General features: G+C 71.7%; 54 protein-coding genes and 1 pseudogene (1 of these 55 cut by a window edge). 43 read left to right on the top strand and 12 right to left on the bottom strand.

The genetic code is table 11. The features are described 5' to 3' along the window. The 3 genes from ACFWRO_RS14385 to ACFWRO_RS14375 all read left to right on the top strand — a co-directional run. Positions 1-517, top strand: the final stretch of a protein-coding gene (locus tag ACFWRO_RS14385) for a site-2 protease family protein (protein WP_384509703.1). The gene continues 617 nt to the left of window position 1, outside the view; only the last 517 of its 1,134 coding nucleotides appear in the window; the start codon falls outside the window, past its left edge; it ends in the stop codon at positions 515-517. Between the two features lie 18 nt (positions 518-535). Continuing rightward, positions 536-1,423, top strand: coding sequence for a tRNA (adenine-N1)-methyltransferase (locus tag ACFWRO_RS14380; protein ID WP_384509330.1), 888 nt, complete (start codon positions 536-538; stop codon positions 1,421-1,423). 182 nt (positions 1,424-1,605) lie between these two features. Continuing rightward, a complete protein-coding gene (locus tag ACFWRO_RS14375) occupies positions 1,606-2,178 on the top strand; it encodes a hypothetical protein (protein WP_384509327.1) in 573 nt (190 codons plus the stop codon). A gap of 4 nt (positions 2,179-2,182) precedes the next feature. Here ACFWRO_RS14375 and ACFWRO_RS14370 read toward each other — a convergent pair whose 3' ends face one another. After that, the gene (locus tag ACFWRO_RS14370; protein ID WP_384509325.1) at positions 2,183-2,494 is read right to left on the bottom strand and encodes a ferredoxin; all 312 of its coding nucleotides are present in this window, start codon (positions 2,492-2,494) and stop codon (positions 2,183-2,185) included. Between the two features lie 256 nt (positions 2,495-2,750). Here ACFWRO_RS14370 and arc point away from each other — a divergent pair, with 256 nt between their 5' ends. From arc to prcA, 6 genes and pseudogenes are all read left to right on the top strand, one after another. Further along, complete coding sequence (gene arc, locus ACFWRO_RS14365; RefSeq protein ID WP_384509322.1) at positions 2,751-4,517, top strand: proteasome ATPase; 1,767 nt, start codon at positions 2,751-2,753, stop codon at positions 4,515-4,517. A 177-nt stretch (positions 4,518-4,694) separates the two neighbouring features. Next, entirely contained in the window at positions 4,695-6,206 is a 1,512-nt protein-coding gene (gene dop / locus ACFWRO_RS14360) for a depupylase/deamidase Dop (RefSeq protein ID WP_384509319.1), read from the top strand. 146 nt (positions 6,207-6,352) lie between these two features. After that, entirely contained in the window at positions 6,353-6,565 is a 213-nt protein-coding gene (locus ACFWRO_RS14355; protein ID WP_187282613.1) for a ubiquitin-like protein Pup, read from the top strand. Between the two features lie 138 nt (positions 6,566-6,703). After that, positions 6,704-6,760, top strand: a pseudogene (locus ACFWRO_RS14350) (hypothetical protein); the annotation flags it as partial. A gap of 78 nt (positions 6,761-6,838) precedes the next feature. Continuing rightward, entirely contained in the window at positions 6,839-7,678 is an 840-nt protein-coding gene (prcB, locus tag ACFWRO_RS14345; protein ID WP_384509700.1) for a proteasome subunit beta, read from the top strand. A gap of 45 nt (positions 7,679-7,723) precedes the next feature. Next, complete coding sequence (gene prcA / locus ACFWRO_RS14340) at positions 7,724-8,485, top strand: proteasome subunit alpha (RefSeq protein WP_384509316.1); 762 nt, start codon at positions 7,724-7,726, stop codon at positions 8,483-8,485. 80 nt (positions 8,486-8,565) lie between these two features. Here the strand turns inward: prcA and ACFWRO_RS14335 are convergent, their stop codons facing one another. Then, positions 8,566-9,582 (bottom strand): LacI family DNA-binding transcriptional regulator, encoded by a 1,017-nt coding sequence (locus ACFWRO_RS14335; RefSeq protein WP_384509313.1) that lies wholly within the window; start codon positions 9,580-9,582, stop codon positions 8,566-8,568. A gap of 125 nt (positions 9,583-9,707) precedes the next feature. On the opposite strand from ACFWRO_RS14335, the gene ACFWRO_RS14330 reads away from it, so the two are divergent. The 14 genes from ACFWRO_RS14330 to ACFWRO_RS14265 all read left to right on the top strand — a co-directional run bounded on the left by ACFWRO_RS14330 (position 9,708) and on the right by ACFWRO_RS14265 (position 24,672). Continuing rightward, positions 9,708-11,030: an MFS transporter gene (locus ACFWRO_RS14330; protein ID WP_384509310.1), complete on the top strand. Its 1,323-nt coding sequence runs from the start codon at positions 9,708-9,710 to the stop codon at positions 11,028-11,030. Positions 11,031-11,039: 9 nt separating this feature from the next. Beyond that, positions 11,040-12,401: a Pup--protein ligase gene (pafA, locus tag ACFWRO_RS14325; protein ID WP_384509307.1), complete on the top strand. Its 1,362-nt coding sequence runs from the start codon at positions 11,040-11,042 to the stop codon at positions 12,399-12,401. A gap of 118 nt (positions 12,402-12,519) precedes the next feature. Next, a complete protein-coding gene (locus ACFWRO_RS14320; protein WP_384509304.1) occupies positions 12,520-13,458 on the top strand; it encodes an FKBP-type peptidyl-prolyl cis-trans isomerase in 939 nt (312 codons plus the stop codon). Positions 13,459-13,519: 61 nt separating this feature from the next. Continuing rightward, positions 13,520-13,900 carry an FKBP-type peptidyl-prolyl cis-trans isomerase gene (locus ACFWRO_RS14315; protein ID WP_384509301.1) on the top strand — a complete coding sequence of 127 codons (381 nt, stop codon included), beginning with the start codon at positions 13,520-13,522 and terminating at the stop codon, positions 13,898-13,900. Between the two features lie 176 nt (positions 13,901-14,076). Continuing rightward, positions 14,077-15,033, top strand: a complete 957-nt coding sequence (locus ACFWRO_RS14310; RefSeq protein WP_384509299.1) for a helix-turn-helix transcriptional regulator — start codon at positions 14,077-14,079, stop codon at positions 15,031-15,033. A gap of 17 nt (positions 15,034-15,050) precedes the next feature. After that, positions 15,051-16,007, top strand: a complete 957-nt coding sequence (locus ACFWRO_RS14305) for a helix-turn-helix transcriptional regulator (protein ID WP_384509297.1) — start codon at positions 15,051-15,053, stop codon at positions 16,005-16,007. Positions 16,008-16,032: 25 nt separating this feature from the next. Further along, positions 16,033-16,296, top strand: coding sequence for a hypothetical protein (locus ACFWRO_RS14300; RefSeq protein WP_384509294.1), 264 nt, complete (start codon positions 16,033-16,035; stop codon positions 16,294-16,296). A gap of 35 nt (positions 16,297-16,331) precedes the next feature. Then, a complete protein-coding gene (locus ACFWRO_RS14295) occupies positions 16,332-16,529 on the top strand; it encodes a hypothetical protein (RefSeq protein WP_384509293.1) in 198 nt (65 codons plus the stop codon). A gap of 229 nt (positions 16,530-16,758) precedes the next feature. Then, the gene (gene tatA / locus ACFWRO_RS14290; RefSeq protein WP_384509290.1) at positions 16,759-17,040 is read left to right on the top strand and encodes a Sec-independent protein translocase subunit TatA; all 282 of its coding nucleotides are present in this window, start codon (positions 16,759-16,761) and stop codon (positions 17,038-17,040) included. A 106-nt stretch (positions 17,041-17,146) separates the two neighbouring features. Beyond that, a complete protein-coding gene (tatC, locus tag ACFWRO_RS14285) occupies positions 17,147-18,061 on the top strand; it encodes a twin-arginine translocase subunit TatC (RefSeq protein WP_384509697.1) in 915 nt (304 codons plus the stop codon). A 44-nt stretch (positions 18,062-18,105) separates the two neighbouring features. Continuing rightward, the gene (locus tag ACFWRO_RS14280) at positions 18,106-19,005 is read left to right on the top strand and encodes a diacylglycerol kinase (RefSeq protein WP_384509287.1); all 900 of its coding nucleotides are present in this window, start codon (positions 18,106-18,108) and stop codon (positions 19,003-19,005) included. A 72-nt stretch (positions 19,006-19,077) separates the two neighbouring features. Beyond that, on the top strand, positions 19,078-21,906 hold the full coding sequence (locus tag ACFWRO_RS14275) for a DEAD/DEAH box helicase (RefSeq protein ID WP_384509284.1): 2,829 nt from the start codon (positions 19,078-19,080) through the stop codon (positions 21,904-21,906). A gap of 212 nt (positions 21,907-22,118) precedes the next feature. Then, a complete protein-coding gene (locus tag ACFWRO_RS14270) occupies positions 22,119-23,507 on the top strand; it encodes a cytochrome P450 (RefSeq protein WP_384509281.1) in 1,389 nt (462 codons plus the stop codon). A 19-nt stretch (positions 23,508-23,526) separates the two neighbouring features. Continuing rightward, positions 23,527-24,672: a winged helix DNA-binding domain-containing protein gene (locus ACFWRO_RS14265; protein ID WP_384509278.1), complete on the top strand. Its 1,146-nt coding sequence runs from the start codon at positions 23,527-23,529 to the stop codon at positions 24,670-24,672. An 18-nt stretch (positions 24,673-24,690) separates the two neighbouring features. On the opposite strand, the gene ACFWRO_RS14260 is transcribed toward ACFWRO_RS14265, so the two are convergent. Both ACFWRO_RS14260 and ACFWRO_RS14255 read right to left on the bottom strand, forming a co-directional pair. After that, complete coding sequence (locus ACFWRO_RS14260) at positions 24,691-25,131, bottom strand: ABA4-like family protein (protein WP_384509275.1); 441 nt, start codon at positions 25,129-25,131, stop codon at positions 24,691-24,693. Next, positions 25,128-26,030, bottom strand: coding sequence for a hypothetical protein (locus ACFWRO_RS14255; RefSeq protein WP_384509694.1), 903 nt, complete (start codon positions 26,028-26,030; stop codon positions 25,128-25,130). Before ACFWRO_RS14255 ends, ACFWRO_RS14260 begins: the two co-directional genes overlap by 4 nt. Positions 26,031-26,219: 189 nt before the next feature. Between ACFWRO_RS14255 and ACFWRO_RS14250 the strand changes: the two genes are divergently transcribed. After that, positions 26,220-26,852: a MerR family transcriptional regulator gene (locus ACFWRO_RS14250; protein ID WP_384509273.1), complete on the top strand. Its 633-nt coding sequence runs from the start codon at positions 26,220-26,222 to the stop codon at positions 26,850-26,852. A 284-nt stretch (positions 26,853-27,136) separates the two neighbouring features. On the opposite strand, the gene ACFWRO_RS14245 is transcribed toward ACFWRO_RS14250, so the two are convergent. Further along, a complete protein-coding gene (locus tag ACFWRO_RS14245) occupies positions 27,137-27,973 on the bottom strand; it encodes a siderophore-interacting protein (RefSeq protein ID WP_384509270.1) in 837 nt (278 codons plus the stop codon). A 77-nt stretch (positions 27,974-28,050) separates the two neighbouring features. Next, entirely contained in the window at positions 28,051-28,956 is a 906-nt protein-coding gene (locus ACFWRO_RS14240) for a 5'-3' exonuclease H3TH domain-containing protein (RefSeq protein WP_384509692.1), read from the bottom strand. 289 nt (positions 28,957-29,245) lie between these two features. On the opposite strand from ACFWRO_RS14240, the gene ACFWRO_RS14235 reads away from it, so the two are divergent. The 4 genes from ACFWRO_RS14235 to ACFWRO_RS14220 all read left to right on the top strand — a co-directional run bounded on the left by ACFWRO_RS14235 (position 29,246) and on the right by ACFWRO_RS14220 (position 33,574). After that, on the top strand, positions 29,246-30,331 hold the full coding sequence (locus ACFWRO_RS14235) for a glycine betaine/L-proline ABC transporter ATP-binding protein (RefSeq protein WP_384509268.1): 1,086 nt from the start codon (positions 29,246-29,248) through the stop codon (positions 30,329-30,331). Next, entirely contained in the window at positions 30,324-32,129 is a 1,806-nt protein-coding gene (locus tag ACFWRO_RS14230) for an ABC transporter permease/substrate binding protein (protein ID WP_384509265.1), read from the top strand. Before ACFWRO_RS14235 ends, ACFWRO_RS14230 begins: the two co-directional genes overlap by 8 nt. 162 nt (positions 32,130-32,291) lie before the next feature. Then, positions 32,292-32,843, top strand: coding sequence for a helix-turn-helix domain-containing protein (locus ACFWRO_RS14225; RefSeq protein WP_384509262.1), 552 nt, complete (start codon positions 32,292-32,294; stop codon positions 32,841-32,843). Continuing rightward, entirely contained in the window at positions 32,840-33,574 is a 735-nt protein-coding gene (locus ACFWRO_RS14220; protein ID WP_384509259.1) for a helical backbone metal receptor, read from the top strand. Before ACFWRO_RS14225 ends, ACFWRO_RS14220 begins: the two co-directional genes overlap by 4 nt. Here the strand turns inward: ACFWRO_RS14220 and ACFWRO_RS14215 are convergent. Beyond that, positions 33,501-34,658 (bottom strand): TDT family transporter, encoded by a 1,158-nt coding sequence (locus ACFWRO_RS14215; RefSeq protein ID WP_384509256.1) that lies wholly within the window; start codon positions 34,656-34,658, stop codon positions 33,501-33,503. The two genes, ACFWRO_RS14220 and ACFWRO_RS14215, sit on opposite strands and share 74 nt — an antisense overlap. Positions 34,659-34,728: 70 nt before the next feature. Between ACFWRO_RS14215 and ACFWRO_RS14210 the strand changes: the two genes are divergently transcribed. Beyond that, on the top strand, positions 34,729-35,664 hold the full coding sequence (locus tag ACFWRO_RS14210) for a LysR family transcriptional regulator (RefSeq protein ID WP_384509253.1): 936 nt from the start codon (positions 34,729-34,731) through the stop codon (positions 35,662-35,664). A gap of 147 nt (positions 35,665-35,811) precedes the next feature. Here the strand turns inward: ACFWRO_RS14210 and ACFWRO_RS14205 are convergent, their stop codons facing one another. The 3 genes from ACFWRO_RS14205 to ACFWRO_RS14195 all read right to left on the bottom strand — a co-directional run bounded on the left by ACFWRO_RS14205 (position 35,812) and on the right by ACFWRO_RS14195 (position 38,833). Continuing rightward, positions 35,812-36,489 (bottom strand): gamma-glutamyl-gamma-aminobutyrate hydrolase family protein, encoded by a 678-nt coding sequence (locus ACFWRO_RS14205; RefSeq protein WP_384509251.1) that lies wholly within the window; start codon positions 36,487-36,489, stop codon positions 35,812-35,814. 28 nt (positions 36,490-36,517) lie between these two features. Further along, entirely contained in the window at positions 36,518-37,978 is a 1,461-nt protein-coding gene (gene eat, locus ACFWRO_RS14200) for an ethanolamine permease (RefSeq protein ID WP_384509248.1), read from the bottom strand. A gap of 114 nt (positions 37,979-38,092) precedes the next feature. Continuing rightward, the gene (locus ACFWRO_RS14195) at positions 38,093-38,833 is read right to left on the bottom strand and encodes a FadR/GntR family transcriptional regulator (RefSeq protein ID WP_384509245.1); all 741 of its coding nucleotides are present in this window, start codon (positions 38,831-38,833) and stop codon (positions 38,093-38,095) included. A 78-nt stretch (positions 38,834-38,911) separates the two neighbouring features. Here ACFWRO_RS14195 and ACFWRO_RS14190 point away from each other — a divergent pair, with 78 nt between their 5' ends. From ACFWRO_RS14190 to ACFWRO_RS14175, 4 genes are read left to right on the top strand one after another with little or no spacing between them, the layout of a single operon-like run. Then, the gene (locus ACFWRO_RS14190) at positions 38,912-40,276 is read left to right on the top strand and encodes a glutamine synthetase family protein (RefSeq protein ID WP_384509243.1); all 1,365 of its coding nucleotides are present in this window, start codon (positions 38,912-38,914) and stop codon (positions 40,274-40,276) included. A gap of 8 nt (positions 40,277-40,284) precedes the next feature. Continuing rightward, positions 40,285-41,658, top strand: a complete 1,374-nt coding sequence (locus ACFWRO_RS14185; protein ID WP_384509241.1) for an aldehyde dehydrogenase family protein — start codon at positions 40,285-40,287, stop codon at positions 41,656-41,658. Continuing rightward, complete coding sequence (locus tag ACFWRO_RS14180; RefSeq protein WP_384509239.1) at positions 41,655-42,467, top strand: 3-oxoacyl-ACP reductase; 813 nt, start codon at positions 41,655-41,657, stop codon at positions 42,465-42,467. Before ACFWRO_RS14185 ends, ACFWRO_RS14180 begins: the two co-directional genes overlap by 4 nt. A gap of 36 nt (positions 42,468-42,503) precedes the next feature. After that, positions 42,504-43,439 carry a DUF2510 domain-containing protein gene (locus ACFWRO_RS14175; protein ID WP_384509237.1) on the top strand — a complete coding sequence of 312 codons (936 nt, stop codon included), beginning with the start codon at positions 42,504-42,506 and terminating at the stop codon, positions 43,437-43,439. 13 nt (positions 43,440-43,452) lie between these two features. On the opposite strand, the gene ACFWRO_RS14170 is transcribed toward ACFWRO_RS14175, so the two are convergent. Further along, positions 43,453-44,655, bottom strand: coding sequence for an amino acid deaminase/aldolase (locus tag ACFWRO_RS14170; protein ID WP_384509234.1), 1,203 nt, complete (start codon positions 44,653-44,655; stop codon positions 43,453-43,455). A 724-nt stretch (positions 44,656-45,379) separates the two neighbouring features. On the opposite strand from ACFWRO_RS14170, the gene ACFWRO_RS14165 reads away from it, so the two are divergent. The 3 genes from ACFWRO_RS14165 to ACFWRO_RS14155 all read left to right on the top strand — a co-directional run bounded on the left by ACFWRO_RS14165 (position 45,380) and on the right by ACFWRO_RS14155 (position 48,504). Continuing rightward, positions 45,380-46,330: a hypothetical protein gene (locus ACFWRO_RS14165; RefSeq protein ID WP_384509231.1), complete on the top strand. Its 951-nt coding sequence runs from the start codon at positions 45,380-45,382 to the stop codon at positions 46,328-46,330. Then, positions 46,327-47,529 carry a type VII secretion-associated serine protease mycosin gene (mycP, locus tag ACFWRO_RS14160; RefSeq protein ID WP_384509229.1) on the top strand — a complete coding sequence of 401 codons (1,203 nt, stop codon included), beginning with the start codon at positions 46,327-46,329 and terminating at the stop codon, positions 47,527-47,529. The genes ACFWRO_RS14165 and mycP overlap by 4 nt, the downstream gene beginning before the upstream one ends. A gap of 240 nt (positions 47,530-47,769) precedes the next feature. Then, positions 47,770-48,504, top strand: a complete 735-nt coding sequence (locus ACFWRO_RS14155; protein ID WP_384509226.1) for an SseB family protein — start codon at positions 47,770-47,772, stop codon at positions 48,502-48,504. A gap of 63 nt (positions 48,505-48,567) precedes the next feature. On the opposite strand, the gene ACFWRO_RS14150 is transcribed toward ACFWRO_RS14155, so the two are convergent. Further along, a complete protein-coding gene (locus ACFWRO_RS14150) occupies positions 48,568-48,927 on the bottom strand; it encodes a DUF1844 domain-containing protein (RefSeq protein WP_315895874.1) in 360 nt (119 codons plus the stop codon). A gap of 333 nt (positions 48,928-49,260) precedes the next feature. Here ACFWRO_RS14150 and infC point away from each other — a divergent pair, with 333 nt between their 5' ends. From infC to pheT, 7 genes are all read left to right on the top strand, one after another. After that, a complete protein-coding gene (gene infC, locus ACFWRO_RS14145) occupies positions 49,261-49,962 on the top strand; it encodes a translation initiation factor IF-3 (protein ID WP_384509223.1) in 702 nt (233 codons plus the stop codon). A 123-nt stretch (positions 49,963-50,085) separates the two neighbouring features. Beyond that, positions 50,086-50,280, top strand: a complete 195-nt coding sequence (rpmI, locus tag ACFWRO_RS14140; RefSeq protein ID WP_329122635.1) for a 50S ribosomal protein L35 — start codon at positions 50,086-50,088, stop codon at positions 50,278-50,280. 107 nt (positions 50,281-50,387) lie between these two features. Further along, entirely contained in the window at positions 50,388-50,774 is a 387-nt protein-coding gene (rplT, locus tag ACFWRO_RS14135) for a 50S ribosomal protein L20 (RefSeq protein WP_043227974.1), read from the top strand. Positions 50,775-50,947: 173 nt separating this feature from the next. Further along, on the top strand, positions 50,948-51,787 hold the full coding sequence (locus ACFWRO_RS14130; protein WP_384509220.1) for a TrmH family RNA methyltransferase: 840 nt from the start codon (positions 50,948-50,950) through the stop codon (positions 51,785-51,787). Between the two features lie 82 nt (positions 51,788-51,869). Next, positions 51,870-53,018: an ATP-binding protein gene (locus ACFWRO_RS14125; protein WP_384509217.1), complete on the top strand. Its 1,149-nt coding sequence runs from the start codon at positions 51,870-51,872 to the stop codon at positions 53,016-53,018. 135 nt (positions 53,019-53,153) lie between these two features. Next, complete coding sequence (gene pheS / locus ACFWRO_RS14120; protein ID WP_384509214.1) at positions 53,154-54,281, top strand: phenylalanine--tRNA ligase subunit alpha; 1,128 nt, start codon at positions 53,154-53,156, stop codon at positions 54,279-54,281. Beyond that, positions 54,281-56,809: a phenylalanine--tRNA ligase subunit beta gene (gene pheT, locus ACFWRO_RS14115; protein WP_384509211.1), complete on the top strand. Its 2,529-nt coding sequence runs from the start codon at positions 54,281-54,283 to the stop codon at positions 56,807-56,809. Before pheS ends, pheT begins: the two co-directional genes overlap by 1 nt. The last annotated feature ends 111 nt before the right edge of the window (positions 56,810-56,920 follow it).

Genomic DNA, 56,920 nt, shown 5'->3' with positions numbered 1-56,920 from the left:
CGACGACATCAGCGGCATGGACACCGTCACCGACGCCCTCCTCGCCGCGATCCTCGCCGCCATCATCTGGACCGGCGCCGGCAACAGCCTCCGCATGGCCCGCCTGCGCGAACACCTCCCCGATCTCCGCGCCCGCACCCTCACCCGGCGCGCCATCCCCGTCGAACCCGCCACCCCGCTCTCCGAAGCCCTCCGCCGCGCCAACGAAGCCGGAGCCCGCGCCCTCGTCGTCATCGACGGCCAGGGCAACCCCACCGGCCTCGTCCGCGAGAGCGCCATCGCCGGCGTCCCCCAGCACCGCCGCCCCTGGGTCGCCATCAGCACCCTCGCCCAGGACCTCGCCGACGGCATGAGGGTCCCCGCCGAACTCACCGGCCAGCCCCTCCTCGACCACCTCCGCGCCAGCCCCGCCACCGAGTACCTCGTCGTCGAGGAGACCGGCGAGATCTACGGAGTCCTCTCCACCGCCGACGTGGAACGCGCCTTCGTCAAGGCCATGGCAAGACCCTCCTCATAACCCCGGTAAGCTGGTCACATGTCCGAACCGACCGGTGCCGCCCGCCGTCGCGGGCCCTTCAAGGTCGGGGACCAGGTCCAGCTCACCGACCCCAAGGGACGCCACTACACGTTCACTCTCGAGGCCGGGAAGAACTTCCACACCCACAAGGGTTCTTTCCCCCACGACGAGCTGATCGGTGCTCCCGAGGGCAGTGTTGTCCGTACCACGGGAAACGTCGCCTACCTCGCGCTGCGCCCCCTGCTCCCCGACTACGTCCTGTCCATGCCCCGCGGCGCCGCCGTGGTCTACCCCAAGGACGCGGGGCAGATCCTGGCCTTCGCCGACATCTTCCCCGGCGCCCGCGTCGTGGAGGCCGGCGTCGGATCGGGCTCTCTCAGCAGCTTCCTCCTGCGCGCCATCGGAGACAGCGGCATGCTGCACTCCTACGAGCGCCGTGAGGACTTCGCCGAGATCGCCAAGGGCAACGTCGAGCGGTACTTCGGCGGTCCGCACCCCGCGTGGCAGCTGACCGTCGGCGACCTCCAGGACAACCTGTCCGACACCGAGGTCGACCGCGTCATCCTGGACATGCTCGCCCCCTGGGAGTGCCTGGAGGCCGTCTCCAAGGCCCTCGTCCCCGGCGGCATCCTCTGCTGCTACGTGGCGACCACGACCCAGCTCGCGCGCACCGTGGAATCCATCCGCGAGTTCGGCTGCTACGCCGAACCGCAGCCCTGGGAGTCCATGATCCGCAACTGGCACGTGGAGGGCCTGGCCGTCCGCCCCGACCACCGCATGATCGGGCACACCGGCTTCCTCGTCACCGCCCGGCGCCTCGCCGACGGCGTCGAGCCCCCCATGCGCCGCCGTCGCCCCGCCAAGGGCGCCTACGGCGACGACTACGAAGGCCCCAACAAGGGCTGACGCCCCGACAACGAACGCGTGCCGCCGTCGAGTTCCAGCCCCAGGGCAGGGAACTCGACGGCGGCACCTTCACGTTCGGCATCTTTGCGGTACACCCCGCACCCCAGCTGTTCCACCCGCCTGTGACGTGTGGCACGATGCCCGCAACTCCTTCCGCGCCACCCTCACAGGAGACACCCCGCGTGCAGCACCCCGCCGTCCCGGACCTCGCGCACACCCACGCCCGGCCGGTGCACTGGCTGGCCACCGCGACCGCGATGGCCGCCGTCGTCGCCACCGCAGGCCTGCTGCAACCCGGCGCGGCCACCGCCACCTCCGCCGCCCACGGCGGCGAACCCGCCACCACGCGCCCCGCCCCCGACGCGTCGTCGGCCGACTACCCGCTGGAGTGCGGAGGAGCCCCCGTCAAGATCGCGCAGCGCGCGAGCGGGGACCTCGACGGAGACGGACAGGCCGAAACCGTCGCAGTCGTACACTGCGAAGCCGGCTCGGGCACACCCCCGCACGCCGTCTACGTCCTCACCCACGCCAAGACGGGCCCGCACGCGCGCGTGGTCGCGACGCTCGTCGAGCCCACCCAGCAGAAGAACGTCACCGACCTCGCCGTACGCGACAGGGCGGTCACCGCCACCCTGCTCGGCTACTCGTCCCCCGAGGTGCCCAGTTGCTGCCCCGACGAGCGCGAGGACGTCAGCTGGCGCTGGAAGGACGGAGCCTTCGTACGCGCCGCCGGGACCGACGCGCGGAGTGTGTGATCGGTCACTCCGCGTCAGGGCCGTAGACCTCGACCCTGTCCGAAACCCGGCGCACGTGAATGCAGTCGCCCGGGCACTCCTTCGCGGAGTCCACCACGTCCTGCAGCAGCGGCAACGGCACCGGAGCCGACGCCCCCACATCCTGCAGGAGCTCGTCGTCCGCGCTCTTCACGTACGCGAGACCGTCGATGTCCAGCTCGAAGACCTCGGGAGCGTACTGCGCGCAGATCCCGTCCCCGGTGCAGAGATCCTGGTCGATCCAGACCTCCAGCGCCTCGCCGGCGCCCTCCGTCGGGGCCTCGTTCCGCACCGTCATGTCCCCTGCCGTTCCTGAGCGTCGAAAAAAGATCGTTCTTCTAAGTCCGGCCAAGCCTGACGGGTGTTGACCACTGACGACGATACAACCGCCCGCATTCTGATGTTGATGGGTGGGTATTCACCTGGCGTGAGGGGAAGCGCAAGGGTGAAGATCGGACACACCCCGACAGTCTTTAGTGATCTAGGGGTTTCAATCGACACCCACGCAGGTAGGGTCAGGAAGCGTCCAGCTCCCCTTGGAGGAGGTGAGGACCGTGGCAGCCCACGACGACGACATCAACCGCGGCATCCGGCCGGGGCGGGGGTCTGAAGACCCCGCCGGCCAGGTTGCCTATCTTGAGCAGGAAATCGCCGTCCTGCGCCGCAAGCTCGCCGACTCTCCGCGTCATACGAGGATTCTCGAAGAGCGGATCGTCGAGCTGCAGACAAACCTGGCCGGCGTGTCCGCGCAGAACGAGCGGCTCGCCAACACACTCCGTGAGGCCCGCGACCAGATCGTGGCCCTCAAGGAGGAGGTCGACCGGCTCGCACAGCCGCCGGCCGGCTTCGGAGTGTTCTTGCACGCCAATGAGGACGGCACGTGCGACATCTTCACCGGGGGCCGCAAGCTCCGGGTGAACGTCAGCCCCAGCGTCGAGCTCGAAGAGCTCCGGCGCGGCCAGGAAGTCATGCTCAACGAAGCGCTCAACGTGGTCGAGGCCATGGAGTACGAGCGCGCCGGGGACATCGTCACCCTCAAGGAGATCCTCGAGGACGGCGAGCGCGCCCTGGTGGTCGGGCACACCGACGAGGAACGGGTGGTCAGGCTCGCCGAGCCGCTGCTGGACATCACCATCCGCCCCGGCGACGCCCTGCTGCTCGAACCCCGCTCCGGCTACGTCTACGAGGTGGTGCCGAAGAGCGAGGTCGAGGAACTGGTCCTCGAAGAGGTCCCCGACGTCGACTACAACAAGATCGGCGGCCTCGGCGGCCAGATCGAGATGATCCGGGACGCCGTCGAGCTTCCGTACCTCTACCCGGACCTCTTCAAGGAGCACGAGCTCCGGCCACCGAAGGGGATCCTGCTCTACGGCCCGCCCGGCTGCGGCAAGACGCTGATCGCGAAGGCCGTCGCCAACTCCCTTGCCAAGAAGGTCGCCGAGGTGACCGGACAGCCCGCGGGGAAGTCCTACTTCCTGAACATCAAGGGCCCCGAGCTCCTCAACAAGTACGTCGGTGAGACCGAGCGGCACATCCGCCTCGTCTTCCAGCGTGCCCGGGAGAAGGCGAGCGAGGGCACCCCCGTCATCGTCTTCTTCGACGAGATGGAATCCCTCTTCCGCACCCGCGGATCCGGAGTCAGCTCGGACGTCGAGAACACGATCGTCCCCCAGCTGCTCGCCGAGATCGACGGTGTGGAAGGCCTGGAGAACGTCATCGTCATCGGCGCCTCCAACCGCGAGGACATGATCGACCCCGCGATCCTGCGGCCCGGCCGGCTCGACGTCAAGATCAAGATCGAGCGTCCGGACGCGGAGGCCGCGAGGGACATCTTCGCGAAGTACCTCACCGCCACCCTGCCGCTGCACTCCGACGACCTCTCCGAGCACCAGGGGTCCAAGGAAGCCGCGGCCCACGGAATGATCCAGTCCGTGGTCGAGCAGATGTACGCCGAAACCGAGGAGAACCGCTTCCTCGAGGTCACGTACGCCAACGGCGACAAGGAAGTCCTCTACTTCAAGGACTTCAACTCCGGAGCGATGATCCAGAACATCGTCGACCGGGCCAAGAAGATGGCCATCAAGGCCTTCCTCGACCACAACCAGAAGGGCATCCGCGTCTCCCACCTCCTCCAGGCCTGCGTGGACGAGTTCAAGGAGAACGAGGACCTGCCCAACACCACCAACCCGGACGACTGGGCCCGGATCTCCGGCAAGAAGGGCGAGCGGATCGTCTTCATCCGCACCCTCGTCACCGGAAAGCAGGGCGCGGACACCGGACGCTCCATCGACACGGTGGCCAACACCGGTCAGTACCTGTAGATCGCACACCGGCTGCGGAGGTCCGGACCCACGGACCTCCGCAGCCGGACGCTTTTCCCCGCGACAACCCGCGGGAATGACGCAATCGATCTCCCCACCGGCGCGGAGTCGCTCTAGGCTCGTCGGTACTTGTAGCGCCGCACCCGATGGGGAGCGCCGCCGGGCAAGGAGGGCCGCATGACCGTACGGCGAGTAATGGGCATCGAGACGGAGTACGGGATCTCCGTTCCGGGCCACCCGAACGCCAATGCCATGCTCACCTCGTCCCAGATCGTCAACGCCTACGCGGCGGCGATGCACCGGGCGCGCCGCGCCCGCTGGGACTTCGAGGAGGAGAATCCGCTGCGGGACGCCCGTGGCTTCGACCTCGCCCGCGAGGCCGCCGACTCCAGCCAGCTCACCGACGAGGACATCGGCCTCGCCAACGTGATCCTGACCAACGGAGCCCGGCTCTACGTCGACCACGCCCACCCCGAGTACAGCGCCCCCGAGGTCACCAACCCCCGCGACGCCGTCCTCTGGGACAAGGCCGGCGAGCGGATCATGGCCGAGGCCGCCGAGCGGGCCGCCCAGCTCCCCGGCGCCCAGCCGATCCACCTGTACAAGAACAACACCGACAACAAGGGCGCCTCCTACGGCACCCACGAGAACTACCTGATGAAGCGGGAGACGCCCTTCTCGGACATCGTCCGCCACCTCACCCCGTTCTTCGTCTCCCGCCAGGTCGTCACCGGCGCGGGGCGCGTCGGCATCGGCCAGGACGGCCGCGAGCACGGCTTCCAGATCAGCCAGCGCGCCGACTACTTCGAGGTCGAGGTGGGTCTGGAGACGACCCTGAAGCGCCCCATCATCAACACCCGCGACGAACCGCACGCGGACGCGGAGAAGTACCGCAGGCTCCACGTGATCATCGGCGACGCGAACCTGTCCGAGATCTCCACGTACCTCAAGCTGGGCACGACCGCCCTGGTCCTGTCCATGATCGAGGACTCCTTCATCAACGTCGACCTCGCCGTCGACCAGCCCGTCCGCACCCTCCACCAGGTCTCCCACGACCCCGGACTCCAGCACCTCGTCACGCTCCGCAGCGGCCGCACGCTCACCGCGGTCCAGCTCCAGATGGAGTACTTCGAGCTGGCCAGGAAGTACGTGGAGGAACGCTACGGCGCGGACGCCGACGAGCAGACCAAGGACGTCCTGATCCGCTGGGAGGACACCCTCAACCGGCTCGAGAACGACCCGATGAGCCTCGCAGGCGAACTGGACTGGATCGCCAAGCGGGAGCTCATGGAGGGCTACCGGCGCCGCGACGGCCTCGACTGGGACGCCGCCCGACTGCACCTCGTGGACCTCCAGTACGCGGACGTACGCGCCGAGAAGGGCCTGTACAACCGCCTGGTGGCGCGAGGGCGCATGAAGCGGCTCCTGGACGAGTCCGAGGTCGAAAGGGCCGAGACGAAGCCCCCGGAGGACACCAGGGCCTACTTCCGGGGCCGCTGCCTGGAGCAGTACGCCGACGACGTGGCGGCCGCGTCCTGGGACTCGGTCATCTTCGACCTCCCCGGCCGCGACTCCCTCCAGCGCGTCCCGACCCTGGAACCCCTGCGGGGCACCAGGAACCACGTCAAGGAACTCCTGGACCGCTGCCGGACGGCGGAGGAACTGGTCCGCGTCCTTTCCGGCGGCTGAGGCGAGCCTGAAATACCCGGGCACTGGGAATCATGGGACTAGTGCCCGGACGTTGTACCAAACTGCGGGGCCGAAGTCAGACCTGGCTTGTAGGGTCTGATCTTGAGAGACCCAACCGAGCGGGCGATTCGAGCGGGGTGAGGGATATGGCGACCAAGGACACCGGCGGCGGACAGCAGAAGGCGACGCGTTCCACGGAGGAGGTCGAGGAGACGACCGCGGAGGCGAGCTCCGACCTCCAGGAGCGCCAGGAGAAGCTGAGCGACGACGTGGACTCCGTGCTGGACGAGATCGACGACGTCCTCGAGGAGAACGCTGAGGACTTCGTGCGGTCCTTCGTGCAAAAGGGCGGCCAGTAAACCTCTGACCTTCGAATCGAAGGTGGGGGCGGGTGACGGAAAGAGTCACCGGACGGTGCGGGCCGCAGTGCCCGCACCGCCCGGTCACGGACGACGCACCGAGCGCCGGTACGGCCGGCCGCTGTCCCCGAAGCCGATGTGGATCACCGTCACGAGCCGGGTAGGGTCCGTGACGTACCGTGCTTCAACTGCAATGCGGCCAAGGCAAATGGCGTGTCGGGAGACGACCCCGGCAGTCCGCGTCGGGCCATCTCAATACTTGGAGGGACACGCGTGGAAGCCAACACTCGTAGCACCGGGCGTCTACCAGCTGCCTTCCTGACGCCGGGCTCGTCCTCGTTCCTGGACTTCCTCGCCGACCACTCGCCCGAGATGCTCCCGGGGAACCGGAAGCTGCCTGAGGGGGTCGTCGAGGCGCCGCACGGCACCACGATCGTCGGCGTCACGTTCCCGGGCGGTGTCGTGCTCGCCGGTGACCGGCGCGCGACCATGGGGAACATGATCGCGCAGCGCGACATCGAGAAGGTGTTCCCGGCCGACGAGTTTTCGGCGGTGGGCATCGCCGGTACGGCCGGTCTCGCCGTCGAGATGGTCAAGCTGTTCCAGCTGGAGCTGGAGCACTTCGAGAAGGTGGAGGGCGCGACGCTCTCCCTGGAGGGCAAGGCGAACCGCCTGTCCACGATGATCCGCGGCAACCTCGGCATGGCCATGCAGGGCCTGGCCGTCGTCCCGCTCTTCGCCGGCTGGGACGAGGGCAAGGAGAAGGGCCGGATCTTCTCCTACGACGTGACCGGTGGCCGCTCCGAGGAGCACGGTTTCGCCGCCACGGGTTCGGGTTCGGTCTTCGCCCGGGGTTCCATGAAGAAGCTGTACCGCCCGGATCTGACGGAGCAGCAGGCGACGACGCTGGTCGTGCAGGCCCTCTACGACGCCGCCGACGACGACTCGGCGACCGGTGGCCCGGACCTGTACCGCCGTATCTATCCCATCGTCACCGTCATCACCGACGAGGGCTTCCGCAGGCTCAACGAGGACGAGTCCTCGGCGCTCGCCCGCTCGGTCACCGATCGGCGCCTGGAGCAGCCCGACGGCCCGCGCGCGGCCCTGCTCTGACCCCTCGTCGTCCGTAGAACCCCAGAAGAAAGGGACGGGTAGCCGGTGTCGACTCCGTTCTATGTCTCACCCCAGCAGGCCATGGCCGACCGGGCGGAGTACGCCCGCAAGGGCATCGCCCGCGGCCGCAGTCTGGTCGTCCTGCAGTACACCGACGGCATCGTGTTCGTCGGTGAGAACCCGTCCCGGGCGCTGCACAAGTTCAGCGAGATCTACGACCGGATCGGTTTCGCGGCGGCCGGCAAGTACAACGAGTACGAGAACCTCCGGATCGGTGGCGTGCGTTACGCCGATCTGCGGGGCTACACCTATGACCGTGACGATGTGACGGCCCGTGGTCTGGCGAACGTGTACGCGCAGACGCTGGGCACGATCTTCTCCAGTGCGGGTGAGAAGCCGTACGAGGTGGAGCTGGTGGTGGCCGAGGTGGGCGCGGAGCCCGACGGCGACCAGATCTACCGGCTGCCGCACGACGGGTCGATCGTGGACGAGCACGGTTCGGTCGCGGTCGGTGGCAACGCGGAGCAGATCAGCAGCTTCCTCGACCAGCGGCACCGCGACGGGATGTCGCTCGCCGAGGCGCTGAAGCTCGCCGTGCAGGCCCTGTCGCGGGACACCAACGGCAGCGAGCGGGAGATTCCCGCGGAGCGGCTGGAGGTGGCGGTCCTGGACCGTACGCGTCCGCAGCAGCGCAAGTTCAAGCGGATCGTCGGGCGTCAGCTGAACCGCCTCCTGGAGGCGGACAACGCGGCGATCGCGAAGACGGACGATCCGTCGGACGAGATCGTGGAGGACTCGGAGGAGTAGTCCTTCGTAGTCCTTCGAGAGACTGTGGCGAAACCCCGGTCCGCTTCGGCGGCCGGGGTTTCGTCGTGCTCAGGGCCTGCTCAGACCGGGGCCGGCCCCGAGGAGTCGCGGGGCATGAGGCTGACGGGGAGGTCCCCGGGCTCCGGGCTGCGGCCCGCGAGGACCGCCAGGAGCGCGTCCATGCCGCGTTCGCCGATCTGTTCGGCGGGGAGCCGGACGGTGGTGAGTTCCGGCTCCACGGCGGTGGCCAGAGCCAGGTCGTCGAAGCCGGTGACCGAGACGTCCTCGGGGACGCGCAGGCCGAGGCGGCGCGCGGCCTTGCAGGCGCCGGCGGCGAGGATGTCGTCGTCGCAGATCAGGGCGGTGGGGCGGGGGCCCGGGCCGGTGAGGGCCTGTTCGGCGGAGGCGCGGGCGCCGTCCACGTCGAGAGGTGCGCGGACGGTGCGTACGTGGCAATCGGTCAGCGCCTCCGCGAGCGCTGCCGCGCGGACGTCGAAGGTCCAGGACGGTACGGCCGAGGCGAGGTGGACGAAGCGGCGGTGGCCGAGGCCGAGGAGGTGGGCGGTGACCTGGCGCATGCCGTCGGCGATGTCGAGGTTCACGTGGGCGGCTGCGCCGGTGTCGGAGGGGTCGCTGTCGAGCATGACCAGGGGCAGGTCGGTGCCGTGGAAGGCCTTCAGGGCTTCGGTGGCCATGGAGGACGCGATGATGCCGTCGAGCGCGGCGCGGGCGGAGGCGAAGGGGTCCTTGGCGGGGCCCACGCCGTCGGGGGAGGGGTAGAGGACGACGCCGAAGCCGTGGCGGGCGGCGACGGTGGCGGCTCCGGTGTAGACGCGGGCGAAGAACTCGTTGGTGAGGGCGGGGACGACGAGCAGCGCGGTGCGGGTGCGGCCGAGGCGGAGGTTGCGGGCGGCGAGATTCGGCCGGTATCCGAGGGTGCGGGCGGCTTCGCGTACGGCGTCGGCGGTGCGCTCGGAGACCCTGCCGCGCCACTTGTCGCCGAGGACGAGGGAGACGGTGGCCTGTGACACCCCGGCGGCGGCGGCGACGTCCCGGCTGGTGGGTCTGGCCGCGCCGGGGGAGTCTGGGGTCTGCACTGGTGCCTCCGTGAGAGGTGGTCGCCGAGCGCGGGGTGGACCCGCGGGTTGCGGCCATGGTACGTATGACGCCTGTAGTTATACGTAAAACCTCGGGGGTGGGTACCGGGGGAGAGGAGACGGACATGGCCATCGAGGCCAAGGAGAGCGGCGGCTATCTCGACATACTCAGGGCCCCGCACGCCCTGCGGCTGCTCACCGGCACCCTCGTCGGCCGGCTCCCCAACGGCACGGGGCCCATCGCCATCGTGATCTTCGTCCGCGCGGAGGGCGGCAGCTTCAGCCTGGCGGGCGGTCTCACCGCCGCGTACGGCATCGCCACCGCCGTCGGACAGCCACTCCTCGGCCGCGCCGTCGACCTGAAGGGCCAGCCGCGCGTCCAGCTGCCCGCCGCGCTGATCTCCGCGCTCGGCATGATCCTGCTCGCCGTGGCCGGAATCAGCCCCCTCGTGCTCGCCTACGCGGCGGTCGTCGTCGCCGGGCTCTTCACCCCGCCCCTCGAAGGCGGGCTGCGCGCCCTGTGGCCGAGCGTCCTCGGCCGCGAGGAACGGGTCCACCGGGCGTACGCCCTGGACGCCGTGGCCCAGGAGGTCATGTTCACCGTCGGACCGCTCCTGGTGACGCTCCTGGTCGCCCTCTGGTCCCCGGCCGCGGCCCTGCTGGTCATCAACGTCCTCGGGGTCCTCGGCGCGCTGTCCGTGGTCCTCTCCGAGCCCTCGCGCGCGTGGCGCTCGGCGCCCCGTGAGGCGCACTGGCTCGGCGCCCTGCGCTCGCCGGGCCTGCTGGCGCTGCTCGGCTCGTTCTTCTTCGTGGGGCTCGCCCTCGGCTCGATCACCGTCTCGGCCCTCGCCTACGCCGACGAGCGGGGCCATGAGGCGGCGTACGGCTGGCTGATGGCCGCCCTCGGCCTCGGCGCGCTGATCGGCGGCGTCGCCTACGGCGCACGCCGTTGGTCGGGCGCTCCCGAGCGCCGTCTGACGGTCATCGTCGGCCTGCTCGCCCTCGGCTATCTGCCCCTCATGCTCACCCCGGGTGTCCTGCCGATGACGGCCCTCGCCGCGCTCTCCGGAGTCTTCCTGGCCCCCGCGCTCGCGTGCGGCTTCATCGTGGTCGACCGGCACGCGCCCGCCGGCACCGTCACGGAGGCCTTCTCCTGGCTCGTCACGACCTTCGGGGTGGGGGCCGCGCTCGGCTCCGCCGTCGCGGGACCGGTGGTCGAACTCGCCGGAACGACCGCGGGCTTCGCCGTCGCGGGAGGCGGCGGCCTGGTGGCCCTCCTGGTGCTGCTTGCGACCGGCCGGGTGCTGCGGGTGCCGGGCCGCAGCGTGCGACACGCCGTCAGCGCGGGCGCCGCCGAGGCCGGACACGCCGAAAGGAGCGAGCGCCCATCGGAAAATGATCGGAACGGGGTCGTCGAACCCGGTTTCAGCTCAGGCCATCAGGCGTAATGTTCAGACATGGACCGCCGCATTTTCGGGCTGGAGAACGAGTACGGCGTCACGTGCACGTTCAGGGGACAGCGCCGACTGTCACCTGACGAAGTGGCGCGCTACCTCTTCCGCCGTGTCGTGTCATGGGGCCGCAGTAGCAATGTCTTCCTGCGGAACGGCGCCCGCCTCTACCTCGACGTGGGTTCGCATCCGGAATACGCAACGCCAGAATGCGACGACGTGACCGAACTGGTCACGCACGACAAGGCCGGCGAGCGCATTCTCGAAGGTCTGCTCGTCGACGCCGAACGCCGCCTGCACGAGGAGGGAATCGCCGGCGACGTCTATCTCTTCAAGAACAACACCGACTCGGCCGGAAACTCCTACGGCTGCCACGAGAACTATCTGGTCGCCCGGCACGGCGAGTTCTCGCGGCTCGCGGACATCCTCATTCCCTTCCTCGTCACCCGACAGCTCATCTGCGGCGCCGGAAAGGTGCTTCAGACGCCGAGGGGCGCGGTCTACTGCGTCTCGCAGCGGGCCGAGCACATCTGGGAGGGCGTCAGCTCGGCGACGACCCGTTCCCGACCCATCATCAACACCCGTGACGAGCCGCACGCCGACGCCGAGCGCTACCGCAGGCTGCACGTCATCGTCGGCGACTCGAACATGTCCGAGACGACGATGCTGCTGAAGGTCGGCGCGACCGACCTCGTGCTGCGCATGATCGAGGCGGGCACGGTGATGCGCGATCTGACGCTGGAGAACCCGATCCGGGCGATCCGTGAGGTCAGTCACGACATCACGGGCCAGCGCAAGGTCAGGCTCGCCAGCGGCCGCGAGGCCTCCGCCCTGGAGGTCCAGCGGGAGTACTACGAGAAGGCCGCCGACTTCGTCGACCGCAGGGGCATCCGTACGGGCACGGTCGCCCAGGTCCTGGAGCTGTGGGGCCGTACGCTCGACGCGATCGAGGCCGAGGACCTGGACCGCATCGGCACCGAGATCGACTGGGTCATGAAGTACAAGCTCATCGAGCGGTACCGGGCGAAGAACAACATGACCATGTCGCACCCCCGGGTCGCGCAGATAGACCTCGCCTACCACGACATCCACCGCCGCCGGGGGCTGTACTACCTCCTGGAGCGGAAGGGGCAGGCGGCCCGGATCTGCAACGACCTGAAGATCTTCGAGGGCAAGTCGGTGCCCCCGCAGACCACCAGGGCGCGGTTGCGCGGCGACTTCATCCGCCGTGCGCAGGAGCAGCGGCGGGACTTCACCGTCGACTGGGTCCACCTCAAGCTGAACGATCAGGCGCAGCGCACGGTGTTGTGCAAGGACCCGTTCCGGTCGGTCGACGACCGGGTGGAAAAGCTGATCGCCGGAATGTAGGACGACGCTGTACGAAGTGCCGGGGCCCCGCGCGTGTGACGTGCGGGGCCCTTGGCCTGCCCGAGCGGTCCCCTAGAGTGTCGGGCAACTACTGTGCCGTCTGAGATCTGAGGAACACGTGCGCCGACTTGCCGGCCTACTGGTCGTCCCACTGCTGCTGCTCTCGACAGCGGCGTGCGGCAGCGACGACAAGGGCTCCGATAACGCCTCGATGAAGAACGGACTGCCCGCCATCACCGCGGGTGAGAAGTTCGGGGAGAAGCCCACCCTTGCCAAGGGTGAGGGCGCTCCGCCGAAGGAACTCAAGGTCAATGTGATCAGCGAGGGCGACGGCGCCGTCACGAAGAAGGGCGACGCCCTCCAGGTGAACTACCTGGGTCAGGCCTGGGACTCCACCACGCCCTTCGACAACAGCTTCGACCGCGGGCAGCCGTTCGACCTGACGCTCGGCGCCGGTCAGGTCATCAAGGGCTGGGACCAGGGTCTCGAGGGCCAGAAGGTCGGCAGCCGCGTCGAGATCGGCATCCCGCCGGAGCTCGGTTACGGGGCGCAGGGCCAGGGCGACATCAAGCCGAACGCCACCCTCGTCTTCGTCGTGGACATCCTGAAGTCGACGACGATCCCGAAGTCCGCCGAGGGCACCGAGGTCGCCCAGGAGAACAAGGACCTGCCGAAGGTCGGTACGAACACCGACGGCAAGGCCCCCTCGCTGACGGTGCCGAAGGTCGACCCGCCGACCAAGCTGGTCTCCAACTACATCCTGGAGTCCAAGGGCGAGGTCGTCGCGGCCACCGACACGGTCGTGGTGAACTACGTCGCCGCGCTGTGGAAGGACGGCAAGGTCTTCGACTCGACGTACCAGACGGGCAAGACCGCGAACTTCCCGCTGGAGCAGCTGACCCTGAAGGGTCTCAAGGACGGCATCACCGGCAAGAAGGTCGGCAGCCGTGTCCTGATCGTCGCCCCGCCGGCGGAGGCGTTCGGCGACAAGGAGCAGCAGGGCATCCCGAAGAACTCCACGCTGGTGTTCGCCGTCGACATTCTGGCGAAGATGTAAGACTGTCCCCGTCGCGCAGTTCACCGTTGCGCGGTTCATGAGTTTTGAGGAGCACACTGCAGTGAGCATCGAGAAGCCCGAGGTCGACTTCCCGGGCGGCGAGCCGCCGAAGGACCTGGAGATCAAGGACATCTGGGAGGGCGACGGCGAGGTAGCCGGCAAGGGCGACTTCGTCAACGTCCACTACGTGGGTGTGGCCTTCTCCACCGGCGAGGAGTTCGACGCCTCCTGGAACCGTGGCAGCGCGCTGGACTTCCAGCTCGGTGCCGGCCGGGTCATCGCCGGCTGGGACCAGGGCCTGCAGGGCATGAAGGTCGGCGGCCGCCGCCAGCTGGTCATCCCCGCCCACCTCGCCTACGGCGACCGGGGCGCGGGCAACGCGATCGCCCCGGGCGAGACGCTGATCTTCGTCTGCGACCTGGTCAAGGTCACCAAGCGCTGACCGGATCGGCACGGTCACGCGCTGACCGTCGCCGGTCGGCCATGGGCTGACCGGATCCGCTCGAACGAGGGCCCGCGCCTGTCCAGGCGCGGGCCCTCGGCTTTTGCCACGACACCCCGGGGCGGTACGGTCGGATGTCCCCGAAGTCAATCCGGCAGAAGAGGTGCAGGGCGTCGATGGCGATTGCCAAGGCCGAGCGGCTGATGAATCTGGCCCTCTGCCTGCTCGGGACCCGCAGGCCGCTCAGCAAGCGTGAGCTGCGCGGCTCCATCGAGGCCTATATGGAAGCCGGCACGGACGACTCCTTCAACCGGATGTTCGAGCGGGACAAGGACGATCTGCGCGAACTCGGCCTGGTCATCGAGACCGTCGAGAACCTGGACGGCGAGACCGGCTATCTGGCCCGCCGCGACTCCAACCGCCTGCCTCCGATCACCCTGGACGCCGAGGAGGCCGCGGCGCTCGGCCTGGCCGCCCGGGTCTGGCAGCAGGCGCGGCTCGCCGGAGCCGCCAGCGGCGCCCTGCAGAAGCTGCGCGCCGCCGGCATGCCCGAGGCCGAGGACTCGTACGAAGCCCAGCACAGCGCCCTCGAGCCGCGCATCCCGGTCCACGAGGCCGCGTTCGAGCCCCTGATGCTGGCCTGCCGCGACCGCCGCCCGGTCGTCTTCGACTACCGCAAGGCCACGGCGGCCCGGCCCGAGACGCGTCAGGTCGAGCCGTGGACCCTGGAGTGCTGGCGCGGCCACTGGTATCTGGCGGGCTGGGACCGCGACCGGGGGGCCGAGCGCGTGTTCCGGCTCTCCCGGATCACCGGCAAGGTCCGCTCCCGGGCCGGCGCGTTCACCGCGCCGGTGCCCGACGTCGTGACCGTCCGCGAGACGGTGGAGAGCTGGGCGGGGGAGACCGCCACCCGTTCCGCGAGGATCCGGCTGCGCGTCGGCAGCGGCTACCCGCTGCGGGCCCGCGCCCAGTCCGTACGGGAGGGCGCGGACGGCTGGGACGAGCTGGAGATTCCGTACGGGCACGGCCTGGACGCCTGGCTCGTGGAGTTCGGTCCCGATGTGGTCGTACTGGAGCCCGCGGATCTGCGGGCCGACGTGGTGGACCGGCTGCGCGCCGTGGCCAAGGGCTGAAGGGGGAGACGTACAGCATGGCTGCGAACGCGATCGACCAGACGAGGCGGATGCTCTCCCTCGTCACCTACCTCCGTGAGCGTCCCGGCGCGCATGTCGCCGATGTGGCGCGCGCCTTCGGGATCACCGAGGACGAGCTGATCTCGGACCTCGACGTGCTGCCGATGTGCGGCACGAGCTTCCGCGGCGGCGACCTGCTCGACATCGACACCGACGGCGACCGGATCTGGTGGCACAACCCGGACGACGTGGCGGCGCCGCTGCGGCTCGCCGCCGACGAGGCGACGGCCCTGCTGGTCGCCGCGCGGGCCGTGGCGACACTGCCCGGGCTGCGGGAGGGCGACCGGGAGGCCCTGCTGCGGGCCACCGCCAAGCTGGAGACGGCGGCCGGGGAGGTCGCCGGGGCGAGCGCGCGGCTCTCGGTGACCTTCGAGTCCGAGGGCGGTGTCTTCGCCGAGGTGGACCGGGCGATCTCGGAGCGCAGGCGGCTGTGGGTGCGGTACTACTCGCCCGCCCGCGACGAGCTCACCGAGCGCGAGGTGGACCCGATCCGGCTGTTCGCCGTCGGGCACACGTACATGGAGGCGTGGTGCCGGCTCTCGGAGGCGCGCCGCACCTTCCGGCTCGACCGGGTCGCCGAGATCCGGATCCTGGACGAGCAGTCCGCGCCGCCGGAGATCGAGCTGCGGGACCTGTCGGAGGGGCTGGTCCAGCCGTCCGCCGAGGACCCCGAGGTCGTCGTCGAGGTGGGTCCCGGCGGCCGCTGGGTCGCCGAGTACTACCCGCACGACGCGGCCGACGAGCTGCCCGACGGCGGGCTGCGGATCACGCTGCGGACGCCCGCCCCCGCCTCGCTGCGGCGTCTCGCGCTGCGCCTCGGCAGCGACGGGCGGATCGTCTCCCCGCAGGACCTCGCCGACAGCGCGCGGGAGGCGGCGACCGCGGCGCTCGCGGCGTACGAGAGCCAGGCGTGAGGCACGGGAGAGACAGGGGAGAGGGATGAGGGAATTGTCCGTGATGCACGGAATGACCGCTTCGATCGCGCCGGTCTTCTTCAAGGCCGCCTGCCCCGACTGCCGCGCCCGCTTCGAACTCGCCGCGGGCTCCCTGCGCCTCGCCATCGGCGCCAGCCGCCGTACGACCTTCTACTCGTTCACCTGCCCCGAGTGCGGCAGCTCCGTCCGCAAGCCCGCGGGCGAGCGGATCGTCGAACTCCTCACCGGCGGCGGCGTCCGCACCCTGCGCCTGCACTCCACCGTCTGACGTCCCGACAGCCGCCCACCGTCTAGGCTCGCCCCATGTTCTGGCCCATGCTCGCCATCGCCCTCGGATTCCTCGGCATCGCCGTCCTCGGTGTCCTCGGCATCAAGGTCTTCCTCGAAGCCCAGCGGCTCGGCCGCCAGGTGACCCGCACCACCGAGCGCATCACCCGCGCCGCCGAGGAGCTCGAGAGGGCCACCGAGGACCTGACCCGGACCGGCGGCGCGCTGCGCTGAGGCGCTGTCCGGCGGCCGGTAGCGCTCTCCTCCCGGCGCGCGGCGCGGGGTACGCTCGTGGGCGCGGCCCTGATCAAGAGGTGCGGGCCGCAAACGGGTGTACGCACGGGGATTGCCCTGCGTTTACTCGTGCGCGTTACGATCGCTGACGGTCGGGGTTCGGGCACCAGTCCGGGCGGCGACCACCAGCACCATCCCAGCCGCCTCGATGAGAAGGTAGACCACGCTTATGTTCCGTCAGATCGGTCCCCTCGAGATCAGCCTGATCCTCCTTGTCATCGTGCTCCTCTTCGGCGCCAAGAAGCTCCCCGAGATGGCCCGTTCCCTCGGCAAGTCGGCGCGCATCCTGAAGAGCGAGGCCAAGGCGATGAAGACCGAGGGTGGCCAGCAGCCCGCCCCCGCCGACCCGCCGGCCGAGCAGCCCGCCGCGCAGCGCACCATCAAGGCCTCGCCCGGCGACGTCACCTCCGCCCGCCCCGTGACCGAGCCCTCGGACACCACGCAGCGCTGACCCCGTTCGACCCCAAGGCCGCCGCATGCCGGCCTGCCGCACGAGATGAGGACGTGGGTTGCTCAAGCCTGCCCGCACGAAGAAGGAGAAGGATCCCGAGGGGCGGATGCCGCTCGTGGAACACCTGCGCGAGCTCCGTAACCGGGTCGCCAAGGCGATGCTCGCGGTGGTCTTGGCCTCGGTCGTGGCCGCGTTCTTCAGCCAGCAGCTGATGGACTTCCTCTCCTCGCCCGTCCCGAAGTGCCCGCCCGGCACCTCGATCGCCGACAACACCGGCGGGCGCTGCGTCGTCATCGCGTACCAGACCGTGCTGTCGCCCTTCACCTCGACGGTGAAGGTGGTCATGCTCGCGGGTCTGCTCGCCGCCTCCCCGGTCTGGCTGTACCAGCTGTGGGCGTTCGTCGCGCCCGGCCTGCACAAGAGCGAGAAGCGGTACACGTACTACTTCGCGGCCGTCGCCGTGCCCCTCTTCGCCGCCGGTGCCTACGTCGCGTACCTGATCATGCCGGTCAGCGTGAAGGTGCTGATCAGCATCACGCCCGACGTCGCCTCGAACTTCGTCTCGCTCGACGACATCCTGGACTTCACCACGCGCATGGTGCTCGTCTTCGGAGTCGCCTTCGAGCTGCCCCTGCTGCTGATCATGCTCAACATCGCCGGCGTCGTGACCGGCAAGCGCATGGCCGGCTGGTGGCGCGGTGTGATCATGGGCGTCTTCGTCTTCGGCGCGGTCGCCACCCCGTCGACCGACCCCTTCGGCATGATCGCCCTCTCCGGGCCGATGATCGTCCTCTACTTCATCGCGGTCGGCGTCTCGATCCTCAACGACCGACGCCGGGCCCGCAACAACCCGGACGCCGAGCTGGACGACGACGAGGCCTCGAGCCTCGACCTCACGCCCGAGGCCGTCGGCGCCGTCGAGCCCGTCGGAGCGACCCGCGGCGCCCTGCCGGAGCAGTCCAGCGGGCAGGCCGACGGCGGCAGGGCCCTCGGTCCCGGCAGTTACGACGACGTCACCTGATCTTGTAGGGTCCTCCCCCCAGACTCCTCCGGGGGGACACACCCATGACCAGCGAGATCACCCTCTTCGTCAATCCCACCGCGGGACGCGGCCGGGGCGCGCACGCCGCGCAGCCGGCCGCCCGCGCGCTCCGGGACGCCGGATTCTCCGTCCGTACCGTCCTCGGAGCCGACGCGGAGGACGCCCTGCGGCGCGCCCGTGAGGCCGTCGCGGCCGGCACCGGCGCGCTGGTCGCCGTCGGCGGCGACGGCATGGTCTCGCTCGCGCTCCAGGCCCTGGCGGGCTCCCGTACGCCCCTCGGGGTGGTGGCCGTCGGCACCGGCAACGACTTCGCCCGCTCCCTCGGCCTGCCCGTCCGCGAACCGGCGGCCGCCGGGCGGCTCGCCGCCGAACTCCTCAAGGGCGGCGGCGGCCGCGACATCGACCTCGGCCGGGTCGGCGACCGCTGGTTCGGCACCGTCCTCGCCTCCGGCTTCGACTCGCGCGTGAACGACCGCGGCAACCGCATGCGGCTGCCCGCCGGGCGGTTCAAGTACGACCTCGCCATGATCGCCGAGCTCGCCGCGTTCCGGCCCGTCCCCTACCGCCTCGCCTTCGACGACGGCACCGAGCGGCAGGTCGAGGCGACCCTGGTGGCCGTCGGCAACGGGACGTCGTACGGCGGCGGGATGCGGATCTGCGCCGACGCCCGCATGGACGACGGCCTCTTCGACGTCACCGTCGTCGGCGACTGCAGCCGAACGACGCTGATCAAGGTCTTCCCGAAGGTCTACCGCGGCACCCACCTCGACCACCCGGCCGTCACGGTCCACCGCGTCCGGTCCGTCACCCTCGACGCCCCCGGAATCACCGGCTACGCCGACGGCGAGCCGCTCGGACCGCTGCCGCTGACCGCCGAGTGCGTGCCGGGGGCGCTGCGGGTGCTGGCGCCGCCGAGCCCTTGATAGGGGCCGGTTCTACGTCCCTCATTAAAGATCGCGTCACTGTCAGAGGTGGCGGGTAGGCTCGACAACAAGATGACAGAGGACCTCACACCAGCCGAAGCGTACGCAGCTGCTCGCTCCCGCAACGCCGAGCAGGCCACGGCGCTGGCCCCCTTCCGCGAGATGTACGAGTTCGGTCTGGACCCCTTCCAGATCGAGGCCTGCCAGGCCCTCGAAGCGGGCAAGGGCGTGCTCGTCGCCGCGCCCACGGGCTCCGGCAAGACCATCGTCGGCGAGTTCGCCGTCCACCTCGCCCTGCTCCAGGGGCGCAAGTGCTTCTACACGACACCGATCAAGGCGCTGTCGAACCAGAAGTACGCCGACCTCGTGAAGCGGTACGGCCAGGACAAGGTCGGCCTCCTCACCGGCGACAACAGTGTCAACGGAGACGCCCCGGTCATCGTCATGACCACCGAGGTCCTCCGCAACATGCTCTATGCCGGGTCCCAGGCGCTCAGCGGCCTCGGATACGTGGTCATGGACGAGGTGCACTACCTCTCGGACCGCTTCCGCGGCGCCGTCTGGGAGGAAGTGATCATCCACCTCCCCGAGTCGGTGACACTGGTCTCACTCTCCGCGACGGTCTCCAACGCCGAGGAGTTCGGCGACTGGCTCGACACCGTACGCGGCGACACCGAGGTCATCGTCTCCGAGAGCCGCCCCGTGCCGCTGTGGCAGCACGTCCTGGCCGGCCGCCGGATGTACGACCTCTTCGAGGAGGAGACCGATCACGGCGGCCGCGGCGCGTCCCGCCGCGAGGTCAACCCCGACCTGCTGCGCCTGGCCCGCACGGAGAACTCCCGTACGTACAACCCGCGTGAGCGGCGGCGCGGCAAGATGGTCCGCGAGGCCGACCGGGAGCGCGAGCGCCGCCAGCGCTCCCGCATCTGGACGCCCGGACGGCCCGAGGTCATCGAACGGCTCGACGCCGAAGGGCTCCTGCCCGCCATCACCTTCATCTTCAGCCGGGCCGGCTGCGAGGCGGCCGTCCAGCAGTGCATGTACGCCGGGCTGCGGCTCAACAACGAAGAGGCGCGGCTGCGCGTCCGCGAGATCGTCGAGGAGCGCACCGCCGCCATCCCGTCCGAGGACCTGCACGTCCTCGGGTACTACGAGTGGCTGGAAGGCCTGGAGCGCGGCATCGCCGCCCACCACGCCGGCATGCTGCCGAGCTTCAAGGAGGTCGTCGAGGAGCTGTTCGTCCGCGGCCTGGTGAAGGCGGTCTTCGCGACCGAGACCCTCGCGCTCGGCATCAACATGCCCGCCCGGACCGTGATCCTGGAGAAGCTCGTCAAGTGGAACGGCGAGCAGCACGCCGACATCACCCCCGGCGAGTACACCCAGCTCACCGGGCGCGCGGGGCGGCGCGGCATCGACGTCGAGGGGCACGCCGTCGTCCTGTGGCAGCGGGGTCTGGACCCCGGCCACCTCGCCGGACTCGCGGGCACGCGCACGTACCCGCTGCGGTCCAGCTTCAAGCCCTCGTACAACATGGCGGTCAACCTGGTCGACCAGTTCGGGCGGCACCGCTCGCGCGAGCTTCTGGAGACCTCGTTCGCGCAGTTCCAGGCGGACCGGTCGGTCGTCGGCATCTCGCGCCAGGTCCAGAAGAACGAGGAGGGCATCGAGGGCTACCGCGAGGGCATGACGTGCCACCTCGGGGACTTCGAGGAGTACGCGCGGCTGCGCCGCGACCTCAAGGACCGGGAGACCGAACTGGCCAAGCAGGGCGCCGCGCAGCGCCGTGCCGCGGCCGCCGCGTCGCTGGAGAAGCTGAAGCCGGGCGACGTCATCCACGTGCCCACGGGCAAGTTCGCCGGCCTCGCCCTCGTCCTCGACCCGGGGATCCCGGCCGGGCGGACCAACGGCCACCGCGGCTTCGAGTACCACGACGGGCCGCGTCCGCTGGTGCTCACCGCCGAGCGTCAGGTCAAGCGGCTCGCCTCGATCGACTTCCCGGTCCCGGTGGAGGCGATGGAGCGGCTGAGGATCCCGAAGTCCTTCAACCCCCGCTCCCCGCAGTCCCGTCGGGACCTCGCCTCCGCCCTGCGGACCAAGGCCGGGCACCTGAACCCCGACCGGAACCGCAAGGAGCGTTCGGCCGCCGCCGACGACCGCGAGATCAACCGGCTCCGCACCGAGCTGCGGGCGCACCCCTGCCACGGCTGCGACGAGCGCGAGGACCACGCCCGCTGGGCCGAGCGCTACCACCGGCTGCAGCGTGACACCAAGCAGCTGGAGCGGCGCATCGAGGGGCGGACGAACACCATCGCCCGGACCTTCGACCGGATCGTCGCGCTCCTCACCGAGCTCGACTATCTGCGCGAGGACGACGTCACCGACAACGGCAAGCGGCTCGCCCGGCTCTACGGCGAACTCGACCTGCTGGCCAGCGAGTGCCTGCGCGACGGGGTCTGGGAGGGCCTGACGCCGCCCGAACTGGCGGCGTGCGTCTCGGCGTTGGTGTTCGAGGCCCGGCAGTCCGACGACGCCGTCGCGCCGAAGCTTCCCACCGGGAACGCCAAGGCCGCGCTCGGCGAGATGGTGCGGATCTGGGGGCGGCTCGACGCCCTGGAGGAAGAGTTCAAGATCAACCAGGCGGAGGGCGTCGGTCAGCGCGAACCGGACCTGGGCTTCGCCTGGGCCGCCTACCAGTGGGCCTCCGACAAGGGGCTCGACGAGGTCCTGCGGGAGGCCGAGATGCCCGCCGGCGACTTCGTGCGCTGGTGCAAGCAGGTCATCGACGTCCTCGGGCAGATCGCGGCCGCCGCGCCCAAGGAGAACAGCACGGTCGCCAAGAACGCCCGCAAGGCGGTCGACTCGCTGCTGAGGGGTGTGGTGGCGTACAGCTCGGTGGGCTGACGCACTGTCATGTCGCTTGAGGGGGCCCGTGGTTGACGCCGGATCGGCGCGCTGCGGGCCCTTCGGCTTGTGCGGCGCGGGCGGGTTGTCCGGATCTTGCGGGTGTTGTCCACAGGGCGTTGTCCACAGGGGTGGCGGAGTGTCGGACGTCTCCGATTCCATGGATGTCGACACCGCACCACACCGGGCAACACCGCTGGGAGGGGACGCACGTGACCACGCAAGCCGGTTCGGCCGCCGTCGACGAGACGGCCGAAGGACAGAAGATCGTGCCGGGGCCACGGGGCGTACCGCTGCTGGGGAATCTGCCGGAGTTCGGCAAGGACCCGCTCGCGTTCTTCGAGCGGCTGCGCGAGCGCGGCGACTTCGTCAGCTGGCGCTTCGGACGGGGCCCCTCGCTCTTCATCGCCCACCCGGACGCCATCGGTGAACTCCTCACGGAGGTGGAGAGCACCTTCGAGCACTCCGACCTCGGCATCGCCTTCCGTACCCTCCTTGGCAACGGCGTGGTCGTCGCCAAGGGTGCCGAGTGGCGGCGCAAGCGCTCCCTCGTGCAGCCCTCCGTCCGGCCCAAGCAGGTGCGGTCCTACGCCGCCACGATGGCCGAGTGCGCCATCGCCCTGGCCGACCGGTGGGGCGAAGGGGAGCGGGTCGACATCAAGAAGGAGATGGCCGCGCTGACCCAGTTGATCGCGGTCCGCACCATCTTCGGCGTCGACACCGCGGCCGACGCCGAAGCCATCGGCCGGGCCATGGATGTGGCGCAGAAGGAGATCGGCGCCGAATTCAGCGGGATCGGCGCCCTGTTGCCCGACTGGGTGCCCACTCCGGGGCGGTCCCGCATCAAGCGGGCCGCCGCCGTCATCGACGCCGAGGTCGGCCGCGTCGTCGCCCGCCATCGCGGCGGCGACACCGAGCGGCCCGACCTGCTCAGCCGGCTCCTCGCCGCCCAGGACGAGACCGGCGCGCACCTCTCGGACCAGGAGATCCGCGACGAGACCGTCACGCTGTACATCGGCGGCCATGAGACCACCAGCTCCACCCTCGTCTGGGCCTGGCAGCTGCTCTCCCACAACCCCCGCGTGCGGGACGCCCTCGGCGAGGAGCTCGACCGGGTCCTCGGCGACCGTGAACCGGGCTTCGACGACTACGCCCAGCTGCCGTACACCCAGGCCGTGGTGAAGGAGACGCTCCGGCTCTACCCGACGATCTGGCTCATCACCGGTGTCGCCCGGGAGGGCGCGACCCTCGGCGGGAGAGAGGTTCCTGCGGGGACGCGCGTGTGGTCCAGCCAGTGGGCCACCCAGCGGGACGGGCGGTGGTTCACGGATCCGGAGGAGTTCCGCCCGGAGCGCTGGGGCGCGGTGGAGGGCGAGCCCGCCGAGGAGATACCGGAGTACGCGTGGTTCCCCTTCGGCGGCGGGCCTCGGGTCTGTCTCGGGACGCGGTTCGCGATGGTCGAGGCCGTCCTGATCCTGGCCGTCCTCGCCCGGCGGTTCCGGCTCGACCTGGACCTCGGGGCCGGGGAGATACGCCCGGTGCCGAGCCTGACCCTCCAGCCCGACCGGGACGTCCTCGCCACGGTCCGCGCCCGCTCGTGAGATGCGGGACGATGCCGGTATGAAGATCAGTGCGCGCGGGCTCAACCGTTCCACTCTGGCCCGGCAGTCGCTGCTGCGGCGCGAGCGGCTCGGTGCCGCCGAGGCGGTACGGAAGGTGGTCGCGCTGCAGGCGCAGCAGCCGGCCTCCCCGTACCTCGCGCTGTGGAACCGGACCGTCGGGTTCGACCCCGCCGACCTGGACGGGGCGTTCGCCCGGGGGACGGTCGTCAAGTCGACTCTGATGCGGGTCACCTTGCACGCCGTCCACGTCGACGACTTCCGGACCTTCCGGGAGGCCGTGCATCCGCTGCTGCGGGGTGCCAAGATCGGCGATCGCCGGTTCGCGGCGTCCGGCCTGACCGCGGAGGACGCGGACCTGCTCGTCCCGGAGTTGCTGGCCTTCGCCGACAGGCCCAGGACGGGTGCGGAGTACGAGGCCTGGATCCAGGAGCGGGTGGGGGCCGCGCCGAAGTCCGGCGCGTGGTGGGCGCTGCGGCACTACACGCCCCTGGTGCACGCGCCCACCGCGCCGCCGTGGTCCTTCGGGGAACGCCCCTGGTACGTGGCGCCCCCGGATCCGCCGGGCCCGGCGGATCCGGAGGCGTCCGACGCCGCCCTGCGGACGCTCCTCCTGCGCTACCTGGAGGGGTTCGGGCCCGCGTCGGCGGCGGACATGGCGCAGTTCGCCCTGGTCCAGCGGGCCCGGGTCAGGAGGGTCCTTGAGACGCTGAGGGACGAGCTCGAAAGGGGGGAAGGGCCGGGCGGCGAGGAGCTGTTCGACGTCCCGGGCGCGGCCCGCCCGGACCAGGACACCCCCGCCCCGCCACGGCTGATGGCCATGTGGGACAGCACCCTGCTGGCCTACGCCGACCGGTCGCGAATCATCCCGCCCGACTACCGCACGACGGTCATCCGCAGGAACGGAGACGTGCTGCCGACCCTGCTGGTCGACGGCTACGTCGCCGGTGTGTGGCGGCCGGCCGACGGGGGCATCGAGGCGACCGCCTTCCACGACCTGCCGGACGAGGTCTGGGAGGGACTCGCTGAGGAGGCCCGTGCGTTGACTGCCTTCCTCGCCGACCGCGAGCCCCGCGTCTACCGCCGCTACGACCACTGGTGGAGCAAACTCCCGGTCGGCGAGGTCCGGTTGCTGCCCGGGGCGTGAGGCGTCCGGGCCGACTCCTCAGGTGCGGTGGGGAGCCGGCCTCCTCGTGGTGCGGACGGCGCGGACGGCCAGGAAGACGAGGAGGGCGAAGGGGGACAGGAGGATCGTCAGGATCAGGAGGGGGCCCATCAGCCAGGGGGAGAGGCGGAGTCGGCGGGCCTCGAGGTACATCCACTGGCCGATCAGCAGATCCCAGGCGATGACCTGGGCCCAGATCGCGCCCGCCCCGTTGGCCCTGGCCGTGAGGTCGCGGAAGGAGTCCAGGTCCGGGCTTGTGACCGCCGCCCACAGCTCCGGGAAGACCGGCAGGGCCATGGCCAGGTAGACCGCCAGGATCGGCACGACGGTCAGCGGGGAGGCCGCCAGACGCTCGGTGAACCGCCAGGACGGGGCGAAGATCATCAGCAGCCAGACGGGCGCGGCCAGGTAGAAGGCGAGCTCGAAGAGGAAGCCGGTCATGAGGCGGACTCCAGGGTGGTGGTGGGTGTGGTGCGGCCCCCGCTGTGTCGCAGGGAGGTCCAGGTCGCCGCGCCCGCGAGCAGGGCGATCGCGGCCGCGGCGGTGAGGGTCGTGGCGTCGGGGTGCGTGAGCGGCTGGCCGCGCAGGGCCTGCCAGGTGAGGAGGGCGAGGACCGCCGCGTAGGCGCCCGAGGCCACGAGCGTCAACCGGAGCCGTACGTGCGGGTCGCGCAGTCGGGCGAACCTCGGGGCGAGCGTGACCAGGGCGAGCAGCAGAAGCGGGATCACCTGGAGGGCGTGCATGCCGAAGAAGTGAGCGACGCGCAGGTCGCCGCCGGTGGTGGACCAGCCGGTCACGGCCATCGACGGGCCGCCGTCCGCGACGCCGACGCTGTGCGCGCCGACGATCCCCCGGTCGTCCCCGACGGCGCGCTGCTCGGGGGTGGGCACCACCATGAAGAAGGCGATCGCCGCGCCCGCGAGGGCGATCAGGGAGCCGAGGCGGACGGCCCAGGCGGTGGCGCGGTCCAGGATCCGGGCGCGGAGCAGCAGGATCGCGATGACCAGGGCGGCCAGCCACAGGACGACGATCGTGTACCCCATCGTCCGGAAGACGGCGGCGTCGAAGGGCGTCTCGTTGTTGAAGTGGCTCTGCCTGCCGCGTATCGCCTGCATCGTGATCAGCACGATCTCGCCGAGACCGGTCACGGCGACCACCGTCCCCGCCCACCAGGCGAGCCGTCGGCCGTGGGGGAGCAGGGTGAGCATCCAGGCGAGGGTCATGCAGTACGCGACGAACGAGACCGCGAACTTGAACGGCTTCGCCCATATCGGGGCGCCGACCAGGATCCGGTCGTCGAATATCAGGCCGCCGAGGGCGACGACCGCGAGTAACGCCATCGAGGCGGAGAACCAGAGCAGCGGCCGGTGGAGCTCGCGGAGCTGCGGAAAGGGTGAGGACATGGGTACCCCCGTGGGTTGTCCCGAGCATTATGGATAGTGGCACTCGCCGCTATCTGATAGCGCCACTATCTATGATGGGCGGGTCGCTGGGCAAGTCCCGAGCGAGAACGGGAAGGTGAACGCAGGGTGCGCATCGGAGAGTTGAGTCGCAGGACCGGGGTGTCGGTGCCGACGATCAAGTACTACGTACGGGAAGGGCTGCTGCCGGCCGGGGAGTTGACGAGCCCGAACCAGGCCTCGTACGGCGAGTCGCACGAGCGGCGCCTGCGCCTGGTCCGCGCGCTCCTGGACGTCGGAGGGCTGTCGGTCGCCGCGATCCGCGAGGTCATCGAGGCGATAGAGGACCGCGACCGTCCGGTGCACAAGATGCTGGGCGCGGCCGCCGACCGGGTGGTGCCGCGCACCCGCGAGGAGGTGGGGGAGGAGATCGTCGAGGCGCGGGCGGCGGTCGCCGACCTGATCGAGCGGCGCGGCTGGCGCACGGACGAGGCCAGTCCGGCGGCGGAGGCGCTCGCGGTCGCCCTGGCGACGCTGACGGAGGTCGGCCACGGGGGGTTCGCCGAGGTGCTCGACGCCTACGCGGGGGCGGCGGAGCAGGTGGCCGGTGCGGACCTGGAGTACGTCGCGCGCAATGTGGAGCGGGACGAGCTGGTGGAGAGCGTAGTGGTCGGCACGGTGCTCGGCGACGCGATCTTCGCGGCGCTACGGAGAATGGCCCACGTGGACGCGTCGCGGAAGATGTTCGGCACGGGGGTGTGAGCGGTGGGCGGGCGGCCTGCGGGACCGGAGCGGGCGGCGCCCGTCGGAAGCATGGGCCGCCTGTGGGGTCGGCGTGACACCCCGGCCCACGGGCACACGGCGGTCCGGCCCACGGGCACGCGGCGGTCCGGCCCACGGGCACGCGGCACCCGGCCCACGGGCGCACGGCGGTCCGGCCCACGGCACCCGGCCGGTCAACGGCGCTCGGCCGCCCACAGCGGGCGGAGCCCAAGGGGCACGGTCGGCCGCGGCCCCCCCCGGCCCCGGCCTCCGCCCCGCCTGCCTCAGTTCTCCTGTTCGCGTTCCACCTGGTCGTTCCAGTCACGCTTGATCGCGCGCCAGGCCTCGTCCGTCTTGCCCAGGCGCCAGTAGCCCGAGATCGACAGGCGTTCGCGCGGGACCTCGCGCTCCAGGCGCAGGTGGCGGCGGAGTTCCTTCACGAAGCCGGCCTCGCCGTGGACGAAGGCGTGGACGTCGCCGGCCGGGAAGTCCAGGCCCTTCACGGCTTCCAGGAGCGCCTCGCCCGCCGGGCGGTCGCCGCGGTGCAGCCAGGTCACCTCGATGCCCGCCGCCGTCGCGAACTTCTGCTCCTCGGCCGCGTCCGCGACCTCCACGAAGGCGTGCACGGTGGCGCCCTCCGGCAGCCGCTCCAGGGCCACCGCGATCGCCGGCAGCGCGCTCTCGTCGCCCACCAGCAGGTGCCAGTCCGCCTCCGCGTCCGGGGCGTAACCGCCGCCCGGCCCCAGGAAGCGCACCGTCTCGCCCGCCTGCGCCCGCGCCGCCCACGGACCCGCCAGGCCCTCGTCGCCGTGGACCACGAAGTCGACGGTCAGCTCGCGATGGACCGGGTCCCAGCTCCGTACCGTGTACGTCCGCGTGGTGGGCCACTGCTCGCGCGGGAACTCCGCGCGGATCCGCTCCATGTCGAACGGCTCCGGGTAGCTCACGCCCTCCGGCGCGAAGAGCAGCTTCACGTAGTGGTCGGTGTACTCGCCGACCGAGAACGCGTCGAGGCCCTCCCCGCCCAGCACGACCCGCACCATGTGAGGCGTGATCCGCTCCGTGCGCACGACCCGTGCCTCGTTGGCCTGCGGTGCCTTGCGCGCCGGCTGCTCTGCCACGACGGTCTCCCCTGACTGACTCGCGAACTTAGGTTTGCCTAAGCTAGCATCCCTGACGCTCGGGGGCCCAGAGCGCCTCAGCGCCCCAGGACGGGCAGCAGGCGGCTCACGGCCCCGCCCAGACCCCAGCGCGTCACCAGGCCCGCCAGCGCCTCCGGGTCCTTGGGCACGCGAGGCAGCGCCGGGTCGAACTCCGGCAGCGGTACGTCTCCGGCGACCTGGACGACCGTCGGCGCCACATCCAGGTACGCCGCGGCCTCCACGATCCCGCGCCGCTTGGCCGGGGTCAGCTTCGACGTACGGTCCACGGCGGCCGCGCGCACGCCCGCCAGATCGCCGTACTCCGTGATCAGCTGCGCCGCCGTCTTCTCGCCGATGCCCTTCACCCCGGGCAGCCCGTCGCTGGCGTCGCCGCGCAGCGCCGCGAAGTCGGCGTACTGGTCCGCCCGCACCCCGTACTTCGTACGGATCAGCTCGTCGTCGACCAGGTCGCAGTCGCCGACGCCCTTGCGCGGGTACAGCACGCGCACCGCGCGCTCGTCGTCCACCAGCTGGAAGAGGTCCCGGTCGCCCGTGACGATGTCCACCGGACCCTTCGCCCACCCCGCCAGCGTCCCGATCACGTCGTCCGCCTCGTACCCCGCGACACCGATCCGGGCGATGCCCAGTGCGTCCAGGACGTCCTCGATCACCGGCACCTGCGGGGAGAGCGTGTCCGGGATCTCCTCCTCGTCCGGGCCGGTCTCCGTCTCCACGGCGACCCGGTGCGCCTTGTACGACGGGATCAGGTCCACCCGCCACTGCGGGCGCCAGTCGGCGTCCATGCAGGCCACCAGGTCGTCCGGGTGGTGGTCCTGGACGAGCCGGGTGATGAAGTCCAGCAGACCGCGCACGGCGTTGACCGGCGTGCCGTCCGGGGCCCGGACCGAGTCCGGCACGCCGAAGTACGCGCGGAAGTACAGGGAGGCGGTGTCGAGGAGCATCAGGCGTCGGGTCACACCCCGATCATGCCGCACCCCACTGACACCCGCCCCGGACGACGCAGCGCCCGCCCGGACCGGCGAACCGGACCGTCCGTCGTGACCCCCGTCACCTTTGGGTTTGCGTTCGCGACGCCCGGGCAGGCGCGGGCCCGGAGCGGACCCGGTACGGGATTCAACGGATTCACCGACGAATCGGCGTACATCACGGGAGGCGCGGGCCGAACCCGCCCCGCTCCACGGCCCGGCCGCGGGGGTGGCAGGCCGTTTCCTTTCAACGCGTGAGGTATATGTGTCCAGGCTCCAGGCCGACCATCTGTACAAGGTGTTCGGCAGACGACCCGACGAAGCCGTCAAGAAACTCAATGACGGCGCGGACCGCGACGAGCTCCGCGCAGACGGCACCACGGCGGCGGTGATCGACGCCTCGTTCACCGTCGAGCCCGGCCAGATCTTCGTCGTCATGGGTCTGTCCGGATCCGGCAAGTCCACCCTCCTGCGCATGCTCAACGGCCTGCTCGAGCCCACCGCGGGCCGCGTGCTGTTCGACGACAAGGACCTCACGGCGCTGAACCCCCGCGACCTGCGCACCGTGCGGTCCAAGAAGATCAGCATGGTCTTCCAGCACTTCGCGCTCTTCCCGCACCGCAGCGTCCTCGAGAACGCCGCCTACGGCCTGGAGGTCCAGGGAGTCCCGCGCGCCGAGCGCGAGACCCGGGCCACCGAGGCCCTGGAGATGTGCGGCCTCGCCGGCTGGGAGAAGTCCTGGCCCGACGAGCTCTCCGGCGGCATGCAGCAGCGCGTGGGCCTGGCCCGCGCGCTCGCCACCGACGCCGACCTGCTCCTCATGGACGAGTCCTTCAGCGCGCTCGACCCGCTGATCCGCCGCGACATGCAGGACCAGCTCCTGGAACTGCAGAAGCGGCTGAAGAAGACCATCGTCTTCATCACCCACGACCTCAACGAGGCCATGCGCCTCGGCGACCGCATCGCGGTCATGCGCGACGGCCGGATCGTCCAGCTCGGCACCTCCGAGGACATCCTGATCCGCCCCGCCAACGACTACGTCGCCTCCTTCATCCAGGACGTCGACCGCTCCCGCGTGCTCACGGCCGCCGCCGTGATGACCGAGGCGGACGCCCCCGCAAAGGCGGACGCCTGCGGCTGCGAGACCGTCGGCCCCGACACCCTCGTCGCCGACCTGTGCGCGGTCAGCGCCCGCGTCCCGCACCCGGTGGCCGTCAAGGACACCGACGGCACCGTCGTCGGTGTCGTACCGCAGTCCCGGCTGATCGGCTTCATCGGCGACGAGCAGCGCCCGCCCGTCGCCTGCACCCCCGGCAGCACCGGTACGAAGGAGGTGGCCGCGCATGCCTAGGCTCCCCCTCGGCCAGTGGGTCGACAGCTCCGTGGACTGGCTCCAGGCCCAGTTCTCCTGGCTCTTCGACGCCATCACCACCGTCGTCACCGGTCTCTACGACGGCATCGACGCGGTCCTCTCCGCGCCCGAGCCGCTGCTCTTCGCCGGCATCCTCGCCGTCGTCGCCTGGTGGCTGCGCGGCCTGCCCGCCGGTGTGCTCGCCTTCGCGGGCTTCGCGCTCGTCGACTCCGTCGACCTGTGGGACGACGCCATGGCGACGCTCTCCCTGGTGCTCGTCGCGACGCTCGTGACCCTGGTGATCGCGGTCCCGCTCGGCATCTGGGCGGCCCGTTCCAAGACCGTCAGCGCCGTGCTGCGCCCGGTCCTGGACTTCATGCAGACCATGCCCGCCATGGTCTATCTGATCCCCGGCATCATCTTCTTCGGCGTCGGCGTGGTCCCCGGCATCATCGCCACCATCGTCTTCGCCCTGCCGCCGGGCGTCCGCATGACCGAACTCGGCATCCGCCAGGTCGACGGCGAACTCGTCGAGGCGGCCGAGGCGTTCGGCACCACCCCGCGCAACACCCTGCTGCGCGTGCAGCTGCCGCTCGCCCTGCCGACGATCATGGCCGGCATCAACCAGGTCATCATGCTGGGCCTGTCCATGGTCGTCATCGCCGGCATGGTCGGCGGCGGCGGCCTCGGCGGCGCGGTCTACCGCGCCATCGGCAACGTCGACATCGGCCTCGGCTTCGAGGCCGGCATCTCCATCGTCATCCTCGCCATGTACCTGGACCGGATGACCGGCGCGCTCGGCCGCCAGGTCTCGCCGGTCGGCCGCCGCGCGCTCGCCAAGGCGCGGGCCGCGACCGCCGCGCGCGCCGGGGCGAAGCTCTGGAACCACCGCCCGCAGCCCGTCACCGCCCTCGTCGGCGTGGTCGTCCTCGCGCTCGTCGCGGGCGGCATGGGCTTCCTCGGCGGCGGCACGTCCTCGACGACCGCCGGCGGCAAGGACATCGGCCACGGCAAGAAGATCAACCTCGGCTACATCCCCTGGGACGAGGGCATCGCCTCCACCTTCCTCTGGAAGGAACTGCTGGAGCGGCGCGGCTACGAGGTCGAGGCCACGCAGCTGGAGGCCGGCGCGCTCTACACCGGCCTGGCCGGCGGCCAGATCGACTTCCAGACCGACTCCTGGCTCCCGGTCACGCACGCCCAGTACTGGGAGAAGTACCAGAACAAGCTGGAGGACCTCGGCTCCTGGTTCGGCCCCACCTCCCTGGAGCTGTCCGTGCCGTCCTACATGAAGGGCGTCGACTCGCTCGACGACCTCAAGGGCAAGAGCGGCGAGTTCAAGGGCCGGATCATCGGCATCGAGCCGAGCGCCGGAATGATGGGCATCCTCAAGGACAAGGTCCTCAAGGAGTACGGCCTGGAGGGCGAGTACAAGGTCGTCGACGGCTCCACGCCCGGCATGCTCGCCGAGCTGAAGCGCGCGTACGACAAGAAGGAACCGGTCGTCGTGACGCTCTGGTCGCCGCACTGGGCCTACTCGACGTACGACCTGAAGAAGCTCAAGGACCCCAAGGGCACCTGGGGCGCCGGCGACGGCGTGCACACCCTCGCCCGTAAGGGATTCTCCGCCGAGAACCCCGAGGTCGGCGCCTGGCTGAAGAACTTCGAGCTGACCGAGAAGCAGCTCACGGATCTCGAAGCCGCCATCCAGAAGACCGGCAAGGGCAAGGAGCAGGAGGCCGTCCGCGGCTGGCTGGAGAAGAACCCCGGCCTCGCGGAGAAGCTGGCCCCGCAGTAGCACCCACGCAGGATTCTTGACTCCTGTCCGAAAAGGGGTGGTCGCCGAGCGTGTTCGGCGGCCACCCCTTTTCGCCACGACGCGAAACCCCGCGCCAAAGCTGCGTAAGGTTCAGGTAACCGACCAGTACGCAGGCACCGAGGCACGAGGGAGGGAGCCGACATGGACGACAAGGAATCCCTGCGCGTGGGCGCGGCCGTCAAGAAGCGCCGCAGGGCCCTCAAGCTCACCCTGGCCGTCGTGGCGTCGCGCAGCGGCCTGTCCGTGCCCTTCCTCAGCCAGGTCGAGAACGAGCGGGCCCGCCCCAGCAAGCGCTCCCTCGAACTGGTCGCCGGCGCGCTCGAGACCTCGGCCGGTGAGCTCCTCGCCGCCGCCGAGGCCGCCCGCACCGTCGACGTCGTACGGGCCGAGGAGCAGCCGCACGCGATGCCCGAGGGCGTACGGTCCCTGGTCCGCGGCCGCCACCAGCTGCACGCGCTCGAATTCACCGGCGAGCGGGACGCGGGCCGCGAATTCCAGCACCGCAACGACGAGTTGCTGTTCGTCGCCGACGGCGCCGCCGAGGTCGAGGCCGAGGGCCGGGCGTACCGGCTCGAACGCGGCGACACGCTCTATCTCTCCGGCGGCGTACGGCACCGGTGGCGCGCCACCGAGCCCGGCACCCGCCTCCTCGTCGTGGCCGTCGCCGAGCACATCGAGGCCGACGACACATGAGCGTGAGGCCGGCCCGTGTCGTCTCCCTCGTGCCCTCCCTCACCGAAGCGGTCGCCGTCACCGCGCCCGGCCTGCTCGTCGGCGCCACCGACTGGTGCAGCCACCCCGCCGATCTCGACGTCGTACGGATCGGGGGCACCAAGAACCCCGACGTCACCGCGATCACCTCCCTCCGCCCCGACCTCGTGATCGCCAACGAGGAGGAGAACCGCGCCCCCGACCTGGCCGCCCTGCGCGCCGCGGGGATCGAGGTCCTGGTCACCGAGGTGCGCACGCTCGACCAGGCGTTCCAGGAGCTGGACCGGACGCTGCGGGCCTGCGGCGTACGGGACCGGCCGCGCTGGCTCGACGAGGCGGAGGAGGCGTGGGCCGCCGTCGAGGCGCCGGGTCCGCCGCTCACCGCCGTCGTGCCGATCTGGCGACGGCCCTGGATGGTCCTCGGCCGCGACACCTTCGCGGGCGACCTGCTGGCCCGGCTCGGCGTCCGGCAGCTGTACGCCGACCACGCCGAGCGCTACCCGCGCGTCCCGCTCGACGAACTGCGGGCGTCCGGAGCCGACCTGGTGGTCCTGCCCGACGAGCCGTACCGCTTCACGCGCGACGACGGCCCCGAGGCGTTCCCCGGGACCGCCGCCGCGCTCGTCAGCGGGCGTCACCTCACGTGGTACGGGCCGTCGCTCGCAGAGGCGCCACGGGTCCTCGCCCGGGCCCTGCGAGCAGCGCACCGCTGAAAAGGCCGCGCAGGGTGTGGGTTCCGGCCACCAGCCAGGCGGCGACGAGGAACACGTACAGCGCGATCGCGAGCCAGCGGAAGGCGGCGAGGCCGGTGTGGTGGGCGAGCCCCTCCGCACCCGTCACGCAGGTGCCGACGGGGAAGGTGAAGGCCCACCAGGTCATCGCGAACCCCATGCCCTGCCGCCGGGCCCGCAGCACCATCGCGCCGGCCAGCGCCAGCCACAGCAGGGCGAAGCCCATGACGGGCACGCCGTAGAGGACGGCGAAGGCGCCGAAGCCGTGCGCGTACGGCTCGGGCAGCACGCCGGGGGCGACGTCGGCGAACTTGTTCGCGGCGGTCGTCGACTGGCCCAGGGGGCCGAGGACCAGGAAGAGCGTGGGGGTGAGCGCGAGGGGCAGGGGCCCGCCGGTGACCAGCCGGCCGAAGACCAGGGGCAGCATCACGAGGGTGGCGAGCAGGCTGATGCCGAACATGGCGTAGCAGGCGATCAGCAGGGTCTCCTGGGGCTGCCCGGCGGGCAGGTGGGGCAGGAGCAGCGGGCCGACGGCGGCGGAGACCATCGGCGCGACGACGGGCAGCAGCCAGACGGGCGAGGCGCCCTCGATCCTGTGGTGCACCACCATCAGGTACGGGATCGTCACGGCGGCGGTCAGGCCGATGACCGTACCGGCCGAGAACAGGACGGTGTCGAGGGCGACGGCCGCGGTCGGGCCGATCCAGTCCTGGCCGACGACCAGGGCGCCGGCGCCGACGGCGAGCAGGGCCATCGACAGACAGCCGTAGAACGGGGCCACGGCCGGGTCGAGGAGGTGCTCGCGGGCGCGGTCGCGGTGGTGGACCCAGTGCAGGGCGCGGGCCGTGAGCAGAGTGAGGAGCATCGCGAGGGAGAGCGCCCAGACGGCGGTGCAGGCGGTGCGGAGACCGGGGGCGTCGACGGGGAGGGTGGCCCCCGCGTTGGCGACGATGGCGGTGCCCATCACCGAGGCGTACCAGTTGGGGCCGAGGTGACGGACCGCGGCCGCCCGCACGCCTGGGGTGGTGGCGAGGGGGGCCGGACGGGAAGGTGCGAGGGTTGCCATGGCTCCACCCTCGCGCGGTGGAACGGGCCCGACCAGGGATCTTGGCGCTATGACGTCATAAGCTGACTTTATGAGCAACGAGCCTGCGGAGACCTCACCCCTGTCCCACCGGGTCCCCGACCTCGGCGCGCTCGAACTGCTCCTCGCCGTCGCCCGGCACGGGAGTCTGGGGCGGGCGGCCCGGGAGGTCGGGATCACCCAGCCCGCCGCGAGCAGCCGGATCCGGTCGATGGAGCGGCAGCTCGGGGTGGCCCTGGTGGACCGTTCACCGCGCGGCTCGCGGCTCACGGACGCGGGGGCGCTCGTCACGGACTGGGCGCGGCGGATCGTCGAGGCGGCCGAGGCCTTCGACGCGGGGGCGCAGGCGCTGCGGGGGCGGCGGGACTCGCGGCTGCGGGTGGCCGCGTCGATGACGATCGCCGAGTACCTGCTGCCCGGGTGGCTGATCGCGCTGCGCGCGGGGCGGCCGGACACGGCGGTGTCGCTGATGGCGGGGAACTCGGCGGCGGTCGCGGAGCGGCTGTTGGGCGACGAGGCGGACCTGGGGTTCGTGGAGGGGCTCGCCGTGCCGGACGGCCTGGACGGGGCGGTCGTCGCCCGCGACCGGCTTGTCGTGGTCGCCGCGCCGTCGCACGCGTGGGCGCGGCGTCGCAAGCCCGTGGACCCGGGGGAGCTGGCCGCGACCCCGCTGATCCTGCGCGAGCGCGGCTCGGGCACGCGTCAGGTCCTCGACTCGGCGCTCTCCGCGCACGGGGGGCTCGCGCAGCCGCTGCTCGAACTCGCCTCCACGACGGCGGTGAAGGCGGCGGCGGTGAGCGGTGCGGGGCCGGCGGTCCTGAGCGAGCTGGCGATCGCGGAGGAGTTGGCGTCGCGGCGGCTGGTGGAGATCCCGGTCGCGGGGGTGCTGTTGCGGCGGGAGTTGCGTGCGGTCTGGCCTACGGGGCATCGGCCTACGGGGCCGGCGCGGGATCTTCTGTCGTTGACCCGGGCGACGCCGGTGGGGTGACGGTGGGGTTGGCCGGTGGGTGGGTGCGGGTGCGGGTGCGTGGTGGTTGTTCGCGCAGTTCCCCGCGCCCCTAAAGACACGCGCCTTGGCTTCCCCGCGGCCCCTTAGGGCCCCGCCACCGCCGGGCCCCTAAGCCCCCCCGCCCCCTCAAGTCGCCGCCATCACGAGGCCTCGCATCACTCTCAGGTCCTCGCCCATTTCGGGGTGCCATTGGACGCCCAGGGCCCAGACCGGGTCCGGGAGTTCGATTGCTTCGATCGTGCCGTCCTCCGCGTACGCCGAGGGGGAGAGGTAGGTGCCCAGGTGGTCCACCGCCTGGTGGTGGTAGGTCGGGACCGAGGTCAGTTCCGGGACCAGGGACGCGTACCGCGTGCCCGGGACCGGCTTGACCGCGTGGCGGCCGATCACGCCGACCGACTCCACGTGGCCTTCCAGGTGCTGGATCAGCGTGCCGCCGAGGGCCACGTTCAGGAGCTGCATGCCCCGGCAGATGCCGAGCAGCGGGGTCCCGGAGGCGAGCGCCGCCTCGATCAGGGCCAGCTCCCAGGTGTCCCTGGCCCGGGCCGGCGGGCCGGTACGGGGGTCGGGCTCGGCCCCGTACCGTACCGGCTCCACATCCGCACCGCCCGCGATCACCAGGCCGTCGAGCCGCGCCACCACCGACGCGGCGGCGGACGGCTCGTCCGGCGGGAGCATCGTCGCGAGGCCGCCGCTCGCCTGCACCAGTCGCGGGTACTGCGCCGGCAGCAGCGCCGCCGGCATGTCCCACACGCCCCAACGGGCCTGGTCCAAGTAGGTCGTCACGCCGATGAGCGGCTTGGGCACGGATTCCTCCAGATCAGGGAAGGGCGGGTCAGTCGCGGTCGAGTTCGGCCTCGGCCGCCGCGAGCGCCGCGAACTCCTCCTCCGGCGCCTTGGCGACCAGGTGGTGCCGACTGTAGAACGCGAAGTAGGCGAGGGCGATCACATAGACCCCCAGCGCGATGAACGCCGCGTCCTTGTCCACCAGGAACGTCGCCACGAGCGCCGACAGGGCGAGGACGAACGCCACCGACGAGGTCACGACACCGCCCGGCGTGCGGTACGGGCGCGGCAGCCCCGGCTCGCGGCGGCGCAGCACGATGTGCGAGAGCGCCATCAGGGCGTACGAGATGGTCGCGCCGAACACCGCGATGTTCAGCATCCGCGCGCCGTCCCCGGTCCCCGCCGCAAGGGCGAAACCGATCCCGCCGGGGATAAGAAGACCCAGGTACGGGGACTTCCGGCGGCTCGTGAGGGAGAGGAACCGGGGCAGGTAGCCGGCCCGGGAGAGGGCGAAGAGCTGGCGCGAACCGGCGTAGATGAGCGAGAAGAACGAGGCCACGAGCCCCGCGAGCCCCGCGTAGTTGACGAAGCGGCTGAGCGTCGTCGGGTCCCCGTCGCCCTGCAGCGCCACGACCAGCGGGTTGCCCGCCTCCTGGATCGCGGCCGAGCCGCGCGCCCCCGTCGCCGCGACGAAGGTGATCACGGCGAGCAGCACCAGGATGCCCATCGAAAGGGCGAGCGCCCTCGGCATCGAGCGGACCGGGTCCTTGGCCTCCTCCGCCGCGAGCGGCACGCCCTCGACGCCGAGGAAGAACCACATGCCGAAGGGGAACGCCGCCCAGATGCCCAGCAGACCGTACGGCAGCCACGAGTTGGCGCCGAGCGCCTCCCCGTCGACCGGGATGTCGTTGAGGCCGTCGACGTGGAAGTCGCTCAGCGCACCGAGCGCGAAGATGACCAGCGCGGCGACCGCGATCGCCGTCACGACCAGGCTGAAGCGGAGCGCCTCGCCCACGCCCCAGAGGTGGATCCCGATGAAGAGGGCGAAGCAGGCGAGGTAGACCGGCCAGCCGGACTCCAGGCCGAACAGGCCGAGCGATTCGACGTAGTCGCCGATGAAGATGGAGATGGCGGCGGGGGCGAGGATGTACTCGATGAGGATGGCGGTTCCGGTGAGGAAGCCGCCCCAGGTGCCGAGCGCCCGGCGCGCGAAGCCGTATCCGCCGCCGGCGGTCGGCAGGATGGCGGAGAGTTCGGCGAGCGCGAAGACGAGACAGGCGTACATCGCGCCCATCAGGACGGTCGCGATGGCGAGGCCGCCGAAGCCGCCCTTGGAGAGGCCGATGTTCCAGCCGGAGAAGTCGCCGGAGACGACGTAGGCGACGCCGAGGCCGGTGAGCAGCAGCCAGCCGGCGCTGCCGCGGCGCAGGGCCCGGCGTTCGAGGTAGTCGTCCGGTGCCGTGCCGTTCGGTGGTGCGGTCTTTTCCCCGGAGGTGTCTTCGAGCGTCATGGCAGCGTCAGCTCCCGCGTCGGGCCCAATGGATTGGTGCCATACCTTTGCGCCGGGTCGGCTCGAATGCAACCCCCGTGCGTTACTTTCGGGTTACGTGAGCGCCTTGTCGTCTCACGTCAGGAAGCCCCGCAGCAGCGCCGCCGTACCCCCGCAGTGCTCGCGCATGACCTCGCGGGCCCCGTCCGCGTCGCCGTCGAGGACGGCCTCCACCAGGGCCGTGTGCTGGTGCTGGGAGTGCTCCAGGTTCCGTACGAGCAGCGGGATGCAGTCCAGGAGGTCGTTCACCGTCGCCCGTACCGCCGCGTACTGCGCGGTCAGCGTCGGGGAGCCGGAGAGCTCGGCCAGCGTGAGGTGGAGCAGGGTGTCCTGGCGCCGGTAGTCGGCCAGCGGGGCGTCGTGCGTGGCGGCCAGGGCCGTACGGAGCCGCTCCGCGCCCTCGTCGTCGAGCCCGTGCGCCGCGCACAGGCCCGCCGCGCCGACCTCCAGGACCTCCCGGAACCGCAGCGTGTCCTCGACGTCGACGGCGGCGATCCGGCGCCGCAGCTCGTCCTCGCCGGCCGTCTGGGGGCGCGGCAGCACGAACGTTCCGCCGTACCGCCCGCGCCGGCTCTCCACCAGGCCCTGCTCCTGGAGGACCTTCAGGACCTCGCGCAGGGTGACCCGGCTGATCCCCATCCGGTCGGCCAGCTCCCGCTCGGCGGGCAGCCGTTCGCCGCCGGGCACGAGTCCGAGCCGTACCACCTGGAGGATCTGCTCCAGGGCCTCCTCGAAGCCGTTGCCCGCCCGGACCGGCCGCAGCACGGGCGTCAGCCGGTCAACCTGCGGGGCGGGCGATTCACTCGTACTGGACACGTTCCCGTTTCCCCTTCCCAAGCAATGGTCTTCGGCAATACCTTATGGCTTCCGGCTGACCCAAGGAGGAGTAATCCCGTGGCAGACCGCAAAGCCCCGCTCTCCGTCGAGGAGCTCCGCGCCCTCGTCGCGAGCGGTGAGATCGACACCGTCGTCCTGGCCTTCCCCGACATGCAGGGACGGCTCCAGGGCAAGCGGTTCGCCGCACCGTTCTTCCTCGACGACGTCCTCGACCACGGCACCGAGGGCTGCAACTATCTCCTGGCCGTCGACACCGAGATGAACACGGTCGACGGATACGCGATGTCCTCCTGGGACCGCGGCTACGGCGACTTCGCCATGCGCCCCGACCTCGCCACCCTGCGCCGCGTCCCCTGGAACGAGGGTACGGCGATGCTCGTCGCCGACCTCGCCTGGAGCGACGGCTCGCCCGTCGTCGCCGCGCCCCGCCAGATCCTCCGCCGCCAGCTGGACCGGCTCGCCGAGCACGGCTACACCGCGCACGTCGGCACGGAGCTGGAGTTCATCGTCTTCAAGGACACCTACGAGCAGGCCTGGGACGCGAACTACCGGGGCCTGACGCCGGTCAACCAGTACAACGTCGACTACTCGGTCCTCGGCACCGGCCGCGTCGAGCCCCTCCTGCGCCGGATCCGCAACGAGATGGCCGGCGCCGGACTGACCGTCGAGTCCGCCAAGGGCGAGTGCAACCCCGGCCAGCACGAGATCGCCTTCAAGTACGACGAGGCCCTCGTCACCTGCGACCAGCACGCCGTGTACAAGACGGGCGCCAAGGAGATCGCCGCCCAGGAGGGCGTCTCGCTCACCTTCATGGCGAAGTACAACGAGCGCGAGGGCAACTCCTGCCACATCCACCTCTCGCTCCAGGACGCCGACGGTACGAACGTCATGGCAGGTGACGGGCCCGCCGGGATGTCGGAGGTCATGCGGCACTTCCTCGCCGGACAGCTCGCCGCCCTGCGCGACTTCTCCCTCCTCTACGCCCCCAACATCAACTCCTACAAGCGCTTCCAGCCCGGCTCCTTCGCCCCTACCGCCGTCGCCTGGGGCGTCGACAACCGCACCTGTTCCCTGCGCGTCGTCGGCCACGGCCGCTCGACGCGCTTCGAGAACCGGCTCCCCGGCGGAGACGTCAACCCGCACCTCGCCGTCGCCGGCCTGATCGCCGCCGGCCTGTACGGCATCGAGCAGAAGCTCGAACTCCCCGCCGCCTGCGAGGGGAACGCCTACACCGGCGACTACGCCCACGTCCCCACCACCCTGCGCGAGGCCGCCGAGCTCTGGGAGACCAGCCCCATCGCCAAGGCCGCCTTCGGCGACGAGGTCGTCGCGCACTACCGCAACATGGCCCGCGTCGAACTGGACGCGTACGACGCCGCGGTGACCGACTGGGAGCTGCGCCGCTCCTTCGAACGCATGTGAGGAACGAGTTGCTTCAGGAACTCCAGGTAATCAACCCGGCGACCGAGGAGGTCGTCGCCACCGTCCCCGCCGCCACCCGGCAGGACGTCGACGCCGCCGTCGTACGGGCCACCGAGGCCCAGCGCGGCTGGGCCGCCGCCGCCCCCGCCGACCGGGCCCGGCTGCTGCGCCGCTTCGCCGCCGTCGTCGACACCCACACCGAGGAACTGGCCCTCCTCGAAGTACGCGAGGCAGGACACACCCTCGGCAACGCCCGCTGGGAGGCCGGCAACGTCCGCGACCTGCTCGACTACGCGGCCGGGGGAGTGGAGCGGCTGAACGGCCGGCAGATCCCGGTCGCCGGCGGGCTCGACGTCACGATCCTCGAACCCCTCGGCGTCGTCGGCGTGATCGCGCCCTGGAACTTCCCCATGCCGATCGCGGCCTGGGCCACCGCCCCCGCCCTCGCCGCCGGCAACGCGGTCATCCTCAAGCCCGCCGAGACCACCCCGCTCACCGCGCTCCGCCTCGCCGAACTCGCCCTGGAGGCCGGGCTCCCCGAAGGCCTCTTCCAGGTCCTGCCGGGCGAGGGCGCCGTCGCGGGCGACGCGCTTGTCGAACACCCCGGCATCGCCAAGATCGTCTTCACCGGCTCGACCCGGGTCGGCAAGAGCATCATGGCCAAGTGCGCCGACCAGGTGAAGCGCCTGACGCTCGAACTCGGCGGCAAGAGCCCGAACATCGTCTTCGCCGACGCCGACATCGAGGCGGCCGCCGCGGCCGCGCCCATGTCGTTCCTCGACAACAGCGGCCAGGACTGCTGCGCCCGCACCCGCATCCTCGTCCAGCGCTCCGTGTACGACCGCTTCCTGGAGCTGCTCACCCCCGCCGTCGAGGAGATCGTCGTCGGCGATCCGGCCGACGAGAAGACCCAGATGGGCCCGCTGATCTCCAAGGCCCAGTTGGACCGCGTACGGGCGTACGTTCCCGACACCCTCCCCGGCATCCGAGGCAAGGCCCCCGAGGGCCCCGGCTTCTGGTTCCCGCCGACCGTCCTCACCGACATCGCCGAGGACGCGCCCTGCGCCGTCGAGGAGGTCTTCGGACCGGTCGCCGTCGTCCTGCCCTTCGAGGACGAGGCGGACGCCGTACGGCTCGCCAACGCCACCGAGTACGGCCTGTCCGGCTCGATCTGGACCCGGGACGTCGGCCGCGCCCTGCGCGTCTCGCGCGCCGTCAAGGCCGGCAACCTCTCCGTCAACTCCCACTCCAGCGTCCGCTACTGGACCCCCTTCGGCGGCTACCGGCAGTCCGGCCTCGGCCGGGAGCTCGGCCCCGACGCACTGACCGCCTTCACCGAAACCAAGAACGTCTTCATCAGCACGGAGGGCCCCGCACTGTGAGCAACGAGACCCTGAGCAACGAGACCCCGAGCGGCGAGACCGTCTGCCGCCGCCTCGTCGGCCGCACCGCCGTCATCACCGGCGCCGGCAGCGGCATCGGCCTGGCGACCGCCCGCCGCCTCGCCTCCGAGGGCGCGAACGTCGTCTGCGGCGACATCGACGAGACGGCCGGCAAGGCCGCCGCCGAGGAGGTCGGCGGGACCTTCGTGCGGGTCGACGTCACCGACCCCGAGCAGGTCGAGGCGCTCTTCAAGACCGCCTTCGACACCTACGGCTCCGTCGACATCGCCTTCAACAACGCGGGCATCTCGCCGCCCGACGACGACTCCATCCTCACCACGGGCCTGGAGGCCTGGAAGCGCGTCCAGGACGTCAACCTCACCTCCGTGTACCTGTGCTGCAAGGCCGCCCTGCCCTACATGCGGCGCCAGGGCCGGGGCTCCATCATCAACACCGCCTCCTTCGTCGCCATCATGGGCGCGGCCACCAGCCAGATCTCGTACACCGCCTCCAAGGGCGGCGTGCTCGCCATGTCCCGCGAACTGGGCGTGCAGTTCGCCCGCGAGGGCATCCGCGTCAACGCGCTCTGCCCCGGGCCGGTCAACACCCCGCTCCTGCGGGAGCTGTTCGCCAAGGACCCGGAGCGCGCCGCGCGCCGGCTCGTGCACATCCCCGTCGGCCGGTTCGCCGAGGCCGAGGAGATCGCCGCCGCCGTGGCCTTCCTCGCCAGCGACGACTCGTCCTTCGTCAATGCCACCGATTTCCTCGTGGACGGCGGCATTTCGGGCGCGTACGTGACCCCGCTGTAGGCGCTGCGGTCCGGGTCCTAGTCTGATGGGATGAGCATGACGACTCCTCCTGGCTGGTACCCGGACTCCGCCGTCCCCGGCGTCGAACGCTGGTGGGACGGTACGAACTGGACCGCGCACACCCGGCAGGCGCAGGCCGCGTACGCGGCGCCGCCCGTGACGCCGTCCACCGTGCCGTCCCCGGTCGTCGCACCGGCCCCGTCCGCACGCGCCGGGCGGAACCGGGCCGTGCTCCTCGCCGCCGTCGCGGTGGCCGTGGTGGTGGCGGTCGTCGCGGGCGTGCTCATAGTCGGCGGCGACGACGAGGAGAAGCCGCCCACGGCGGCTCCCACGGCGGCCACGACCACCCCCACCGCGCCGTCCACCAGCGACGCGCCCGCCGAGGACGAGGAGGAGGACAAGAACGCCACGCAGGTCGACGACCAGCTCAACGGCATTTCCCTCCCCATCGTCAACGGCTGGGAGAAGCCGGAGTTCTACTCGGGGCCGGTGCCGACCGTGACGACCGTCGGCACGTATCCGTGCCCCTCCGGCAGCAAGGAGTGCCGCCACGGCACGGTCTCCTCGCACGCGGTCTCGCGCACCGACGCCTCGACCCCCGAGGCGATCGCCAAGGAGGACGTGGCCCTCGCCGCCAAGGAGACGTACGAGGAGGACATCCTCGGCAGCCTCCCCTACGGCCGGATGATCGCCCACAAGCAGGTCGCCGCGGGACCCACCGCCGTCGCAGGCCGCACGGGCTACCTGGTCCGCTGGCAGGTCACCACCGACAAGGGCCCCGGCGGCTACGTCCAGTCGCTCGCCTTCCCGTCCCCGACGGGCAGCGAGTCCCCGGTCGTCGTGCGCTTCGTCTTCGACGCGGGCCCGGACGGGCCGTCGCTCGCCCTGATGGACGAGATCACCCGCGGCATCCGCCCCATCGGCAGCGACACCAACGGGGGAGTGGGCAGCTCGATCACCCCGGGAACCTGAGGACGGCCCGGGGCTACAGGAACGTTTGCCCCTCGCCCCGATACGTCGGCACCGTCGCCGTGATCCGGTCGCCCTCGATCAGCTGAAGGCTGTCGAACCGCTCGCACAGCTCCCCGGCCTTCGCGTGCCGGAACCACACCTTGTCCCCGATGAGGAGATCGTCCGCCGCCGAGCCGAGCAGCGGGGTCTGCACTTCGCCGGGCCCCTCCTGCGGGTCGTAGCGGAGCCCCTCCGGCAGGTACGGGACCGGCAGCCGGTCCGCCCCCGCCGCGCCCGAGGCCGGGTAGCCGCCGCCGAGCACCGTCACCACACCGACGCCGGGGCGGCGCACGACGGGCTGGGCGAAGAGGGCCGCCGGACGGCCGGTGAAGGACGTGTAGTTGTCGAAGAGACGCGGCACGTAGAGCCCCGAACCGGCGGCGATCTCCGTCACCGCGTCCTCGGCCGCCGTCTGCTGCACACTGCCCGTACCGCCGCCGTTGACGAACTCCAGGTCCGGCGCCACCGCCCGTACCGCACGGACCACGGCCGCGCGCCGCGCCGCCAGCTCCCGGCGGGCCGCCGACTGCATCAGCCGGATCGCCCGCGACCGCAGCGGCCGCCCGGCCACCGAGTCCCCGACCCCGGCGACATGCCCCTCGTACGCCATGATCCCGACCAGCCGGAACCCGGGGCGCCGGGCGATCGAGCGGGCCAGCTCGGCGAGCTGGGCGGGCTCGCGCAGCGGCGAGCGCAGCGCCCCTATCCGCACCTTGCCGCCGAGCAGCCGGAGGGAGGTGTCCAGCTCCAGGCAGACCCGGATCTCCTCGGCGCCGCCCGCGCGGGCCGCGTCGATCAGCTCCAGCTGCGCCGGGTCGTCGACCATGACCGTCACGGCGGCGGCGAGCTTCGCGTCGTTCGCCAGTTCGCCGAAGGAGGTCCGGTCGGCGGACGGGTACGCGAGCAGCACGTCCTCGAACCCGGCGCGGGCCAGCCACAGGCTCTCGTCGAGCGTGAACGACATGATCCCCGCGAAGCCCTCGCGCGCCAGGACCCGCTCCAGGAGCGCCCGGCACCGCACCGACTTGCTCGCCACCCGGACCGGCTTGCCCCCGGCCCGCCGGACGAGGTCGTCGGCGTTGGTGTCGAAAGCCTCCAGGTCGACGATGGCGACGGGCGCGTCGAGATGGGCGGTGGCCCGGTCGTACCGGGCCCGGTCTGCGGCGCGGGGAGTCATGGCCCGAGCTTGCCAGACGGGTTTACGGGAGGGTAGCCCCTGAGTTCCCGTGGTGAGGGGAACAGCCCGTAGAGTGGCGGGCATTGCCAGGGCAGGCACGACGAGGAACCACCAGGGGGCGGGCATGAGCACTGACGCGCACCGCCCCGCCTCCTCCCGCATCACCGACGCCCTGCTGCCGCCGTCCGCCCCCGCAGGCCGAGGCGATGCGAACGCCCCCGCGCCGGACCCGGCAGCGACCCGCCCGCCCGTCCCCCCGAGACCGCCCCAACCCCCGCCGACGCCCGCTCGCACGGGTGCCACGGCCGCGGGAGGCGCTCCGCGCCTCGCACCGCCGACGACTCCGCGCACAGGCGCCGTCGGTACGCCCACGCCCGACGCCGCCGCTCCGGGAGCTGCCCCCCGCGTCGTACCGCCGCGTCCGGCGAGCGCTCCGCGGGTCGGCCCCGACCGCGCCACCGGCCCGGCGGCCGGTTCGCCGCGTCCGGCGACGGCTCCGCGCGCGGGTGCGGCCGGTACGCCCGCGCCCGGGGGCGCTACCGCTCCGGGATCCGGGCCCCGCGTCGTGCCTCCGCGTCCGGCGGCGACTCCGCAGGTCGGTTCCGGCCGTGCGCCCGCGCCCGAGGGCGCCCCCGCTCCGGGAGCCGGCCCCCGCGTCGGACCGCCGCGTCCCGCGAGCGCTCCGCGGGGCACCGCGCCCCGCACCGGCGCCGCCGGGAGCGACGTGCCCGCCGTCGAGACGACCACGCGGCTGCGGCCGATACGCGAGGCCGCACCCGGCCCAGGCACAGGCCATGGCGCCGGCAGCGGCCTCCCGCCCCGGAGCGGGCAGACGTACGGGACGTACGGCGCCTACCGGGCCTTCACCGCACCGCCCGAGACGCCCGCCGAGACCACCACCCGCCTGCGGCCCATCCGCGACCGCCGGGCCGTCGGCCGGGTCGTCGCGGCGGGGGCCTGCGTCGTCCTCGGCGTCGGCCTCCTCGGCGGCGCCCTCGCGGGAGCCGTCCTCGCCGCCACCGACGCCGGCGCGACCCCCGAGCCGGAGGGTTACACCGAGGCCGGCACCCTGTGGCACAGCGTCCCCGTCGACACGCTCTTCCCCCGCACCCTCGCCGGTCCTGGCAAGGGCCCCGGCGCCGCCGACCGCACCTGGACCCGCGTCGTCGTCGCGCCCGACACCCCCTGCACGGCGACCGTGCTGCCCGCGAGCGTCCTCACCACGCTCCGCCCCGTCGGCTGCGACCGCGTCCTGCGCGCCACCTACACCGACGCGACCGCCTCCAGCGTCATCACCGTCGGCCTGGTCTTCACCAAGGCCGACCCCACCGCCACCCAGACGCTCGCGACCGAGTCCGCCGCCCGGCTCGCCGCCGACGTGCCGCCCGCGCTCGCGGGCCCCGGCACCGTGGCCGCCCGCTTCGGCCCCGGGCAGCGCGCCAGCTGGTCGAACCGCGCCCTCGCCGACCTCCCCGTCGTCGTCACCGCCGTCTCCGGCTTCGCCGACGGCCGCCCCGTCGCCACCCCCGAATCCGCCGCGCGGGCCATGGCCGACGGACAGACCAGCCCCACCGCCCAGGCAGGCCTCGGCCACGAGGCGAAGGGCGTCGCCGACCAGATCGAACGCGCCCTGCGCGCCACGGTCGCCACGGCAGCGAAGGACGCCGACACGTGAACCGGACCCTCCGCGCTCCCCGTGCCGCCCGTGCGCTCCGCAACCCCCGCGCGCTCGCCGCCCTCCTCGCCGCCGCCTTCGCCGTCCTGCCCGCCACCACCACCCCGGCGTACGCGGACACCATCCGCGCCCGCCAGTGGGGCCTCGAAGCCCTGCGCACGACCGAGGCCTGGCGCACCACCAAGGGCGAGGGCATCACCGTCGCCGTCCTCGACACCGGCGTCGACGCCGGCCACCCCGACCTCACCGGCTCCGTCCTCCCCGGCAAGGACCTCGTCGGCTTCGGCGCCGAACGAGGCGACCGCGCGTGGGCCCGCCACGGCACCGCCATGGCCGGCATCATCGCCGGACACGGCCACGGAGCCGGCCGTCAGGACGGCGTCCTCGGCATCGCGCCCAAGGCCGAGATCCTGCCCGTCCGCGTCATCCTCGAAGGCGCCGACAAGTCCCGCGACAAGGCCCGCAAGACCCGCGGCACCGCGCTCGCCGAAGGCATCCGCTGGGCCGTCGACCACGGCGCCGACGTCATCAACCTCTCCCTCGGCGACGACTCCAAGTCCGCCCACCCGGACGCCGGCGAGGACGCCGCCGTCCAGTACGCCCTCGCCAAGGGCGTCTCCGTCGTCGCCTCGGCCGGCAACGGCGGTGAGAAGGGCGACCACATCTCGTACCCCGCCGCCTACCCCGGCGTCGTCGCCGTCACCGCCGTCGACCGGTGGGGCACCCGCGCCGCGTTCTCCACCAGCCGCTGGTACGCCACGGTCAGCGCCCCCGGCCTCGACATCGTCATCGCCGACCCGGACCGCCGCTACTACTCGGGCTGGGGCACCAGCGCCGCCGCCGCCTTCGTCTCCGGCGCCGTCGCCCTCGTCCGCTCCGCCCACCCCGACCTGACCCCGGCCCAGGTCAAGCAGCTCCTCATCGACACCGCCCGCGACCGGCCCGAGAACGGCCGCAGCGACGAGAAGGGCTACGGCACCGTCGACCCGGCCGCCGCCATCAAGGCCGGCCTCCGGCTCAAGGCCGCCGACCCCAAGAACGCCGCCGCCGGCTACAAGGGCCGCTTCTTCGGCCCCGGCCCGCAGCCGCCCGCCGAGGACGAGGGCAAGCCGGTCGGCCTGCTCGCCCCGGCCGCCGGCGGCCTCGGCGCCGTCCTGCTCGCCGCCGCGGTCGTCCTGTGGCGCGGCAGCCGCACCTAGGGCCTCTCGTTCAGATCATGCCGGGCTCGCGGGCCCTGGCACGCACTCCCCCAAGCTCTTCGAGCAGGGGGGACCCCCACGCCGCGTTGTCGTCACTCGCCGACGCTCCGCGTCGACTCCCTCCTCCGCCTTGCGATCGCACGCACCAGACCCCGCTCCCTGATCCGGCCTGATCCAAACGAGAGGCCCTGGCCCCGCCCTCCGCACTGACCGCCCCGCGACGGCGGTTAGGCTCGGTGCGTGGCGCTCAAGAACATCCCTGACCCCGGTTTCTCCGACGACGACGGAACCGCCGACCCGCGGCTCACCGAGGCCCTCGCGGCCTGGGCGGCGGACAGAACCGCCCACGGCCCGGTCCTGGCGGCCCTGAAGGACGCGCGCCTGCTCGTCCCCGTCGTCGCCGTCCTCGGCGAGGTCGAGGAGGACCCCGAGACGGGCCTTCGCCGCGAGAAGACCAGCGACATGGCCGTCCCCACGCTCACCGCCGGAGACCGCCGCGCGCTCCCCGCGTTCACGTCGATCGCCTCGCTCGCGCTCTGGGACCCCGAGGCCCGGCCGGTTGCCGTCCCCCTCCACCAGGCCCTCCAGGCCGCCGCGCACGAGAAGGCCGACACCCTCGTCCTCGACCTCGCGGGCCCCGTCCCGTACCAGCTGACCGGCCCCGCGCTGCTCGCCCTCGGCGAGGGCCGCACCAGCCTGGACCCCCTGGACGACCCGGCGGTACGGGAGGCGGTACGGAACGCGGTCGCCGCCGAGCCCGCGGTCCTGCGCGCCCACCTCGGCCCCGGCACCGCCGACGGCACCCTCGCCCTCGTCCTCGCCGAGGACGCGGCCCCGGCGGAGGCGGCCCAGCGAGTGGCCCGAGGCCTGGCCGCCGACGAAACACTGAGGGCCCGCCTGGTACACGGCCTGGACCTGGCACTCCTGCCGGCCTCGGCCACGCCTCCGGGCGAGCCCTTCTACGTACGGAACTGACGAGGGGTACGGGGGACGACCCCCGTACCCCTAACGTACGGAACTAACTGACGGGGCCTGCGGCTAGCCGTACACCGGCCCCGTGTACTTCTCGCCCGGGCCCTGGCCGGGCTCGTCCGGGACGATCGACGCCTCGCGGAAGGCCAGCTGCAGGGACTTCAGGCCGTCCCGCAGCGGCGCCGCGTGGAAGGAGCTGATCTCCGTCGCGCCGGCGTCGAGGAGGCCGGCCAGGGCGTGGACCAGCTTGCGGGCCTCGTCGAGGTCCTTGTGCTTCTCACCGTCCTCGGTGAGACCGAGCTTCACCGCGGCGGCGCTCATCAGGTTCACCGCGACGGTCACGATGACCTCCACCGCGGGGACCTCCGCGATGTCACGGGTCATGTCGTCGAAGTCGGGGGACTCGTTCTGGGGCGTCTCGCTCATGCCCACACGATATGCGGACCCGGGCGCCCGCCCGGCGCCGCCGTCCCCGTTCGCGAACGGGGACGGGTCCTGCTAACCTGGTGTAACGACCGGCCGGACACCTATGTGCCCGGCCCACAAGTGGAGGCTCCGATCTCCCACCTGGCCGCCCTCGCGGGCGGCGGGTCACCGGTCAGGTGGCGCCCATCGTTCCGTACGGACGATGGAGCCGCCCGATGTGCGCCCCGCGGTTGACCGCGGCGGTGCTCCGGTATTTCCGTGGAGCCCCGCCTGTGTCCCGTCCGGGGCGTTTTTCATGTACCGGCGCGGTAGGTCTACTGAAACAGACCATACGTGTCCGTCCGCCAGGCGGTCACGTGGTGCTACCGAGGAGGATCCATCAGCGCCGAGCCCCGCATCAACGACCGGATTCGCGTTCCCGAAGTGCGACTTGTCGGTCCCAGCGGCGAGCAGGTCGGGATTGTTCCGCTTGCCAAGGCCCTTGAGCTTGCTCAGGAGTACGACCTCGACCTCGTCGAGGTGGCGGCGACCGCCCGTCCGCCCGTCTGCAAGCTCATGGACTACGGGAAGTTCAAGTACGAGTCGGCCATGAAGGCCCGTGAGGCGCGCAAGAACCAGGCGCACACGGTCATCAAGGAGATGAAGCTCCGGCCGAAGATCGACCCGCACGACTATGACACCAAGAAGGGTCACGTCGTTCGGTTCCTCAAGCAGGGCGACAAGGTCAAGATCACGATCATGTTCCGTGGTCGTGAGCAGTCCCGCCCCGAGCTTGGCTTCCGGCTGCTTCAGCGGCTGGCTTCGGACGTCGAGGAGCTTGGCTTCATCGAGTCCAACCCCAAGCAGGACGGCCGGAACATGATCATGGTTCTTGGCCCGCACAAGAAGAAGACCGAGGCCATGGCCGAGGCGCGTGAGGCCCAGGCCGCGCGCAAGGCGGAGCGTCAGGGCATCACGTCCGACGACACCGCCGAGGCTCCGGCCGAGGAGGCTTCGGCCGAGGCTCCCGCCGAGGCCGAGAACCCCGAGGCGTGACCCGGGGGGCTGCCACCCAGGCAGCCCCGGGCCCTGCCCGGAACCACCAAACGAAGATATGACGCTCCTGGTTGTCCGGTGCACGCACCGGGGGAGCGCCACTGACGAGGAGATAACGGCGCTATGCCGAAGAACAAGACGCACTCCGGTGCCAAGAAGCGCTTCAAGGTCACCGGCTCCGGCAAGATCCTGCGCGAGCGCGCCGGCAAGCGCCACCTGCTCGAGCACAAGTCGTCCAAGCTGACGCGTCGCCTCACCGGCAACGCCGAGATGGCCCCGGGTGACACCAAGACCATCAAGAAGATGCTGGGCATCTGACCGATCGTCTCGTGCCCTCGGTGACGAGGGCCATCCGGCCAGTCCGGGACCAATTCGTTTTCGGGTCGTGTGAGTCCAACCACGACCCCGCTACAAGGAGTTAACAAGTGGCACGCGTCAAGCGGGCAGTCAACGCCCACAAGAAGCGCCGGGCGATCCTCGAGGCGGCCTCCGGCTACCGCGGTCAGCGCTCGCGCCTGTACCGCAAGGCCAAGGAGCAGGTCACCCACTCCCTGGTCTACAACTACAACGACCGCAAGAAGCGCAAGGGCGACTTCCGTCAGCTGTGGATCCAGCGCATCAACGCCGCTGCCCGCCAGAACGGCATGACGTACAACCGCCTCATCCAGGGTCTGAAGGCCGCCAACATCGAGGTGGACCGCAAGATCCTCGCCGAGCTGGCCGTCAACGACTCGAACGCGTTCGCCGCGCTCGTCGAGGTCGCTCAGAAGGCCCTCCCGGCCGACGTCAACGCCCCGAAGGCCGCTGCCTGATCTCCAGGCCGCAGATCTTCTGCACCGGACCCGCAGGCCTTCGGGCCTGCGGGTCCGGTTCGTGTTCGGGGCGAACAAGACCCGAGCACGCCCGCACCCCGATCACCCCGGACCTCGATCACTCCGGACCGCGACCATCCCGCCCGGACCGCCGAAAAGAGCCAACCGACCCCATGGGTACCCCTGAGCTGATCTCCCCGCGTTCGCCGCGTGTCGTCGCCGCCAGGCGGCTCGCCAAGCGCAACTTCCGGGGCAAGGACCGCCTCTTCATCGCCGAGGGCCCGCAGGCCGTCCGCGAGGCCGTCGAGCACCGCGGCGGCTCCGGTGAGCCCACCCTCGTCGAGCTCTTCACCACCGTCGAGGCCGCCGAGCGGTACGACGGGATCGTCGACGCGGCCCGTTCGGCCGGCGCCCGGGTCCACTACGCCGACGCCACCGTCCTCGCCGAGGTCTCCCAGACCGTCACGCCGCAGGGGCTCGTCGGGGTCTGCCGCTTCCTCGACTCGCCGTTCGAGGAGGTCCTCGCGGCCCGGCCCAAGCTGGTCGCCGTCCTCGCCCACGTACGCGACCCCGGGAACGCCGGCACCGTGCTGCGCTGCGCCGACGCGGCCGGCGCCGACGCGGTCATCCTCACCGACGCCTCCGTCGACCTCTACAACCCCAAGTCCGTCCGCGCCTCCGTCGGCTCCCTCTTCCACCTCCCGGTCGTCGTCGGCGTCCCGGTCGAGCAGGCCGTCGCCGGACTGAAGAGCGTGGGCGTACGGATCCTGGCCGCCGACGGCGCAGGGCAGGACGACCTCGACGACGAGCTGGACGCCGGCACCATGGGCGGGCCCACCGCCTGGGTCTTCGGCAACGAGGCCTGGGGGCTGCCCGAGGAGACCCGCGCCCTGGCGGACGCCGTGGTGCGCGTGCCGATCCACGGCAAGGCCGAGAGCCTGAACCTCGCGACGGCGGCCGCCGTGTGCCTCTACGCCTCCGCGCGAGCCCAGCGCCCCCGAACCTCCCGCTGAGGGGCTCCAAAGCGCCACCCGCACCTAGTAGGGTGACGAACTCGGGGGCCCACTGCGCTACACGGAGGGGTGGGGAACGGGGATGACGGTCGGCACGGACAGTCCCGCACAGGCACGGAGTGCCGTGCCGGATGCCCCGGAGGACCCGGACGGGTCCCCCACCGAAGCGCCGGGCGTCCCCGGCATCGACCCCGACGAGCTGCCCGACGGCCTCGTCGTCGCCGACGCCACCGGACACGTCGTCTGCTTCAACGCCGCCGCCGCCCGCATCACCTCCGTGCCCCCGGGCAAGGCCCTCGGCCTCCCGCTCGAACAGGCGCTGCCCCTCGAGGACCTCAAGGGCCGCCGCTGGTGGACCCTCACCGACCCGTACGGCGGCCTCGCCACCCGGCGCGGCCAGCCCGAGCGCAACCTGCTCCTGCCCGGCGGCCGCGAGGTCCTCGTCTCCGCCCGCTACGTCCGCGAGCACCCCACAGGGCCCGTCCGCCGCGTCGTCGTCTCGTTGCGCGGCACCGAGGCCAGGCGCCGTACCGAACGCAGCCACGCCGAGCTCATCGCCACCGTCGCCCACGAGCTGCGCTCCCCGCTGACCTCGGTCAAGGGCTTCACCGCGACCCTGCTCGCCAAGTGGGAGCGGTTCACCGACGACCAGAAGCGGCTGATGCTGGAGACCGTCGACGCCGACGCCAACCGCGTCACCCGGCTCATCGCCGAGCTCCTCGACATCTCCCGGATCGACTCGGGCCGCCTGGAGGTGCGCCGCCAGCCCGTCGACATCGCCGCCGCCGTCGGCCGGCACATCCAGGCCCACACCACCGGCGGCCAGTCCCCGGACCGCTTCTTCGTCCGCGTCCGGCCCCAGCTGCCCGACCTGTGGGCCGACCCCGACAAGGTCGACCAGGTCCTCGGCAACCTGCTGGAAAATGCGGTGCGCCACGGCGAGGGAACCGTCACCATCGAGGTGGCACCCACCTGCGACACCCCCGACGGAGAGAAGGGAACGGCGGTCACCGTGAGCGACGAAGGCCCCGGCATCCCCGAGGAGTCGATGGGCCGTGTCTTCACCCGCTTCTGGCGGGGTAGCAAGCGTGGTGGCACCGGACTCGGCCTCTACATCGTCAAGGGCCTCGTCGAGGCCCACGGCGGAACGATCACCGTCGGACGCGGTCCCCGCGGCGGCGCCGAGTTCCGATTTATCCTGCCCGTCGGCGCCCCGGCCTATCTCGCCTGACGAGATCAGCAGCCGCCCGGGCCGCCCACGGGCTCATTCGCGTCCCCGCGCCCCGTTAGACTCGACCTTTGGCACGTTTGCGCCCTTGTCGTCGAGCGGGGCCGCCCAGCCAGCCAAACGGAAGCACGGGAAGAGATGTCCGCACCCAATAAGTCGTACGACCCCGTCGAGGTCGAGGCCTTGAAACCGGAAGAGATCGAGCGCATGCGGGACGAGGCGCTCGCCGCCTTCGCCGCCGCGGGTGACCTCGACGCCCTCGCGCACGCGAAGGTCGCGCACACCGGCGGCACCTCGCCGCTCGCGCTCGCCAACCGCGAGATCGGCGCGCTGCCGCCGCAGGCCAAGGCCGCGGCCGGCAAGATCGTGGGCCAGGCCCGCGGCGCCGTCTCCAAGGCCCTCGCCACCCGCCAGGCCGAGCTCGAGGACGAGCGCGACGCCCGCGTCCTGGTCGAGGAGGCGGTCGACGTCACCCTGCCGTACGACCGGGTTCCGGCCGGCGCACGCCACCCGCTGACCACGCTCATGGAGCGGGTCGCCGACGTCTTCGTATCCATGGGGTACGAGGTCGCCGAGGGCCCCGAGGTCGAGGCGGAGTGGTTCAACTTCGACGCCCTCAACTTCGTGCCGGACCACCCGGCGCGCCAGATGCAGGACACCTTCTTCGTCCAGGGCCCCGAGGGCACCACCGGCGACGAGTCCGGTGTCGTGCTGCGGACGCACACCTCCCCGGTGCAGGCCCGCACGCTCATCGACCGGGAGCCCCCGGTCTACGTCGTCTGCCCCGGCCGCGTCTACCGCACCGACGAGCTCGACGCCACGCACACCCCGGTCTTCCACCAGATCGAGCTGCTCGCCGTCGACGAGGGCCTGACCATGGCCGACCTCAAGGGCACCCTCGACCACATGGTCCAGGCGCTCTTCGGGGCCGACATGAAGACCCGGCTCCGCCCGAACTTCTTCCCGTTCACCGAGCCGTCCGCCGAGATGGACATGCTCTGCTACGTCTGCCGCGGCGAGTCCGTCGGCAACCCCGACCGCCCCTGCCGCACCTGCGGCAGCGAGGGCTGGATCGAGCTGGGCGGCTGCGGCATGGTCAACCCCAAGGTGCTCGTCGCCTGCGGTGTCGACCCGGAGAAGTACAGCGGATTCGCCTTCGGGTTCGGCATCGAGCGGATGCTGATGTTCCGCCACAACGTCGATGACATGCGAGACATGGTCGAGGGTGACGTCAGGTTCACCCGGCCGTTCGGGATGGAGATCTGATGCGGGTCCCGCTTTCTTGGCTGCGGGAGTACGTCGACCTGCCGGCGACGGAGACCGGACGTGACGTCCAGGCCAAGCTCATTTCGGCAGGACTCGAGGTCGAGACCGTCGAGCAGCTCGGCGCCGGCCTGACCGGCCCGCTGGTGGTCGGCAGGGTCCTCACCATCGAGGAGCTGACGGAGTTCAAGAAGCCCATCCGCTTCTGCACCGTCGACGTCGGCCAGGCCAACGGCACCGGCGAGCCCCAGGAGATCATCTGCGGCGCCCGGAACTTCGCCGAGGGCGACAAGGTCGTCGTGGCCCTGCCCGGCGCCGTGCTCCCCGGTGACTTCCGGATCGCCGAGCGCAAGACGTACGGCCGGGTCTCCCGCGGCATGATCTGCTCCGGCGACGAGCTGGGCATGGGCGACGACGGCTCGCACGGCATCATCGTGCTGCCGCCCGAGCTCGAGATCGGCATCGACGCCACGAAGCTCCTGGAGCTGTACGACGAGGTCCTCGACATCGCCGTCACGCCCGACCGCGGCTACTGCCTCTCGATGCGCGGCGTCGCCCGCGAGACCGCCATCGCGTACGGCCTGCCGCTGCGCGACCCGGCGCTGCTCGACGTGCCCGCGCCGAACTCGTACGGCTACCCCGTCCAGGTCATCGACCCGATGGGCTGCGACCGCTTCACCGCGCGCACCGTCGTCGGTGTCGCGCCCGAGGCGCGCACCCCGATCTGGATGAGCCGCCGCCTGCAGAAGGCGGGCATGCGCCCGATCTCGCTCGCCGTGGACATCACCAACTACGTGATGCTGGAGCTCGGTCAGCCGCTGCACGCCTACGACCGCACCCGGCTCGCGGGCCCCATCGGCGTCCGCCGTGCCGCCGCCGGAGAGACGATCACCATGCTCGACGGCGCCAAGCGCGTCCTCGACTCCGGCGACCTCCTGATCACCGACAACACCGGCCCGATCGGTCTGGCCGGCGTGATGGGCGGCGCCCACACCGAGATCGCCGACCCGGTGACCGACCCCGAGACGGGCATCGTCACGGGCACCACCGAGATCGTCATCGAGGCCGCGCACTTCGACGCGATCTCGATCGCCCGTACGGCCCGCCGGCACAAGCTGGCCTCCGAGGCGTCCCGGCGCTTCGAGCGCGGCGTCGACCCGCAGGCCGCCTCCGCCGCCGCGCAGCGCTGCGTCGACCTGCTCGTGCTGCTCGCGGGCGGCACGGCCGAGGCCGGGGTCACCGAGATCGTCGCCCCGTCCGCGCCCCGTACGGTCACCATGCCGGCGAACCACCCGGACAAGGTCGCGGGCGTCGCCTACGGCCGCGAGACCGTCGTCCGCCGTCTCCAGGAGATCGGCTGCGACGTCTACGGCCAGGACGAGCTGATCGTCACCGTCCCGTCGTGGCGCCCCGACCTGTGGGTGCCGAACGACCTCGCCGAAGAGGTCATCCGGCTGGAGGGGTACGAGAACCTGCCCTCGACGCTGCCCAAGCCGCCCGCCGGGCGTGGCCTCACCGAGAGCCAGCGCACCCACCGCCGGGTCGGCCGCGCGCTGGCCGGCGCCGGTTACGTCGAGGCGCTGAACTACCCGTTCATCGGCGCGCAGGTCTTCGACCAGCTCGGCCTGGACGCGGACGACGCCCGTCGCCGCGTGGTCACGCTCGTCAACCCGCTCTCCGACGAGGAGCCCGCGCTCCGTACGACGCTGCTGCCGGGCCTGCTCGGCGCGCTGCGCCGCAACAACGGGCGCGGCAGCCACGACCTGGCGCTCTTCGAGACCGGTCTGGTCTTCCGGCCGGGCGACCGGCCGGGGGTCGCCGTCCGGCTGCCCGTCGACCGCCGTCCCACCGACGAGGAGATCGCAGGCGTCAACGCCGCGCTGCCCGCGCAGCCGCGCCGCGTGGCCGTCGTCCTCGCCGGGGCCCGCGAGCAGGCCGGCTGGTGGGGCAAGGGCCGCCCGGCCGACTGGGCCGACGCCGTCCAGGCGGCGCGCACGGTGGCCGCCGAGGCCGGGGTCGAGCTGATCATCAGCTCCGACCAGCACGCCCCGTGGCACCCGGGCCGCTGCGCCGCGTTCCACGTGGTCGTCGACGGCGAGAAGGTCCTCGTCGGCCACGGCGGCGAGCTGCACCCGCGCGTCGTCAAGGCGCTCGGCCTGCCCGACCGCACCTGCGCGATGGAGCTGGACCTGGACCTGGTGGAGCAGGCCAACGAGGGCCCCCTGAAGGCCCCGAGCATCTCCTCCTTCCCGGTCGCCACCCAGGACGTCGCCCTGGTCGTCGACGCGGCGGTCCCGACCGAGACGGTCGAGGCCGCGCTGCGCGACGGCGCCGGTGAACTCCTGGAGGCCATCCGGCTGTTCGACGTGTACACCGGCGACCAGCTCGGCGCGGGCAAGAAGTCCCTGGCGTACGCGCTGAAGTTCCGCGCCGCGGACCGCACGCTCACGGTCGACGAGGCCAGCGCCGCGCGCGACGCGGCCGTCGCCCTGGCGTCCGAGCGCACGGGCGCCGTGCTGCGCGGCGCCTGAGCGGAACGCTCCCCGGAGGGGCCGGCCCCGGGGACCCCGGCCCGCCCCACCGGCGGTGTGGGGCCGACCGTGAGCCACGGCGGGGAGGGGCTCCGGGGGGTGGAGGGTCCG

This window comes from Streptomyces sp. NPDC058579 (genome assembly GCF_042718575.1).
GTDB lineage: Bacteria > Actinomycetota > Actinomycetes > Streptomycetales > Streptomycetaceae > Streptomyces.
Note: the sequence above shows the minus strand (reverse complement) of the source record. Positions and strands in the feature narration are given on the sequence as shown.

Excerpts from the sequence above, each read along its gene's own strand:
- ACFWRO_RS14380 (WP_384509330.1), top strand. The coding sequence starts at position 536 with ATGTCCGAACCGACCGGTGCCGCCCGCCGTCGCGGGCCCTTCAAGGTC.
- ACFWRO_RS14370 (WP_384509325.1), bottom strand. The coding sequence starts at position 2,494 with ATGACGGTGCGGAACGAGGCCCCGACGGAGGGCGCCGGCGAGGCGCTG.
- dop (WP_384509319.1), top strand. The coding sequence starts at position 4,695 with ATGACCGTACGGCGAGTAATGGGCATCGAGACGGAGTACGGGATCTCC.
- ACFWRO_RS14355 (WP_187282613.1), top strand. The coding sequence starts at position 6,353 with ATGGCGACCAAGGACACCGGCGGCGGACAGCAGAAGGCGACGCGTTCC.
- ACFWRO_RS14330 (WP_384509310.1), top strand. The coding sequence starts at position 9,708 with ATGGCCATCGAGGCCAAGGAGAGCGGCGGCTATCTCGACATACTCAGG.
- pafA (WP_384509307.1), top strand. The coding sequence starts at position 11,040 with ATGGACCGCCGCATTTTCGGGCTGGAGAACGAGTACGGCGTCACGTGC.
- ACFWRO_RS14310 (WP_384509299.1), top strand. The coding sequence starts at position 14,077 with ATGGCGATTGCCAAGGCCGAGCGGCTGATGAATCTGGCCCTCTGCCTG.
- ACFWRO_RS14305 (WP_384509297.1), top strand. The coding sequence starts at position 15,051 with ATGGCTGCGAACGCGATCGACCAGACGAGGCGGATGCTCTCCCTCGTC.
- ACFWRO_RS14300 (WP_384509294.1), top strand. The coding sequence starts at position 16,033 with ATGAGGGAATTGTCCGTGATGCACGGAATGACCGCTTCGATCGCGCCG.
- ACFWRO_RS14295 (WP_384509293.1), top strand. The coding sequence starts at position 16,332 with ATGTTCTGGCCCATGCTCGCCATCGCCCTCGGATTCCTCGGCATCGCC.
- tatA (WP_384509290.1), top strand. The coding sequence starts at position 16,759 with ATGTTCCGTCAGATCGGTCCCCTCGAGATCAGCCTGATCCTCCTTGTC.
- tatC (WP_384509697.1), top strand. The coding sequence starts at position 17,147 with ATGCCGCTCGTGGAACACCTGCGCGAGCTCCGTAACCGGGTCGCCAAG.
- ACFWRO_RS14280 (WP_384509287.1), top strand. The coding sequence starts at position 18,106 with ATGACCAGCGAGATCACCCTCTTCGTCAATCCCACCGCGGGACGCGGC.
- ACFWRO_RS14275 (WP_384509284.1), top strand. The coding sequence starts at position 19,078 with ATGACAGAGGACCTCACACCAGCCGAAGCGTACGCAGCTGCTCGCTCC.
- ACFWRO_RS14265 (WP_384509278.1), top strand. The coding sequence starts at position 23,527 with ATGAAGATCAGTGCGCGCGGGCTCAACCGTTCCACTCTGGCCCGGCAG.
- ACFWRO_RS14260 (WP_384509275.1), bottom strand. The coding sequence starts at position 25,131 with ATGACCGGCTTCCTCTTCGAGCTCGCCTTCTACCTGGCCGCGCCCGTC.
- ACFWRO_RS14255 (WP_384509694.1), bottom strand. The coding sequence starts at position 26,030 with ATGGCGTTACTCGCGGTCGTCGCCCTCGGCGGCCTGATATTCGACGAC.
- ACFWRO_RS14240 (WP_384509692.1), bottom strand. The coding sequence starts at position 28,956 with ATGCTCCTCGACACCGCCTCCCTGTACTTCCGCGCGTACTTCGGCGTG.
- ACFWRO_RS14230 (WP_384509265.1), top strand. The coding sequence starts at position 30,324 with ATGCCTAGGCTCCCCCTCGGCCAGTGGGTCGACAGCTCCGTGGACTGG.
- ACFWRO_RS14225 (WP_384509262.1), top strand. The coding sequence starts at position 32,292 with ATGGACGACAAGGAATCCCTGCGCGTGGGCGCGGCCGTCAAGAAGCGC.
- ACFWRO_RS14220 (WP_384509259.1), top strand. The coding sequence starts at position 32,840 with ATGAGCGTGAGGCCGGCCCGTGTCGTCTCCCTCGTGCCCTCCCTCACC.
- ACFWRO_RS14215 (WP_384509256.1), bottom strand. The coding sequence starts at position 34,658 with ATGGCAACCCTCGCACCTTCCCGTCCGGCCCCCCTCGCCACCACCCCA.
- ACFWRO_RS14210 (WP_384509253.1), top strand. The coding sequence starts at position 34,729 with ATGAGCAACGAGCCTGCGGAGACCTCACCCCTGTCCCACCGGGTCCCC.
- eat (WP_384509248.1), bottom strand. The coding sequence starts at position 37,978 with ATGACGCTCGAAGACACCTCCGGGGAAAAGACCGCACCACCGAACGGC.
- ACFWRO_RS14175 (WP_384509237.1), top strand. The coding sequence starts at position 42,504 with ATGACGACTCCTCCTGGCTGGTACCCGGACTCCGCCGTCCCCGGCGTC.
- ACFWRO_RS14170 (WP_384509234.1), bottom strand. The coding sequence starts at position 44,655 with ATGACTCCCCGCGCCGCAGACCGGGCCCGGTACGACCGGGCCACCGCC.
- ACFWRO_RS14150 (WP_315895874.1), bottom strand. The coding sequence starts at position 48,927 with ATGAGCGAGACGCCCCAGAACGAGTCCCCCGACTTCGACGACATGACC.
- rpmI (WP_329122635.1), top strand. The coding sequence starts at position 50,086 with ATGCCGAAGAACAAGACGCACTCCGGTGCCAAGAAGCGCTTCAAGGTC.
- ACFWRO_RS14130 (WP_384509220.1), top strand. The coding sequence starts at position 50,948 with ATGGGTACCCCTGAGCTGATCTCCCCGCGTTCGCCGCGTGTCGTCGCC.
- ACFWRO_RS14125 (WP_384509217.1), top strand. The coding sequence starts at position 51,870 with ATGACGGTCGGCACGGACAGTCCCGCACAGGCACGGAGTGCCGTGCCG.
- pheS (WP_384509214.1), top strand. The coding sequence starts at position 53,154 with ATGTCCGCACCCAATAAGTCGTACGACCCCGTCGAGGTCGAGGCCTTG.
- pheT (WP_384509211.1), top strand. The coding sequence starts at position 54,281 with ATGCGGGTCCCGCTTTCTTGGCTGCGGGAGTACGTCGACCTGCCGGCG.